This is a genomic window from Halorussus salilacus (genome assembly GCF_024138125.1).
Taxonomy (GTDB): domain Archaea; phylum Halobacteriota; class Halobacteria; order Halobacteriales; family Haladaptataceae; genus Halorussus; species Halorussus salilacus.
In genome coordinates, this window is record NZ_CP099993.1 from 2,930,234 (window position 1) to 2,985,760 (window position 55,527).

At 67.9% G+C, this 55,527-nt stretch carries 53 protein-coding genes (2 of these 53 only partly in view); 32 read left to right on the forward strand and 21 right to left on the reverse strand.

The window, feature by feature from the left end:
• Positions 1 to 887, forward strand: the 3' portion of a protein-coding gene (locus tag NGM10_RS15110) for a sulfatase (RefSeq protein WP_253480173.1). The gene continues 520 nt to the left of window position 1, outside the view; the window shows 887 of its 1,407 coding nt (coding positions 521-1,407); its start codon lies off the left edge, out of view; its stop codon occupies positions 885 to 887.
• On the opposite strand, the gene NGM10_RS15115 is transcribed toward NGM10_RS15110, so the two are convergent.
• From NGM10_RS15115 to NGM10_RS15125, 3 genes are all read right to left on the reverse strand, one after another.
• On the reverse strand, positions 888 to 2,258 hold the full coding sequence (locus tag NGM10_RS15115) for a sulfatase (protein WP_253480176.1): 1,371 nt from the start codon (positions 2,256 to 2,258) through the stop codon (positions 888 to 890).
• Positions 2,259 to 2,643: 385 nt separating this feature from the next.
• Positions 2,644 to 3,708, reverse strand: a complete 1,065-nt coding sequence (locus NGM10_RS15120; RefSeq protein ID WP_253480178.1) for a glycosyltransferase family 4 protein — start codon at positions 3,706 to 3,708, stop codon at positions 2,644 to 2,646.
• A 9-nt stretch (positions 3,709 to 3,717) separates the two neighbouring features.
• Positions 3,718 to 4,860 (reverse strand): glycosyltransferase, encoded by a 1,143-nt coding sequence (locus NGM10_RS15125; protein ID WP_253480180.1) that lies wholly within the window; start codon positions 4,858 to 4,860, stop codon positions 3,718 to 3,720.
• 152 nt (positions 4,861 to 5,012) lie between these two features.
• On the opposite strand from NGM10_RS15125, the gene aglJ reads away from it, so the two are divergent.
• Together aglJ and NGM10_RS15135 are read left to right on the forward strand one after the other, a co-directional pair.
• Complete coding sequence (gene aglJ / locus NGM10_RS15130) at positions 5,013 to 5,921, forward strand: S-layer glycoprotein N-glycosyltransferase AglJ (protein WP_253480183.1); 909 nt, start codon at positions 5,013 to 5,015, stop codon at positions 5,919 to 5,921.
• Positions 5,922 to 5,926: 5 nt separating this feature from the next.
• Positions 5,927 to 6,475 carry a hypothetical protein gene (locus NGM10_RS15135; protein WP_253480185.1) on the forward strand — a complete coding sequence of 183 codons (549 nt, stop codon included), beginning with the start codon at positions 5,927 to 5,929 and terminating at the stop codon, positions 6,473 to 6,475.
• Here the strand turns inward: NGM10_RS15135 and NGM10_RS15140 are convergent.
• Positions 6,472 to 6,804, reverse strand: coding sequence for a DUF5789 family protein (locus tag NGM10_RS15140; protein ID WP_253480188.1), 333 nt, complete (start codon positions 6,802 to 6,804; stop codon positions 6,472 to 6,474). The genes NGM10_RS15135 and NGM10_RS15140 overlap by 4 nt on opposite strands.
• Positions 6,805 to 6,897: 93 nt before the next feature.
• On the opposite strand from NGM10_RS15140, the gene NGM10_RS15145 reads away from it, so the two are divergent.
• From NGM10_RS15145 to NGM10_RS15155, 3 genes are all read left to right on the forward strand, one after another.
• Positions 6,898 to 7,137, forward strand: coding sequence for a DUF5816 domain-containing protein (locus NGM10_RS15145; RefSeq protein WP_253480191.1), 240 nt, complete (start codon positions 6,898 to 6,900; stop codon positions 7,135 to 7,137).
• Positions 7,138 to 7,236: 99 nt separating this feature from the next.
• Positions 7,237 to 7,812, forward strand: a complete 576-nt coding sequence (locus tag NGM10_RS15150) for a hypothetical protein (protein WP_253480194.1) — start codon at positions 7,237 to 7,239, stop codon at positions 7,810 to 7,812.
• A 44-nt stretch (positions 7,813 to 7,856) separates the two neighbouring features.
• A complete protein-coding gene (locus tag NGM10_RS15155) occupies positions 7,857 to 8,180 on the forward strand; it encodes a DUF7116 family protein (RefSeq protein ID WP_253480197.1) in 324 nt (107 codons plus the stop codon).
• A 148-nt stretch (positions 8,181 to 8,328) separates the two neighbouring features.
• On the opposite strand, the gene NGM10_RS15160 is transcribed toward NGM10_RS15155, so the two are convergent.
• Positions 8,329 to 9,519, reverse strand: a complete 1,191-nt coding sequence (locus NGM10_RS15160; RefSeq protein ID WP_253480200.1) for a pyridoxal-phosphate-dependent aminotransferase family protein — start codon at positions 9,517 to 9,519, stop codon at positions 8,329 to 8,331.
• Positions 9,520 to 10,084: 565 nt separating this feature from the next.
• Between NGM10_RS15160 and NGM10_RS15165 the strand changes: the two genes are divergently transcribed.
• The 6 genes from NGM10_RS15165 (at position 10,085) to NGM10_RS15190 (ending at position 14,405) form a co-directional block, all read left to right on the forward strand.
• Positions 10,085 to 11,023, forward strand: coding sequence for a metal-dependent hydrolase (locus tag NGM10_RS15165; protein WP_253480203.1), 939 nt, complete (start codon positions 10,085 to 10,087; stop codon positions 11,021 to 11,023).
• A gap of 158 nt (positions 11,024 to 11,181) precedes the next feature.
• Positions 11,182 to 11,802 carry a hypothetical protein gene (locus NGM10_RS15170; RefSeq protein WP_253480206.1) on the forward strand — a complete coding sequence of 207 codons (621 nt, stop codon included), beginning with the start codon at positions 11,182 to 11,184 and terminating at the stop codon, positions 11,800 to 11,802.
• The gene (locus tag NGM10_RS15175; protein WP_253480208.1) at positions 11,799 to 12,461 is read left to right on the forward strand and encodes a DUF2238 domain-containing protein; all 663 of its coding nucleotides are present in this window, start codon (positions 11,799 to 11,801) and stop codon (positions 12,459 to 12,461) included. The genes NGM10_RS15170 and NGM10_RS15175 overlap by 4 nt, the downstream gene beginning before the upstream one ends.
• Positions 12,462 to 12,802: 341 nt before the next feature.
• Complete coding sequence (locus NGM10_RS15180; RefSeq protein ID WP_253480210.1) at positions 12,803 to 13,003, forward strand: dodecin; 201 nt, start codon at positions 12,803 to 12,805, stop codon at positions 13,001 to 13,003.
• Between the two features lie 66 nt (positions 13,004 to 13,069).
• Positions 13,070 to 13,438 (forward strand): HesB/IscA family protein, encoded by a 369-nt coding sequence (locus NGM10_RS15185; protein ID WP_253480212.1) that lies wholly within the window; start codon positions 13,070 to 13,072, stop codon positions 13,436 to 13,438.
• Between the two features lie 421 nt (positions 13,439 to 13,859).
• Positions 13,860 to 14,405: a hypothetical protein gene (locus tag NGM10_RS15190; protein ID WP_253480214.1), complete on the forward strand. Its 546-nt coding sequence runs from the start codon at positions 13,860 to 13,862 to the stop codon at positions 14,403 to 14,405.
• 205 nt (positions 14,406 to 14,610) lie between these two features.
• On the opposite strand, the gene hisD is transcribed toward NGM10_RS15190, so the two are convergent.
• Positions 14,611 to 15,891: a histidinol dehydrogenase gene (gene hisD, locus NGM10_RS15195; RefSeq protein WP_253480216.1), complete on the reverse strand. Its 1,281-nt coding sequence runs from the start codon at positions 15,889 to 15,891 to the stop codon at positions 14,611 to 14,613.
• A gap of 131 nt (positions 15,892 to 16,022) precedes the next feature.
• On the opposite strand from hisD, the gene NGM10_RS15200 reads away from it, so the two are divergent.
• On the forward strand, positions 16,023 to 16,919 hold the full coding sequence (locus NGM10_RS15200; RefSeq protein WP_253480218.1) for a hypothetical protein: 897 nt from the start codon (positions 16,023 to 16,025) through the stop codon (positions 16,917 to 16,919).
• Between the two features lie 39 nt (positions 16,920 to 16,958).
• On the opposite strand, the gene NGM10_RS15205 is transcribed toward NGM10_RS15200, so the two are convergent.
• Positions 16,959 to 18,521: an extracellular catalytic domain type 1 short-chain-length polyhydroxyalkanoate depolymerase gene (locus NGM10_RS15205; RefSeq protein WP_253480220.1), complete on the reverse strand. Its 1,563-nt coding sequence runs from the start codon at positions 18,519 to 18,521 to the stop codon at positions 16,959 to 16,961.
• Positions 18,522 to 18,539: 18 nt separating this feature from the next.
• Positions 18,540 to 19,529 (reverse strand): extracellular catalytic domain type 1 short-chain-length polyhydroxyalkanoate depolymerase, encoded by a 990-nt coding sequence (locus tag NGM10_RS15210; RefSeq protein WP_253480223.1) that lies wholly within the window; start codon positions 19,527 to 19,529, stop codon positions 18,540 to 18,542.
• Positions 19,530 to 19,796: 267 nt separating this feature from the next.
• Here NGM10_RS15210 and katG point away from each other — a divergent pair, with 267 nt between their 5' ends.
• Positions 19,797 to 21,938: a catalase/peroxidase HPI gene (katG, locus tag NGM10_RS15215; RefSeq protein WP_253483884.1), complete on the forward strand. Its 2,142-nt coding sequence runs from the start codon at positions 19,797 to 19,799 to the stop codon at positions 21,936 to 21,938.
• Positions 21,939 to 22,010: 72 nt separating this feature from the next.
• Here katG and NGM10_RS15220 read toward each other — a convergent pair whose 3' ends face one another.
• Both NGM10_RS15220 and NGM10_RS15225 read right to left on the reverse strand, forming a co-directional pair.
• Positions 22,011 to 22,478: a hypothetical protein gene (locus tag NGM10_RS15220; RefSeq protein ID WP_253480226.1), complete on the reverse strand. Its 468-nt coding sequence runs from the start codon at positions 22,476 to 22,478 to the stop codon at positions 22,011 to 22,013.
• 69 nt (positions 22,479 to 22,547) lie between these two features.
• The gene (locus NGM10_RS15225; RefSeq protein WP_253480229.1) at positions 22,548 to 23,186 is read right to left on the reverse strand and encodes a hypothetical protein; all 639 of its coding nucleotides are present in this window, start codon (positions 23,184 to 23,186) and stop codon (positions 22,548 to 22,550) included.
• Positions 23,187 to 23,812: 626 nt separating this feature from the next.
• On the opposite strand from NGM10_RS15225, the gene NGM10_RS15230 reads away from it, so the two are divergent.
• Together NGM10_RS15230 and NGM10_RS15235 are read left to right on the forward strand one after the other, a co-directional pair.
• On the forward strand, positions 23,813 to 26,296 hold the full coding sequence (locus NGM10_RS15230) for a beta-alanine-activating enzyme beta-propeller domain-containing protein (RefSeq protein WP_253480232.1): 2,484 nt from the start codon (positions 23,813 to 23,815) through the stop codon (positions 26,294 to 26,296).
• A 387-nt stretch (positions 26,297 to 26,683) separates the two neighbouring features.
• Entirely contained in the window at positions 26,684 to 27,055 is a 372-nt protein-coding gene (locus tag NGM10_RS15235) for a DUF7344 domain-containing protein (protein WP_253480235.1), read from the forward strand.
• A gap of 48 nt (positions 27,056 to 27,103) precedes the next feature.
• On the opposite strand, the gene NGM10_RS15240 is transcribed toward NGM10_RS15235, so the two are convergent.
• Positions 27,104 to 27,694 carry a DNA-3-methyladenine glycosylase family protein gene (locus NGM10_RS15240; protein ID WP_368408634.1) on the reverse strand — a complete coding sequence of 197 codons (591 nt, stop codon included), beginning with the start codon at positions 27,692 to 27,694 and terminating at the stop codon, positions 27,104 to 27,106.
• A 112-nt stretch (positions 27,695 to 27,806) separates the two neighbouring features.
• A complete protein-coding gene (locus NGM10_RS15245) occupies positions 27,807 to 29,186 on the reverse strand; it encodes an ATP-grasp domain-containing protein (RefSeq protein ID WP_253480238.1) in 1,380 nt (459 codons plus the stop codon).
• A 127-nt stretch (positions 29,187 to 29,313) separates the two neighbouring features.
• Here NGM10_RS15245 and NGM10_RS15250 point away from each other — a divergent pair, with 127 nt between their 5' ends.
• From NGM10_RS15250 to NGM10_RS15275, 6 genes are all read left to right on the forward strand, one after another.
• On the forward strand, positions 29,314 to 30,378 hold the full coding sequence (locus NGM10_RS15250) for a succinylglutamate desuccinylase/aspartoacylase family protein (protein ID WP_253480241.1): 1,065 nt from the start codon (positions 29,314 to 29,316) through the stop codon (positions 30,376 to 30,378).
• A 123-nt stretch (positions 30,379 to 30,501) separates the two neighbouring features.
• Positions 30,502 to 31,818, forward strand: coding sequence for a dicarboxylate/amino acid:cation symporter (locus NGM10_RS15255; protein WP_253480244.1), 1,317 nt, complete (start codon positions 30,502 to 30,504; stop codon positions 31,816 to 31,818).
• 98 nt (positions 31,819 to 31,916) lie between these two features.
• On the forward strand, positions 31,917 to 32,309 hold the full coding sequence (gene sdhC / locus NGM10_RS15260) for a succinate dehydrogenase, cytochrome b556 subunit (protein ID WP_253480247.1): 393 nt from the start codon (positions 31,917 to 31,919) through the stop codon (positions 32,307 to 32,309).
• 1 nt (position 32,310) lies between these two features.
• The gene (locus tag NGM10_RS15265; protein ID WP_253480250.1) at positions 32,311 to 32,676 is read left to right on the forward strand and encodes a succinate dehydrogenase/fumarate reductase transmembrane subunit; all 366 of its coding nucleotides are present in this window, start codon (positions 32,311 to 32,313) and stop codon (positions 32,674 to 32,676) included.
• A 1-nt stretch (position 32,677) separates the two neighbouring features.
• Positions 32,678 to 33,559 (forward strand): succinate dehydrogenase/fumarate reductase iron-sulfur subunit, encoded by an 882-nt coding sequence (locus tag NGM10_RS15270; protein WP_253480253.1) that lies wholly within the window; start codon positions 32,678 to 32,680, stop codon positions 33,557 to 33,559.
• Between the two features lie 3 nt (positions 33,560 to 33,562).
• Positions 33,563 to 35,401, forward strand: a complete 1,839-nt coding sequence (locus NGM10_RS15275) for an FAD-binding protein (RefSeq protein WP_253480255.1) — start codon at positions 33,563 to 33,565, stop codon at positions 35,399 to 35,401.
• 279 nt (positions 35,402 to 35,680) lie between these two features.
• On the opposite strand, the gene NGM10_RS15280 is transcribed toward NGM10_RS15275, so the two are convergent.
• Positions 35,681 to 36,043, reverse strand: a complete 363-nt coding sequence (locus NGM10_RS15280) for a DUF8062 family protein (RefSeq protein ID WP_253480257.1) — start codon at positions 36,041 to 36,043, stop codon at positions 35,681 to 35,683.
• A gap of 125 nt (positions 36,044 to 36,168) precedes the next feature.
• Between NGM10_RS15280 and NGM10_RS15285 the strand changes: the two genes are divergently transcribed.
• Positions 36,169 to 37,467, forward strand: a complete 1,299-nt coding sequence (locus NGM10_RS15285; protein ID WP_253480259.1) for a 5'-deoxyadenosine deaminase — start codon at positions 36,169 to 36,171, stop codon at positions 37,465 to 37,467.
• A 42-nt stretch (positions 37,468 to 37,509) separates the two neighbouring features.
• On the opposite strand, the gene NGM10_RS15290 is transcribed toward NGM10_RS15285, so the two are convergent.
• From NGM10_RS15290 to NGM10_RS15295, 3 genes are all read right to left on the reverse strand, one after another.
• Positions 37,510 to 37,710, reverse strand: coding sequence for a XapX domain-containing protein (locus NGM10_RS15290; protein WP_253480261.1), 201 nt, complete (start codon positions 37,708 to 37,710; stop codon positions 37,510 to 37,512).
• A gap of 274 nt (positions 37,711 to 37,984) precedes the next feature.
• On the reverse strand, positions 37,985 to 38,164 hold the full coding sequence (locus tag NGM10_RS18220) for a DUF7556 family protein (protein WP_438267171.1): 180 nt from the start codon (positions 38,162 to 38,164) through the stop codon (positions 37,985 to 37,987).
• Positions 38,165 to 38,299: 135 nt separating this feature from the next.
• Positions 38,300 to 40,558: a PKD domain-containing protein gene (locus tag NGM10_RS15295; protein WP_253480263.1), complete on the reverse strand. Its 2,259-nt coding sequence runs from the start codon at positions 40,556 to 40,558 to the stop codon at positions 38,300 to 38,302.
• Between the two features lie 497 nt (positions 40,559 to 41,055).
• Between NGM10_RS15295 and NGM10_RS18420 the strand changes: the two genes are divergently transcribed.
• The 4 genes from NGM10_RS18420 to NGM10_RS15310 all read left to right on the forward strand — a co-directional run bounded on the left by NGM10_RS18420 (position 41,056) and on the right by NGM10_RS15310 (position 44,199).
• Entirely contained in the window at positions 41,056 to 41,595 is a 540-nt protein-coding gene (locus NGM10_RS18420; RefSeq protein WP_497007313.1) for a DUF8471 domain-containing protein, read from the forward strand.
• A 23-nt stretch (positions 41,596 to 41,618) separates the two neighbouring features.
• Positions 41,619 to 42,071, forward strand: a complete 453-nt coding sequence (locus NGM10_RS18425; protein ID WP_497007314.1) for a DUF1616 domain-containing protein — start codon at positions 41,619 to 41,621, stop codon at positions 42,069 to 42,071.
• 37 nt (positions 42,072 to 42,108) lie between these two features.
• On the forward strand, positions 42,109 to 42,687 hold the full coding sequence (locus tag NGM10_RS15305; RefSeq protein WP_253480264.1) for a metal-dependent hydrolase: 579 nt from the start codon (positions 42,109 to 42,111) through the stop codon (positions 42,685 to 42,687).
• A 72-nt stretch (positions 42,688 to 42,759) separates the two neighbouring features.
• Positions 42,760 to 44,199: a right-handed parallel beta-helix repeat-containing protein gene (locus tag NGM10_RS15310; protein ID WP_253480265.1), complete on the forward strand. Its 1,440-nt coding sequence runs from the start codon at positions 42,760 to 42,762 to the stop codon at positions 44,197 to 44,199.
• A 14-nt stretch (positions 44,200 to 44,213) separates the two neighbouring features.
• Here NGM10_RS15310 and NGM10_RS15315 read toward each other — a convergent pair whose 3' ends face one another.
• Both NGM10_RS15315 and NGM10_RS15320 read right to left on the reverse strand, forming a co-directional pair.
• Complete coding sequence (locus NGM10_RS15315; protein WP_253480267.1) at positions 44,214 to 45,233, reverse strand: lipid II:glycine glycyltransferase FemX; 1,020 nt, start codon at positions 45,231 to 45,233, stop codon at positions 44,214 to 44,216.
• Position 45,234: 1 nt separating this feature from the next.
• Entirely contained in the window at positions 45,235 to 46,875 is a 1,641-nt protein-coding gene (locus NGM10_RS15320) for an alkaline phosphatase family protein (RefSeq protein WP_253480269.1), read from the reverse strand.
• 240 nt (positions 46,876 to 47,115) lie between these two features.
• Between NGM10_RS15320 and NGM10_RS15325 the strand changes: the two genes are divergently transcribed.
• Positions 47,116 to 48,630 carry a right-handed parallel beta-helix repeat-containing protein gene (locus tag NGM10_RS15325; RefSeq protein WP_253480271.1) on the forward strand — a complete coding sequence of 505 codons (1,515 nt, stop codon included), beginning with the start codon at positions 47,116 to 47,118 and terminating at the stop codon, positions 48,628 to 48,630.
• A gap of 99 nt (positions 48,631 to 48,729) precedes the next feature.
• On the opposite strand, the gene NGM10_RS15330 is transcribed toward NGM10_RS15325, so the two are convergent.
• Positions 48,730 to 49,662 (reverse strand): alkaline phosphatase family protein, encoded by a 933-nt coding sequence (locus NGM10_RS15330; RefSeq protein ID WP_253480273.1) that lies wholly within the window; start codon positions 49,660 to 49,662, stop codon positions 48,730 to 48,732.
• Positions 49,663 to 50,206: 544 nt separating this feature from the next.
• Here NGM10_RS15330 and NGM10_RS15335 point away from each other — a divergent pair.
• Positions 50,207 to 51,772: a hypothetical protein gene (locus NGM10_RS15335; RefSeq protein WP_253480275.1), complete on the forward strand. Its 1,566-nt coding sequence runs from the start codon at positions 50,207 to 50,209 to the stop codon at positions 51,770 to 51,772.
• Positions 51,759 to 51,986, forward strand: coding sequence for a hypothetical protein (locus tag NGM10_RS15340; protein WP_253480276.1), 228 nt, complete (start codon positions 51,759 to 51,761; stop codon positions 51,984 to 51,986). Before NGM10_RS15335 ends, NGM10_RS15340 begins: the two co-directional genes overlap by 14 nt.
• Here NGM10_RS15340 and glmM read toward each other — a convergent pair.
• Together glmM and NGM10_RS15350 are read right to left on the reverse strand one after the other, a co-directional pair.
• Positions 51,983 to 53,362: a phosphoglucosamine mutase gene (glmM, locus tag NGM10_RS15345; RefSeq protein ID WP_253480279.1), complete on the reverse strand. Its 1,380-nt coding sequence runs from the start codon at positions 53,360 to 53,362 to the stop codon at positions 51,983 to 51,985. The two genes, NGM10_RS15340 and glmM, sit on opposite strands and share 4 nt — an antisense overlap.
• 1 nt (position 53,363) lies before the next feature.
• Complete coding sequence (locus NGM10_RS15350; protein ID WP_253480282.1) at positions 53,364 to 53,924, reverse strand: DUF7344 domain-containing protein; 561 nt, start codon at positions 53,922 to 53,924, stop codon at positions 53,364 to 53,366.
• Positions 53,925 to 54,417: 493 nt separating this feature from the next.
• Here NGM10_RS15350 and NGM10_RS15355 point away from each other — a divergent pair, with 493 nt between their 5' ends.
• The gene (locus NGM10_RS15355) at positions 54,418 to 54,987 is read left to right on the forward strand and encodes an acyltransferase (RefSeq protein WP_253483888.1); all 570 of its coding nucleotides are present in this window, start codon (positions 54,418 to 54,420) and stop codon (positions 54,985 to 54,987) included.
• On the forward strand, positions 54,984 to 55,527 hold the beginning of the coding sequence (locus NGM10_RS15360) for a DegT/DnrJ/EryC1/StrS family aminotransferase (RefSeq protein WP_253480284.1). Its footprint extends 545 nt past the window's final position; the window shows 544 of its 1,089 coding nt (coding positions 1-544); the start codon lies at positions 54,984 to 54,986; its stop codon lies off the right edge, out of view. Before NGM10_RS15355 ends, NGM10_RS15360 begins: the two co-directional genes overlap by 4 nt.

The following is a 55,527-nucleotide window of genomic DNA, read 5'->3' on the forward strand; positions in this document are numbered from 1 at the left end:
CCGACGCCAGCGAGCGGGTCGATGCGGCCCGCGAGTGGCTGTCCGGGCGCGACCGGTGGTTCTGTCACCTCCACCTCGGGGACCCCCACGCGCCCCTCGATATCCCGGACGAACACCGCGAGACGTTCGGCGTGCCCGAGACGGACGGCCTCGAAGACTGGCGGTTCCGCGAGGGGACCGGGGACGGAGGCGACGACTTCGAATCCTATCGCGACGCCAAACTCCGGGCCTACGACGCCGCGATTCGGGGGGCCGACGACGCCCTCGCCGACCTGCTCGCCGACCTCCCCGACGACACCGTGGTCGTCGTCTGCGGCGACCACGGCGAGGCCTTCTGGGAGCATCCCGGATTGGAGCGCCGACTCAACCACGACCCCCGGGGCTACTACGCGACCGACCACGGCCACAGCGTGCTCGAAGAGGTGGCGCGCGTTCCTCTCTGGGTTCGTGCGCCCGGCGTCGAGACCGGAGTCACCGACCGCCCCGTCTCGCTCGTGGATGTCGCGCCGACGATTCTGTCGGCGCTCGGCGCGGACGTTCCCGAGGTCCTCGGGGGCCCCGAGGACCTCAACAGTGCGGACGGCCTCAGCGGCCGGTCGCTCGCCGAGGCGGCGAGCGACCGGCCGCTGCTCTGCGAGGAGACGGCGTACGGCTACAATCAGCGCGCGGTCTGGCACGACGGCGAGAAACTGGTCGCGGTGCCCGAGACGGGCGAACGCGCGGCGTTCGCCCTCGACGGGTATCTGGAGGGCGACCCCCTCGACTCGGTGCCCGACCACCTCGACGCCGCGCTCGCGGGGTTCGGGTCGGGCGTCGCCGGGGGCGAGCGGATGGACGTGGACGACGACACCCGCGACCGGCTCGCGGAACTTGGCTACCTCGAATGACTACTCCATGTAGCCGAGGTCCTTGAGGTGGTCCTCGACCATCTCGTCGTCCTCGTCGATACCGCGCGAGCCGCCCTCTCGCATCCGCCTCATCCGCTCGCGATGGTCGTCGAGCGCTCGCGATAGCTCCGCGTACTCCGGCGGGGACTCGCCCGTACGGTCGTCCTCGGGGCGCTCGTCGGGGGTCTCGCGCACGTCGAAGCAGAACTCGCCGTCGTCGGCGTGCCGGAGGAGCTTCCAGCCGTCGGCCCGGCGGGCGCAACATCTGGCGTACTCGATTTGACGCCCCACGTCGGCGAACGCGTACTCGCGGCCCTCGACCTCGCCGTCGGCGAGGTCGAGGGCCGACGCGCCCTCCCAACCGTCGAACGCGTCGAGGCCGAGCGCGTCCGTAATCGTCGGTGCCGCGTCGATGAGCCGGACCTGTCCGTCCACGGTGGCGGCCCCGCGGTCGGGGTGAGCCACCACGAACGGGACCCGGAGCACGCCCTCCCAGAACTCCGGCGGGTGGCCCGCGTGGCCGTGTTCGCCCACGAGTTCGCCGTGGTCGGCGGTGAACACGACGAGGGTGTCGTCGAGCTCGCCGCGGTCGTCGAGCGCGTCGAGCAGGGCCGCGAACTGGTCGTCGACGTAGGCGCACTCGGCGTCGTACAGCCCCCGAATCAGCTCCCACTCGCGGTCGGTGACCTCCTCGGGGTGGTGGGTGCCCTTCCGCGAGAGGCCCCGACACCGCGCGAGCGGGAGGGGCTCGTCCAGAAATTCGCGCTGGTACTCGTCGGGAGCCTCGTAGGGGTGATGGGCGTCCATGTAGTGCAGCCACGCGAACCACTCGTTCTCGCGGTCGTCGACCCAGCCGAGCGCCCGGTCGTTCAGCGACTCGGCGCGCTCGTACTCGCTGTCGTTGCCGGTGGCGCTCGCGAACACCGCGTCGGCGCGGTTGTACACCGCCTCGATGGTCTTGAACAGCGGTCCGTCCTTGTCGAGGTTCGACTGGACGAACTGCTTGAGCCGCCCGGCCTCGGCCGCCCCGCTGGCGTCGTACATCTCGCCGAACCCGCGGTCGTAGCGGTACGACCCGCTCGCGAAGTGGTTGTCGGTGTAGCCCGCGGTGGCGTAGCCCTCCTCGCGCAGGGTCTCGGCCAGCGTCCGGATGGCGTCGTCGCGTCCGGGTTCGGGCAGACCCAGTCCCTCGATGCTCGCGAAGTACCGACTGGCGTGGATGGCGGGGAACGACGCCGGGGTCGACGGCCCGTTGGCGACGCACTCGGTGAATTCGAGGGCGTCGTCGGCGAACGCGCGGGTCGCGGGCATCACCTCCGGGTTCACCCGGTCGGCGCGCAGGGAGTCGACCGTGACGAGGAGGACGTTCATACTCGCGTGCAGTCGGTCGGCGCTTAAAACGCTACTCGTCTCTCGTTCGACGGGTTCGCTCGATGTGGTGCCGAGAAACGGTTGCACCGCGCTCGGAGTTGGAGTTGGAACCGGAAGAGAGGAACTCGGATTTCGGTGTCGGGAGCTAGCTACTCCCGGTACCTATGAGAACCGCACCGCCACCGCAACCGCGACCGCGACAGCCACACGCCTCCCCAACCGACTCCCTCGCTCGCTCCGCTCGTTCGGTCGTCCCTCGCGCGCTGATGGCGCGGCACGACACCGCCGTGCCGCGCCAGCGCGCGCCGTGACGAGGGTGGAGAAGGCGCGAGACCGTGCGACGAGTGGCTCTGTATGAGAAACGCGACTCCGGAGAGTTCGAAACTCACCGATACACCGCCAGCACGCGCTCGGTCACGTCGTCCCACGTCGGCAGGGCGGCGTCGGGCGCGTCGCGCCCGACCGCCGCCCGGACGCCCGCGGCCACGTCCTCGGGCGCGACCGACTCGACGCCCACGCAGTCGGCGCGGTCGGTCCAGTCGACCAGTGCGCCCGCCTCCCGGACCACGCAGGGCGTCCCCGACGCGAGGGCCTCGGCGACGGTCATGCCGTAGGACTCGAACACCGAGAGCGCGAGGTACGCCTCGGCCCCGGCGTAGAGTCCGGGGAGGCGGTCGGATTCGACGTAGCCGAGGAACGCCACCCGGTCGGCCACGCCAGCCTCGCGGGCGAGTCGCTCCAGTTCGTCGCGGTAGTCGCCCGACCCCGCGACCAGCAGGTCGTACTCCGGCAGGTCGGCGAGCGCCCGGACGGCGTGCTGGACGCCCTTGTACTCCTCCAGTCGCCCGACGCAGAGCAGGTAGGGTCGGTCGCGGTCCTCGGGGGTCGCGTCGGCGAACCGCGAGACGTCGAGGCCGTTTGGAATCACGGTCGCCTCGACGCCGAAGTCGGCGCGAAGCCGTCTTCGCTCCCAGTCGCTGACCGCGACCACCGCGTCGGCCCGGCGGAGCGCCCACCCGCCGAGGGGTCGGTACAGCGAGAGCAGTCGGTCCCGGACCGGGTCTGCGCTCGCGCCGTGGTAGTGGGGCGTGACGACGAATCGCGCGTCGCTCGCTCCGTGGAGGACCGACGCGGCGCTCGCCCCGAGCGCCGCGAACGCGACCGGCAGGGAGTGGTAGTTGTGGGCGTGGACCACGTCGGGGTCGGCACGGGCGACGGCGCGGGCGATTCCGGGCGCGACGTGGAAGGCCCCGCCGGGCGCGAACCCCCGGAATCGACGGACTTCGACGCCGTTCCGGGTCTCTCGGTCGGGAACCCCGCGGCCAGCGTCGGCCGCCAAGACCGTCACCTCGTGGCCGCGCTCGACCAGTCGCTCGGCTATCTCGGCGACGTGGGTCTCGACGCCGCCGGTGCGTGGCGGGTACCGGGGTGTGACCTGGAGAACTCTCATCCGCGGGCCTCAGTCGAACGCCTCGCGGAGTTCCTCGTCGACCTCCCACGTCCCGTCGCCCTCCCCGCGCAGGAGTTCGACCGCGGCGTGGAGCAGCGACACCTGCGAGTCGAGGACGGCGTAGACGGCCTGTAGGGGGCCGAGCAGGTCCTTCTGTCCGAGCCAGACGAACCCCGCGAGCGCGGCCGGGACCGCCAGACCCGCGGGGCCCGCGACCGACACCGCCGCGGCGGTGACGACCAGCGCGTCGAGCGCCACGAGCCACGGCGAGGCCACCATGAACCACCAGTTGAACGGGAGGACGACCCGGCCGTAGTTGCCGTACTTCCCGAGCGCGTCGCGGTGCTGGACGAGCAGGCGGATGAGTCCCATCCCCCTGCGGTCCTTCTGGAGGCGGCGCTTGCCGAAGTCCGAGTGGGAGGCCTCGCTGTACCGGACCGCGGGGTCGAAGACCACGCGGTCGCCGCCGCGGCGAATCTTGAGCGCGAGTTCGGTGTCGTCGGCGAGCGACTCGGGGTCGAGGGGGACGATGGCGTCGTTCTCGAACGCCGAGAACGGACCGTGGAAGATGAGCGTCGAGTCGAGGTGCGATTCGAGCGTCTGGACGTGTGCCTGGACGCCCCGGTAGCCCGCCTCGACCTCGCTCCCGCCGAGGACCTCGGCGTTCTGGCCCGTGACGGCCGCCACGTCGGGGTCGGCGAGGTTCGCGGCGGCCTCCCGGAGCGCGTCGTCGGCGACGTACGAATCGCAGTCGGTCTTGACGACCATCTCGTTGCCCGCGGCGGCGTAGGCGTCGTTGAGCGCGGGTGCGAGTCCCCGGCGCTCCTCCTCGCGGATGAGGGTCAGGTCGGGATGCTCGCGGTCGGCGAAGTACTCCTCGATCACCTCGGGGGTCTCGTCGTCGCTCGAATCCACGACGACGAGTTCGACCTTCTCCATCGGGTAGTCGAGCGAGAGCAGGTCGTCGAGCTTCTTCTCGACGATGCCCGACTCGTTGTACGTCGGGAGGACGACGCTGACGGTCGGCTCGGCGTCGCGCTTGTCGGCGGGCGACCCGCTCGGCCGGACCCACGCGTACAGCGCGAGGAATGCGAGGTACGGCAACGCCGTAACGGCGACGAGCGCCCCGGCGGCGGCCACGAGGCTGTTCATACCGTGGAATATGGAATCGGGTTATAACATACTGTTGTTTCGGGGTGTCGCCGAGTCGGCGCGAAAGGCGTGGTCTCCGGACATCGCTCCCCGGGTATCGGGCGGCGGTCGAGAAGTAAGCCTTTTGCGGACGTGGTGTCCACACCCTGCCAATGGCCGAGTTCGAGGACGTGTGCGTTCTCATCCCCACGCTGAACGAAGCCGCGACCATCGGCGACGTGATCGAGGGGTTCACGAGCCGCGGGTTCGAGAACGTTCTCGTCGTCGACGGCGACTCCACCGACGGCACCGCGGAGATAGCCCGAGACCGCGGCGCGCGCGTCGTCGAGCAGTCCGGCACCGGGAAGGGACAGGCGATCCGAGAGGCGATCCGCCACGTCGACGCCGAGTACGTCCTGATGCTCGACGGCGACGGGACGTACCGGCCCGAGGACGCCGACGCGATGCTCGAACCCCTCCTCGAAGGCGAGTACGAGCACGTCATCGGCGACCGCTTCGCCGACATGGAGGACGGCGCGATGTCGCGGCTGAACCGACTCGGCAACGCGATGTTCAACTGGGTGTTCCGCCACGTCCACGGCGAGAACTTCGAGGACATCCTGAGCGGCTACCGGGCGTTCACCCGCGAGTCGGTCGAGGACTTCTACCTCGACGCCGACGGCTTCGGCGTCGAGACCGAGATGGCGGTCGAGTGCGTCAAGCACGGCGTCCCGACCACGGTGGTCCCCATCCGGTACGAGGCCCGCCCCGACGGGTCGGACACGAACCTCCACCCGCTCCGGGACGGCGGCGTCATCCTCGTCACGCTCTACCAGCTCGCGAAGACGAGCAATCCCATGTTCTACTTCGGAAGCGTCGGCGTGGTGAGCGGGCTGTTCGGCGTCGCGATGGCCGGGTACGTCGCCTACGAGTGGTTCGTGAAGGTTCCCCGCGAGAGCCACGAGGTGCTGGCGCTGGTCTCGGCGTTCGCCATCCTGTTCGGCGTGCAGTTGCTGATGTTCGGCGTCCTCTCGGACCTCATCGTGACGCTCCATCGAGAACAGATGCGGCGGCTGGAGTGACGGGCGTGCGGTCGAGAGCCGCGGCGTCGGTCGCCGCCCTCGGAACGGTCGCGCTGGTGGCCCCGGGCGTCGTCGCCGCCGGACTCGCGCTCGTTCCCGGTCTCGATACGTGGCCCAGCCTCGGCGCGCTTCGCAGGTGGGGTCTGACGTACGCCCTCGTCGGCGTTCTCGCTGAACGGCAACTGCGCCGCGACCGGCGAGTCGATCCGAGACGGGCGGGGGCGATAGCGTGCGTCGCGGCGCTCGCGCTGTTCTGGGCACACCTCCTCGCCCTTCCCGATTTCGACGCTGCGGTCGAGACGTTCTCGTGGTCGGTCGCGGTCGTCGTTCCCTTCGTCGCGGGGACCCCGCGGAGCGTGGCCGGTCGATACCTCGCGCTCGGTCTCCTCGCGCTCCCGATAGCCGCCACGAGAATCGCCAGCGAACCGGTCGCGTTCGCGTACGTCGTGTCCCCGCTCGCGGACGCGACCTACCGCTCGCTGGTCGGAGCGACGTTCGGCCTCCCGCTGTTCGCGCTCGGCGGTGTCGTGGGAGGGGAGAAGCAGGTGGATTAGAGCGGGAGCGCGGCCCGGACGCGCTCGATGACGCCGGGCGACCGGGAGTTGCGATAGCGCTCGAAGACGGGGTGGAGCGCGTTCAGCAGTTCCTGCTCGCTCTCGAAGCGGTCGCGGTCGAGCTCCGAGAGCGCCTCCGAGAGCGCGACCGCGTGTCCTTTGGCGTTGTAGTCGATGCGCGGGTCCGACAGCGTGCTGACGACCTCCGCGCCGGTCGCGGGAAACGAGAGGTCGGCCTCGTCGAGTTCGGCCGCCACCTCCGCGATGCCGAACTCGATGACCTCGGGCCCGTCGTCGCCGGAGTTCGATTGTGGTGGCCTCACGCCCATGGGTCGGGGTACTCGCTCCCTGCTTGAAAAACTACTCCCTCCCGGCGTCGCGAGTCAGTACCCCTAAGCCCCTCGGACGACTACGCGGCGGTGATGGACGCGACCACGACGGACGACGGGCGGACGGTGTACGTCGCCCGCGAGGAGGGCGAGCGCGGGTCGAAGGGGCCCTTCTTCGTCGTCTACACCGGTGACGCGGGCGAGGACCGTTACGGCTACTTCTGCGGGAACTGCGAGCAAATCGACAACGCGATGGACCCGATGGGCCGCATCGAGTGCAACGTCTGTGGCAACATCCGCAAGCCGACCGAGTGGGACGCCGCTCACGAGTGACGCCCGGGCGGAGGGTCCGCTCGCGAGCGAATCGGCCACTCGACTTTTGGACGCGATTCCCGAAGAAGGAGCCATGACCGAATGCTGGGTGACGGTTCCATGACCGACGTCCGCGAGGACGTGCTGGCGGAACTCGAAAACAGGGACGACACCCTCCGGCTCGACGACTTCGTCCGAATCATCGAATCCCACCACGCGACCCGCCGGGGGGCGACCGACGGGGACGACCGGAGTATCGACCGCGGACCCCGAGGCGTCGACCGCGAGACGCTCGCGGCGTACGCCGAGGCGGTGCGGTTCGACGTGGACCTCGCGGCGCTCGACGACCGGGTGGTCGACAGCGACGACTGGGTGGAGGGCGGGCGCTTCTACGACTTCGGCGGCGACCGCATCAGCGTCTACCCGCCCGACTGGCACGACGCCATCGCCGACACCGACGACATCCGCCATGTGGTTCGGGTGATACAGGACGAGACCACCGAGGTCGAGGGCGACCACTGGGGAGCGGTCACCGAGGACCGCGGCGTCCCGGAGGAGAAGGTCTTCCGCGTGGCCGAGACGGTCGCGGGAATCGACCGCGAGGCGGCGCGCGAACAGATAAAGGAACTGCGTCAGTCCGGAGAAATCGAGGAGTTCGCGTCCCAAAACCGGAACCCGACCATCCGCCTGTCGTAGCTCGCAAGAAGGTTTATTACCCACTCCGTCCTACCACCACATGGATGGCCCCTGTTAGCACACCACCCATCGAACAGGCGCGGTCTATCTTCACCGACCTAGGCTACGCCGTGTCCGGCGACGACGGCGGCGAGTTCCGGGCCGAGCGAAAGTGGCGTTCCGTCCGGGTCACGGCGATGGCCGATTCGGACGAGACGCCGGACGACGGCGACATGCGCTGTTTCGTAACGTGGGAGGAGTACGCGTCCGAACTCCGGCGACGACTTCGACATCTCGATCCGGAGTACGAGTGGGCGATAATCGGTGTCAGGGAGTGTGGCGACTACGAGGTAACGCGCGCACCGCCGAGCGTGGCTCCGGCGGTCTGAGGTCCCCGCCGACCGATTCGGGCGACCGCGGTCGCCCGAATCGGTCGATTTTCGCGGTCGATTTTTGCAGTCAGAAGCGGTCGATTTTCGCGGTCGTTCTCGAAGCGAAACGCCGCCGTCTCGAACTCACGAGCGGTCGAGCGTCGCGTCAGCGCTCGCCCAGCTTCGCGGCCGTGGCGGCGAGTCCGGCCTCCACGTCGACGTCCGCGCCCTGCTCGTCGAGCGCGTCGCCGAGCGCGGCCATGAGATACGAGACGTTCCCGGGCCGGGCGGAGTAGCCCATACAGCCGATGCGGAATATCTCGCCGTCGAGATCGCCGAGCCCGGTGGCGACTTCGAGGTCGTACTGGTCGAGCAGGTAGCCCGTCACGTCGGTGTCCGTGACGCCCTCGGGCACCCGCACCGCGTTGAGGCTCGGGAGCCAGTAGTCGTCGGGCGCGTTCATCTCCAGCCCCATCGCCTCGACGCCAGCCTTGAGCGCCCCGGCCATCTCGCGGTGGCGCTCCCAGCGCTCCTCGATGCCCTCCTCGGCCACGAGCCGGAGCGCCTCGCGTAGCGCGTAGACGTTCGTGATGGGCGCGGTGTGGTGGTACGACCTGTCGTCGCCCCAGTAGCCCTCCAGCAACGAGAGGTCGAGGTACCACGACCGGGCGTCCTCCTCGCGGGAGAGGACCTTCTCCATCGCGCGGTCGTTGAGCGTGAGCGGGCTCGCGCCCGGCGGACACGACAGGCACTTCTGCGGGCCGGAGTAGGCAACGTCGACACCCCACTCGTCGACCTTCAGTTCGACGCCGCCAAGCGAGGTGACGGTGTCGGCGATCACGAGCGCGTCGTGGTCGTGGGCCACGTCGGTCAGCTCCGACACCTCCGGCTGGAGGACGCCCGTGCTGGTCTCGGCGTGGACGAACCCGAACACGTCGGGCTGGTGTTCCTCGAACGCTTCGGCCACGTCGGCGGGGTCGAGGGGTTCGCCCCACGGCGCGTCGACGTGGACCACCTCGCCCCCGGCGCGGGTCGCCATCTCCGCCATCCGGCCGCCGAAGTAGCCGTTGGTCGGAACGAGCATCGTGTCGCCCGGTTCGACGACGTTGCCGATGGCGGCCTCCATCGCCGCCGACCCGGTACCGGACACCGGAATCGTCCACTTGTTGTCGGTCCGGAAGGTGTACCGCAGGAGGTCCTGGACCTCGTTCATGACCTCGATGAACGAGGGGTCGAGGTGGCCGACCAGCGGCGTGCTCATCGCCCGAAGCACTCGCGGGTGGACCTCGCTCGGTCCGGGGCCCATCAGCGTCCGGTCCGGGGGTGTCAGCTCGCCAACGTCCGGTTTCTCTACCATGTGAGACGTTACCCCCGCCTCCGACTAAAAGATGTCCACCGGACCGCCGCGGTTAGCGACCCGTTGCGCGGGGGGTTCCACAGCGTAATACCGCGTTGATGCCGGACGATACGTCGGTAGCCCGAGAAACGGCGACTTTCGGCGTCGAATCCGCGAAAACGGTCTGGACCGTTTATTCGTGATGACGGCCTACGGAGATGTAGCCCGACGGATGATACGGGGGCGTCCGGCGGGCGAGAGTTCCCAACGACACGACGCGTCGGATCCGCGGACCGAATCCGCGGCGGACCGGCGGACGGCCGAACGCGGTTCGGGGCGCTCGCGCGCGGCACGGGCCAACTGGGGGAGGTGGCCCGTTCCGGCGCGGGGGCGTCGAACCGCTCCGGGGTCGGTCGTCGGCTGGCTGCTGGCGTTTGCACGGCGTTCCGAGCCGTCGACTACGGCACGGGAACCGACGACCGCGGCGAGCGGGGTTCGCTCGCCCGAGCGGTCCTGTTTTCGCGGGGGTCCGGGGTGGTCCGACCGGGAAGAGGCTTATATCTCCGGAGTGCCAAGGGACGCTCCTATGATGGTCGGCCACGCGATGGTCGCGTTCGCGCTGGCGACCGCCGCGGCGTCCCGGCGGTGGTCCCCGCAGCGAGCGCTTTCGTTCGGCGTCGTCGCGGCCGCGTTCGCCACGGTCCCCGACGTCGACATGGCCTATGCGGGCGTCGGCCTCGCGCAGGCCGGGGTCGGCGGCGTCTGGGAGCTGACGTCGGCGTTCTGGGGGAGTTCGACCCTCGTCCACCGCGCGGTGACCCACTCGCTGGTCGTCGGGGCGGTCGCCGCGGTCGCGTTCGCGGCGACCGCGAGCGACCGCGCCCGGGTCGCCGCGGTCCCGCTCGGGGCCGCGCTGGTGGGCGCGGCGTTCGTCGAGAGCGGCCCGCTCGGGGCCGCGATAATGGGGCTGTTCGTGCTCGCGGGGGTCGGCGTCGCCGTCGTCGCCGCGGGCACGACCGACCTCGGGCCGCGCGAACTGCTGGTCGCCGCGCTGGTCGGTCTGCTGAGCCACCCGTTCGGCGACGTTCTGACGGGCGAACCGCCGGGGTTCTTCTACCCCTTCGACCTGCTGGCGTTCGACTCGCGAGTCGTCCTGCTGGGCGACCCGACGCTCAATCTCCTCGCGGTGTTCGGGGTCGAACTCGCGACCATCTGGGTCGCGGGGTACGTCTACCTCCGGGCGAACGACGAGCGTCTCCTCGCGCACGTCGACGCGCGGGCGGCGGTCGGCGCGGCGTACGCCATCGCGGCGCTCGCGCTGCCCGCGCCCACGATGGAGGTCTCGTACCACTTCGTGTTCTCGATACTCTCGGTCGGTATCGTCGGGGTCGCGCCCCAGTTGCACCCCTCGCGGTCGGTGCTCTCGGCGGAGTGGGACGAGACGATAACGTGGGTGCTGACGGGGCTCGGGGCCGTCAGCATCGCCGCGCTCGCCTACACCGGAGTGTACGCGTTCGCGGCGTGACCGGTGGGGACCCGTTCGCGTCGCGGTCGGTCGCGACCGACCGCGACCGACCGCGACCGACCGCGACCGACCCGTCCGGACCGCCCCGTCTGGACCGACCCGTCCAGACCGACCGCTGACCACGACTTTCTTGTACTCCGGGTGAGAATCCGCGTGGTATGGCCAAACGCGTCACCCGACTCGACAGCGTGGTCGAGGACGAGCGCGCGAACGCCGCGCTCGGATGGGTGCTCGTCGTGTTCATCCTGCTGGTCGCCGTCGAGAGCCTGCTCGGGGGCGACCTGCTCTGGGCCGGATTCGCGGCGTTCGTCGCGGGCGTGGCGCTCGTGCCCGCGGTCGTCCACCGGACGGCGACGATGATGCTCCCGTGGGAGGTGCTCGCGCTCGCGGCGCTCCCGATTCTCGGGCGCACGCTGGCGACGGTGGTGCTCACCTCGCGGGTCGCGACCTACCTCTCGGTGGCGGCGCTGGCGCTCATCGTCGCGGTCGAACTCCATCTGTTCACGACGGTCAAGATGACCCACTGGTTCGCGGTGCTGTTCGTCGTCATCGCCACCATCGCCGCCGCGGGCGTGTGGGCGGTCGTCCAGTGGCTCTCGGACGTGTACCTCGGCACCGCGTTCATAGAGAACGAGCACCGCCTGATGTGGGACTTCGTGGCGGCGACCGCGGTCGGCGGGCTGGCGGGCGTGATATTCGAGTGGTACTTCCGGCGGTTCGCGCGACTGGACTCGCGTCTGCCCGACGATGTCGGCGAGAAGGCGGGTGAGACCGAATGAGGATACGCGACAGGCTCCGGGTCTCCGATAGACGCCAGCGGCAGTTGACCCGCGTCATGGAGGTGTGTCTCGTCGGCGTCTTCTTCATCGGTCTGGACCGGGGCAACCCCGGCGTCGTCGTCAACGCCGGAATCGCGTTTCTGGTCACGTTCCTGCCCGCGGTACTCGAACGCGACTACGACATCCCGATGGACGCCGGGCTCACCCTCTGGATCACCACCGCGGTGTTCCTCCACGCGGTCGGGACGCTCGGGCCGTACAGTTCGCGGATGACCGTTCTCGGCATCGGCTGGGACAACGTCACCCACACCCTGTCGGCGTCGCTGGTGGCCGCCATCGGCTACTCGACCGCGCGCGCCATCGACCGCCACATCGACGACGTTCACCTCCCGCCGAAGTTCATGTTCGTGTTCATCCTGCTGTTCGTCCTCGCGTTCGGCGTCGTCTGGGAGGTCCTCGAGTTCGCCATCGGCGAGGCGGCCGCGATGTTCGGGACCGGCACGGTGTTGACCCAGTACGGCCTCGAAGACACCATGAAGGACCTCATGTTCAACACGGTCGGCGGCATCATCGTCGCGGTCTGGGGGACCGCCTACCTCACCGACGTGGTGGGCGCGCTAGAGGAGCACCTCGACGGGCGCGACCAGCGGGCCGACTGAACCGGGTTCGGCCGGTGACACAGTCCACGGTGAATCTGCCGGTGACACAGTCCACGGTGAATCGGCCGGTGAACCATTCTCCCGGGTGGGACTGAAAGGGGCCGCCCGCTCGCGTTCTACGTGGTCGCCTGCGCGACCCCTATCCGCGCCGCGCGGTGCGGGAAGGCGCGGATATGTCGCGTCAGCGACCGCGAGCGGGCGGGGGCTTTCGAGGTCTGCGTTGCTGTGTTTCCTTCCGAACTCCCGGTACGAACCCAGCGCAGACGCGCAGAACTCCCGGTGAGAGCGATTCCTATCGGGCGAGTAACTTTACATTCCTGTGCGCCGAACTGACACGCGCTATGGTCTTCAAGAAGATCACGCTCATCGGCACGAGCCCCGAGAGCTTCGACGAGGCGGCAGACGACGCCATCGACCGCGCGGAAGCGACGCTGGACAACATCAAGTGGGTCGAGGTCGACGAACTCGGCGTCGAACTCGCGAGCGTCGAGGACCGCGAGTATCAGGCAGAGGTCACGGTGGCGTTCGAACTGGAGGAGTAACCTCGCACCCGAACGTCTTCGGCCCGCGGCGTCAACGTTAACATCCCGGACGAGAAAGGGTGGAGTATGAGTACCGATACCGCCCCCGACGCCGACCCCACGCCCAAAATCGAGGTGACCGAGACCGCGGCCGAGAAGGCGCTCGCGCTCCTCGACAGCGAGGACCTCGACGCCGACGAGGCCGGACTCCGACTCTTCGTCCAGCAGGGCGGCTGTGCTGGCCTCTCCTACGGGATGCGATTCGACGAGGCACCGGAGGAGGACGACACCATCTACGAGCACCACGAGCTGCGGGTGTTCGTCGACCCCGCGAGCCTCAACTACATCGAGGGGAGCGTCGTCGACTTCGAGGAGGGCCTGCAGGGCGCGGGCTTCCACGTCGAGAATCCGAACGTGGTCAGCGAGTGCGGGTGCGGCGAGAGCTTTAGGACGTAGAATCGGAGGTCTCCGTTTTCGGGCACGGTCCTTTCGAGGAGTATCGATAGCTAGCGGGTTCGGAATCGTCGAGTCGCCATCCGACGGTCCGAACGCTGGCGCTAGCTACTCCCGGTACCGAGGAGAAACAGCGACCGCACAGCATCGCAACCGCACAGCACCGCCACCGCACCGCGCCCCGTTCCTCCCCGCGTGCGTCTGCGCTCGCACCGCGAGCGCAGACGCGGCGCATCCTGTGGTCGGTGAAGATGCGCGAAACCGTAGGGAGTGACCACGTTGAAATCCTCTAGATCTGATCGGTTTCAGTAGGCATGCTGAATCTATGGTGCGTACCTCTTAGTGCTCACCAGCGGTCAAGGGAGTTATTTTACCACTAAACCAGGCCAAAGATTGAATGGGATGGAATTGGAACACGACTACTGTGTCAAGTCAGAACACCAAAAAATCGTTTTCCAACGAAGGTGCAACAATCGTACTCCACCGTAATAACCCCGACCTCCCTCAGTCTACTTGCCGCGAGCTCACTCAGAGGGGTATCGGTGTCGTTGATTTCGGGATGGGAACGAATTTAGACCCCGACGACAGCGACAACGCGGCTGAAACCCGAAGCAAAAATACACTTCGACGGATTTCGGCCGGTGGTGCCTATGGGGCAATCCATGTCAAGGGCCTTGATATCGTCGTGGTCGGGTACGCAGCGCCCCGAGCAATCCGGTTCTTCGAACTGGAGAATGTTGACGGAGAGGTACGCACGTACCCCGGTTTCCAGTTTGAACGGTTCGGCGAAGTTCCAGAAGGTGGCGATGGGGTCTTTGAACGACTCGACACGGCGATTGGGAATCGGACAAACAAGCCCACTCTCTATGAACCTGACGAAGGGACACCGGACCGGCCGGGAATTGAGACGATTCCAGAGGCGTTCATTGAACTAGATAGAATGGGACGGCTCCGCCGACCAATCAAGTGAACTATCCAGTATGTGTTGACAGGAAGTATCTATTATCTGGGGAGGGGAGACAGTGCTTTCCTGCCCCCAATTAGGGCAGTACTATATCTCTGACGCCAATTATCGATTGTACGGGATAGTGAATACATCCTCTTTATTCAGCACGCGAGTACTCCCAACCGTGAGGGTTTTAGTTAGCGAAAACCCCCGAAATCCCGTGCTCGCCTCACTCACCGTCGCCGAACCGCTTGCGGACGCTCTCGGCGTGGGCCTCCAGTCCCTCGGCCTCCGCGAGCGTGGTGATGGTCCCTTCGAGGTCCCCGAGCGCGTCGCGGTCGAGCCGCTGGACCGTGGTCGAGCGCAGGAAGGTGTCGACCGACAGCCCGCCCGTGAGCTTCGCGAGGCCGTTCGTCGGGAGGACGTGGTTCGTCCCGCTGGCGTAATCGCCCGCCGCAACCGGGGTGTAGGGGCCGAGGAAGACGCTCCCCGCCGAGTCGATGCGGTCGAGCAGTTCCTCGTCGCGGTCGGCCTGAATCGAGAGGTGTTCGGCGGCGTACTCCTCGGCGAACAGGACGGCCTCGCTCATCGACCGCGCGACGAACAGGCCGCCGGTGTCGTTGGCGAGCGCCTCGCGGATGGTGTCCTCGCGGTCGCGTTCCTCTGCCTGCCGGTCGATTTCCTCGGCGACCGCCTCGGCGAGGTCCCGGTCGTCGGTCACGAGCGCGACCGCGGCGTTCGGGTCGTGTTCGGCCTGCGCGAGCAGGTCCGACGCGACGAACGCCGGATTCGCGGTCGCGTCGGCCACCACGAGCAGTTCGCTGGGTCCCGCGAGGAAGTCGATCTCCACGTCGCCCCGCACCTCGGCCTTGGCCGCGGTGACCCACTTGTTGCCGGGGCCGACGACCTTCTGAGCCCTATCGACCGTCTCGGTGCCGTAGGCCATCGCGGCGATGGCCTGCGCACCGCCGACGCTGTACACCCTGTCTGCGCCCGCGGCGTGGATGGCCGCGAGCGTGACGGGGTTCATCTCGTCGGCGGGCGGGGTCGCGACCGCGACCTGCTCGACGCCAGCGACCTTCGCCGGTATCACGCTCATCAGCGCGCTGGAGGGGTAGGCCGCCGCGCCGCCCGGAACGTACGCGCCGACGCGCTCGATGGGTCGGAAGCGCCGCCCGAGTTCACGGCCCGTCGAGAACTCCCGCCGCCAGTCGCCCGGGAGCTGGGCCTCGTGGAACTCCCGGACGTTCCCGGCGGCGTCCTCGATGGCCGCGCGAGTCCCGTCGTCGAGCTGCTCGTAGGCGCGCGCGGCCTCGTCGGTCACGTCGAGGTTGCCGACCTCGACGCCGTCGAACTCCCGGCAGAACTCCCTGACCGCCACGTCGCCCTCCTCGCGCACGCGGGAGACGATGTCGCGCACGTCGTCGCGGACGGCCTCGACTCCGGCGTCCCGGTCGAATAGCGCCCGCCGGTCGTCGGGGCCGAGGTCGGCTACGGTTCGAACGTTCATGCCCGGGGGTTCGAAGCGCGGGCGAAAAACGGTTTCCTTCCGGGAAGGCGAGACTCGGCCGCCGAGCGGTTCGAGCGAGACACATCTACAGATAAAGAAATAAGTGCGGGCGATAACTCAGACATCTTTAGATGAAACCCTCGGCCGTTCGCGCCTCCATTCTCCTGCTCGCCGCGCTCGTACTCCTCCCGGTGGCCATCGGCGGCGTCACGGTCCCGGGTGAGGCGTCGGCGGACGGCCCGCACGCGCTCCAGTCGGCCAACAAGACGACCGACGTCATCGATATCTCGACGGAGCGGACCTCTATCTACCTCTCGTCCGAACGGATTGTCGTCGACGAGGGGGAGAACGCGCGGCTCAGATTCAGCGCCGTGAACTACGTCACGAACGAGCGACCGATGACGGTCCAACTCATCTTCCAGGCCCCGAGCGGGGTCTCGGTCGCTGGCGTCGCAGACGTAGACGAGGGCGACAGCCAGTACGTCGCCACGCGAACGCTCGACCCCGGCGGGGAGTTCGGCACCGAAATCGCCATCGACCCCGGGGAACCGGGCACGTATCCGGTCACCGCCAAGGCCGTCTACTACTTCGGGACGAACCACTCGAACGGCAGCGGCAAGGAGGTCGAACTCGATGTCACCCAGCGGTCGCCGCCCAAGTCGAGTTCCGAGAAGGTGGCTTCGAGCGTCACGAGCGCGCCGTCTGCGGTGATATCTGACTTCACGGAGGCGTTTCCCCCCGAGTACGCGCCGCTTTTCGTCTCGGGGCCGCTCCGCATCAACGTCCTGTACGCCCTCGTCGATTACTTCCTCATCATCGCGATGTGCTCTCTCCTCTTGCTCAGCATAGACAGCGATGAAACCGGGGGTGCAGTCGCCCTGTCGGCCATGGTCTCGGCCGTTATCACGCCGATACTCTTCGTCGTCGGCTACACGAGGGTTGTCCTGCTCGCCGGAGTCGGATTCATCGTTCTCGGGTTCGGTCTACTCGTCGTGCTCACGGTAATCCTGTTGCTCTTCGGGAGCTGAAACCCCACCCGAGGGCGCGTCCGACGCCCGCGGACCGATTCAACAGCCGTCGGTCGTCTCGAAGTAGCCCTCGGAGGTCTCGGTCAGCGTCGCAGTCTCGTAGGTGTTGTAGAGGCCGAGGTTCTCGTCCGAGCCCTCGGCGTAGGCGTAGCTCCCGTCGGTCCACGCCCGACCGGCCTCGACGTGGGCGTAGTTGTCGTCGGTGCCGCAGTAGCCCTCGAAGCCGCCGTCCCCGACCGTCACGGTCACCGAGTCGGTGTCGGTCGCGCCCGCGTCGTCGGTGACAGTGAGCGTCGCGGTGTACTCGCCCGAGTCGTCGTAGCTGTGGGTGGCGGTCTCGCCGGTCGCTGTAGCGCCGTCGCCGAACTCCCACTCGTAGGAGTCGACCGAGCCGTCGGGGTCCGAGGAGTCCGACGCGTCGAACTCGACCGTCTCGCCGGTGTCGGGGTCGGTCGGACTCGCGCTCGCGTCGGCGGTGGGCGCGTCGTTGTCGTCACCGTCGTCATCGTCACCGCCGTCGTCGCCATCGTCGCCGTCTTCGGGGCCGCCGAGCGTGAACCGTGAGAAGAACTCCCAGATACGCTGGCTGGCGTCGGGGCCGCCCGGCGCGGTGTACGACCCGCCGGACGCGCCGCCGGACCACGCGTGGCCCATGCCCTCGACCAGCCACTGCTCGACCCAGACGGTCCCCTCGGCGTCGGCGAACTCCTCGCGGGTGTAGCTCAGGCTGTCGCCCGACCCGTCGGTGGTCTCGTCGGGGGCGTAGTCTAGCTCGCCGTCGCCGTCACCGTCGAGCGCGAGGTCGTTTGTCACGGTCGCGCGTTCGGCCTCCTGCTCGCCGTTGCACGGGTCGACCGTGGTGTCGTCGGTGCCGTGGAACACGACGGTCGGGACCGGCCGGGTGATGCCGTTGCTCTCCATCCGGTCGTAGGCGTGCTGGCCCTCCTCCTCGGCGGTCGGTCCCGACGAACACCCCGACATCGTAGTGGTCCCCTCGGACTCGGTCTCGGCCACGTCGTACATCAGTCCGGAGTGGACGCCGCCCGCCGCGAACACGTCGGCGTACTCGACGACGAGGTTCGGGACGAACGCCCCGCCCGCCGAGAACCCGGCGGCGTAGACCCGCGAGTCGTCGATGGCGTGGTCGTCCGTCACGTCGTCGACCATCCCCTTGATCAGCGCGAGTTCGCCGTTCCCGCGGGTGGTGTTGTCGTCGTTGAACCACTGCCAGCACTCGTTGTAGTGCGCGCCGGTGGTCTGGTCGGGGTAGATGACCACGAAGGTCTCCTCCTCGGCGACCTCGTTCATCCGCGTCTCGTCCTTGAAGCCGTCGGGGCTCTGGGTACAGCCGTGGAGCATCACCACCAGCGGAATCTCCGTCGAGCCGTCGGCCCCGGTCGGGACGTACTTCTTGTACGTCCGACCGTCGTAGGTCTCGGACGTGTACTCGCCGTCGGCGGCGCTCGCGGTCGGCGCGCGGCCGACGGCGGCGGAGCCGCCGACCGCCGCGACGCCCATCGTCTTCAGTAGCGTTCGTCGGTTCAGTCGCGTCGCGTTCTCGTCGAACCGTCCTTCCGTGGTGTCGTTCGGGTTTCGTGTCATTGTTGTCTCCGTTCGCGTTCAGTCGAGCGTCCGTCCCTCGAAGAAGTCCCAGACGATTCGGCTGGCGTCCGGGCCGCCCGGCGCGGTGTACTCGCCGCCAGACGCGCCGCCGGACCACGCGTGGTCCATGCCCTCGACCAGCCACTTCTCGACGAGCGAGTCGCCGTCCTCGTCGTGGTACTCGTAAGTCGTGTAGTCGTAGTCCTCCGAGGACCTCTCCGCGACCTCGTCGGCGTCGTAGTCGACGTTCCCGTCGTCGTCGCCGTCGAGCGCGAGGTCGTTGGTCTGGGTGGCCTGTTCGGCCGCCTGATGGCCGTTCACGGGGTAGACCGTGGTGTCGTCGGTGCCGTGGAACACGATGGTCGGAACCGGGCGCGTGATGCCGTAGTCCTCCATGGCCTCGTAGGCGTCTTCGCCCTTCGCCTGCGGGTCCGGACCGCCGTAGGTCATCGCCGACGTGCCGCCGGTCGCGGTGTCGGCCGCGTCGTACTCCAGACCAGAGTGGACCCCGCCCGCGGCGTACACGTCGGCGTACTCCGCGAGCAGGTTCGGGACCATCGCGCCGCCCGCCGACAGCCCCGCGACGTACACCCGCTGGGGGTCGAGGTCCTCCTCTTCGACCGTCTCCAAGGTCATCCCGGCGATAACCTCGGCCTCGCCGTTTCCGCGGGTGGTGTTCGAGTCGTAGAACCAGTTCCAGCACATCGCGCCGTTCCGGGCGTTGTACTGGTCGGGGTAGATGACCGCGAACCCCTCCTCGTCGGCGACCTCGTTCATCCGCGTCTCCTCGCGGAACTGGTCTGCGGTCTGGCCGCAACCGTGGAGCATCACCACCAGCGGGTCCCCGGCACCGACGCCGTCGGGGACGTACTTCCAGTAGTCGAAGCCGCTGTAGTAGTGGTTGGTGTACGACCCGGACGCCGCGGCCGTCCCGAGGCTACCGAGGACGGTCGCCGTCCCGACCGCGCTCCCGACCGATCTGATGAGCGTGCGTCTGTCGCAGTTCATGTCGTGACATACCACAGAATCCGGCGAGGGACAATCTAATTATGGGTTAATATGTAAAATTTACCGCCTCGGAGGGTTATGTAATCGGTCTGGCGTCTTCCCTCGGCGAGCGCTCGACGGGAACCGGTATCCGTTTGCCGTTTCAGAGACGCGAGGGGAACCATCACTCACAAAAATTCTCGATTCCGTAAGATTGGTTCGGTCACATCGGAGACTTCGTTATCGGATTAGAAAATCTTAAGATGGAAACGTGGCAATTCACCGATGATGACCGGATCGAATCAGGAGTGGTGGCCGAATCGGTTGAACCTGCGGCCCCTCGACCAGAACGCCCGCGACGACAGCCCGATGGACGAGGACTTCGATTACGCCGAGGAGTTCCGCACGCTCGACCTCGAAGAGGTGAAGGCCGACCTCGAAGCGGTGATGACCACGTCGGAGGACTGGTGGCCCGCCGACTACGGCCACTACGGCCCGCTTTTCATCCGGATGGCGTGGCACAGCGCCGGAACCTACCGCACCGGTGACGGCCGGGGCGGCGCGTCGGGCGGCAGACAGCGACTCGCGCCCATCAACAGCTGGCCCGACAACGCGAACCTCGACAAGGCTCGCCGACTCCTCTGGCCGGTCAAGCAGAAGTACGGCCGCAAGCTCTCGTGGGCCGACCTGCTGATTCTGGCCGGGAACGTCGCTCTGGAGTCGATGGGCTTCGAGACGTTCGGCTTCGCTGGCGGGCGCGAGGACGACTTCGCGCCCGACGAGGCGGCCGACTGGGGGCCCGAGGACGAGTGGGAGGCCTCCGAGCGCTTCGACGACGAGGGCGAACTTCAGGAGGGTCTCGGTGCCACCGTGATGGGGCTCATCTACGTGAACCCCGAGGGACCCGACGGCGAACCCGACCCCGAAGCGTCGGCCGAGAACATCCGCGAGTCGTTCGGCCGGATGGCGATGAACGACGAGGAGACGGCCGCGCTCATCGCTGGCGGACACACGTTCGGGAAGGTCCACGGTGCCGACGACCCCGACGAACACGTCGGTCCCGAGCCCGAAGCCGCTCCCATCGAGGAGCAGGGCCTCGGCTGGAAGAGCGACCACGGCTCCGGGAAGGGTGCCGACACCATCACCAGCGGCATCGAGGGGCCGTGGAACACCACGCCGACCCAGTGGGACATGGGCTACATCGACAGCCTGCTGAACTACAACTGGTGGCCCGAGAAGGGTCCCGGCGGCGCGTGGCAGTGGACCACGCAGAACGGCGAACTCGACGACGCCGCGCCGGGCGTCGAGGACCCCTCGGAGACGGAGGACGTGATGATGCTGACGACCGACGTCGCGCTGAAGCGCGACCCGGACTACCGGGAGATTCTCGAACGCTTCCAGGAGAATCCCCGCGAGTTCCAGCAGGCCTTCGCGAAGGCTTGGTACAAGCTGACCCACCGCGACATGGGCCCGCCGTCCCGGTTCCTCGGTCCGGAGGTCCCCGACGAGGAGATGCTGTGGCAGGACCCGCTCCCCGACGCCGACTACGACACCATCGGCGATGAGGAGGTCGGCTACCTCAAGGGGAAGCTTCTCGATTCGGACCTGTCGGTCTCCCAGCTCGCCAAGACCGCGTGGGCCGCCGCCTCGACCTACCGCGACAGCGACAAGCGCGGCGGTGCGAACGGGGCCCGCATCCGGCTCGAACCCCAGCGGAGCTGGGAGGTCAACGAGCCCGAGGAGTTAGAGACGGTGCTCTCGACCCTCGAAGATATCCAGGAGAACTTCAACGACTCTCAATCCGACGCGACGAGGGTCTCGCTGGCCGACCTCATCGTGCTGGGCGGCAACGCCGCAGTCGAGGAGGCCGCGAAGGACGCCGGGTACGACGTAGAGGTCCCGTTCGAGCCGGGCCGAACCGACGCCTCTCAGGAGCAGACCGACGTCGAGTCCTTCGAGGCTCTCAAGCCGAAGGCCGACGGATTCCGTAACTACCTCGGCGAGGAGGCCGAGCGCCCGGCCGAGGAGATCCTCGTGGACAGAGCCGACCTGCTCGACCTGACGATAGACGAGATGACGGTCCTGGTCGGCGGCATGCGCGCGCTGAACGCGACCTACGGGGACTCCGACCGGGGCGTCTTCACCGACGAGTCGGAGACGCTCACCAACGACTTCTTCGTGAACCTGCTCGACATGGACTACGAGTGGGACGCGGTCTCGGACGACGAGGACGCCTTCGAGGTCCGCGACCGCGAGACGGGCGAGGTCGAGTGGGAGGCCACTCGCGCCGACCTCGTCTTCGGTTCGAACTCCCGGCTCCGGGCCGTCGCGGATGTCTACGCGTCCGACGACGCCGAGGAGAAGTTCGTGCGCGACTTCGTGGACGCGTGGCACAAGGTGATGACGCTCGACCGCTTCGACCTGGAGTGAACTCGACCGAGGGCTCGGCCCTCGTCGACGAGTCCGTTCTCCCCCGGTTTCGTAGTCTCGTCCGACCGACGGCTACGACGGGTTCCCAGTCGACGACCGGACGCTGAAATCGGTCGTCGCGGTCGTCGTCGCCATCTCACCCATGTCGGTCAACACGACTATCGCCACGTACTCGTTGACCGCGCGGTCGGTCCCGACGGGGCCCAAACCGTGGACGCTAAAACGGTGGCCCCGTAGTACTGCTCCGTCGCGGCCAGCAGTTACGCGTTCGGTGGCGCACCTGGTATCGACGACGGCCCGGTCACCGTTGCGGCCGGTGTCTCTCTCCACGACCGTCACCTGATTCGCCATTGGGACGGTCGCTTCGGGTGGGAGGTCGAGTGCGAGTACGACGTCTACGGTGTTCTCCGGTCGGTCCTCGAAGACGGTGGTTCGGGAGAACGGCGGACGTTCGCCCGGCGAAAAGCCGCTTCCCGTCGTAACGAAGTCGAGGACTATCGACGGGGCGCTCTCGCCCGTTTCGTGTTCGCCTCGGCTCATAGTCACCGACTCACGCTGACTGTTGTCCGTTCGACAGCAAGTGCTCGATAAGAGACGGCAGAGAGACCGCTAGCTTCCGCCCTCCTCGGTCGTCGTCTCTTCGCCTTCTTCTTCTTCTTCGGTCGTCGTCTCTTCGCCTTCTTCTTCTTCTTCTTCTTCTTCGGTCGCCGTCTCTTCGCCTTCCTCGGTCGTCTCTTCTTCCGAAGTGGTGTCGGCGGTTCCCGGCGCGGCGACCTCGAACTGGTCTTCCAGCATGAACACGTTCCCCTCGACGCTGATGCCCTCTCCGTCGTCGAGACCCCCGAGATCGGCGACGATAGCGTAGACCGTGTAGGAAGTCCGATCTCCCTGTCGCGGGGCCAGCGGTTCCAAGTTGAAGAGGTGTTCCTGATCGAAGTCACCCGTCTCTATGGAGACGCCGACGTTCCCGGCGAAACAGGGCGGACGTCCCTGACCGAATCTCGGTTGCCGCATCTCCAGTTCGCCGTCCTCCAACGTTTCCACGAAGAAGAGCTGGTACGCTAACTTGACGCTGTCGTCTTCGGGTGCTCCACCGTCGGGAGTTACGTCGCCGGACAGCAACACGCGTGCCCGACTGTTGGGAGACGCTTCGTAGGTCTGTCGTTCCTCGGAGCTGTCGGTCGGAAGCACTCGGAGGCTGGTGTTGTTCGCAGTCAGCGGTTCGTCTTGCGCTCGCACCGTTTGCATCGCGACGTCACCGACGCTCGAACCTGCACCTAGAAGTCCGAGCGCGCCGAACCCCTTTAGCAGGTTTCGCCGTACGATGCCATCGACCCTGTTGTCGGATTGGTCATCGGACATTGCAATACGACTCACGAGAACGTAGCTATTAGTGCCGGTAGTTTGTTCAAATTGAAAACCACTTCTTGAACGTTAACAAATGAGAATACCGGATTTCAACGTGATTTGGAATCTAGTCCTGCCATAATTGCTGACAGGAAACCGCCTTGGGACACCGGTATTAGTGAGTGAACAGCTGAAACATACCTATCGCGCCCGGATATCTCCCTGGCGCACGTAACGCGACCTTGACCCAATAGTAATCCTCAAATCCTACAATACACTCCGAGTATACAGAGATTCCTGACACGTATTTTGGGAATTCTGCCGTATCTCCGGAATACTGTATACAACATCTAAAAAGCAGGGAATAGAGGGTTTGTGGTATGGGTGAGTTCTCAGAAGTCTCGCGTCGCTCGTTTCTCACCGCGATACCATCGATTAGTATTTCCTATAATGAACAAGACCAAAGAGGGTATCGGTTAGCATCCGAGCGTAATTTAGCTGTAGAGGACCGGGACCGAAGTTGGCCGATGTTCCAGCACGACGTTGGAAACACGGGGTACGACTCGGACATCCGAGAACCGAGAGAGCGAATCCGGGAGCGCTGGCGTTTTCGAACGAACCGGGGGGTAACGAGCAGTCCGGCGGTAACCGACGACGCTGTGTTCGTCGGAAGCGAAGACGGACAGCTGTACGCCCTCACTCCGGCAGGTGATGAGCGGTGGCGGTTTCGAACCGGACGACCGATACGAAGTAGCCCCGCAGTTATCGACGGTACGGTTTACGTCGGAAGCGACGATCAGCGTATTCGCGCGATAACCGCCGAGAACGGCGGGGAAAAGTGGTCCGTCCGGACGGAGGGTGTGATCCGGAGTAGCCCGGTCGTAGCCGACGGAACCGTCTACGTCGGGAGCGACGACGGGGCGTTGTACGCGATAGCGACCGAGGGCGGCGACGAAGAGTGGCGCTTCCGAACCGGGCGGCGTATCTGGGGGAGTCCCGCAGTCGGCGACGGAACCGTCTACGTCGGGAGTCTCGACACGACGGTCTACGCGTTGTCGGCTGGCAGTGGCGAACCGAGGTGGCGATTCGACGCCGACGGTCCAGTCGTGAGTAGTCCGACCGTCGTCGATGGAAGCGTCTACGTCGGGGATTCGGGCGGTATCGTCCACGCGTTGACCACCGACCGCGGGGACGAGCGGTGGCGCTTCGACGCGGGGGAGGCCGTCCTGGTGAGCCCCGCGACCGACCGCGGAGACGTCTACCTCGCCACGACTGGCGGTACTGTGTTCGCACTCGACGCGGCGAGCGGGGAGGAGCGATGGCGGTTCCGGACGAATGGCCCCGTGGCGAGCAGTCCAGCGTTGACCGAACGCACGGTTTTCCTCGGAAGCGACGACGGCCGACTGTACGCAATCGACGCCGATGCTGGCGAGGAGCGGTGGCATCTCGAAACCGAGGACGCGATCCGAAGCAGTCCGGCAGTAGTCGATGGCGCGATATTCGTGGGAGGCGACGGCGGTCATGTCCACGCAATCGGTGAAGCAGAGAGGGACCCGTCGGAGATACTGAACCGGGAGCTACCGGATCCGTCCGGGCTCATCTCCGAGGACTCGAAACTCGGAACTGGGGTCGTCGAGATCGATACGGAGAATGGAACGCTGGAAATCTCCTCGAACCGCGACCGAGCGACAGTGACTGCTATCACCGGCTTCCTCGTCGCCGACGAGCTACGCGCCGACGAGTCGTGGGAGGGAACCGTCGAGCCCGCTTCGAGCCGCCTCGAAGCGTCAACTGTCACCGGCTCGATGAGGCTCGAATTCATGCCCGGGACCTTCTGGGGGGTTGCACTCCGAGCGGTACGAGCCATCGACCTCGTCGTGGACGGCGAGCGGGTCGCCCGAGGGGTGACTCGCGTCCGGTACTCGACCGACGAGGGTGTCTTCGAGTCGGAGTCACTGGTCGCTCCCGGAGAAGCGCTACCGTCTTGGCCGACCGTTCAGTTCGACAGTGCACGAACCGGTAGTCCTCCTGAAATGGGTCTCCCGACCGAGGGCGTTACGGAGCAATGGCGGTTCAGCGTAGACGACATCGTTCGTAGTAGCCCCGCTGTCGCAAACGGCACGGTGTACGTGATGACCGGGCTGACGAGGGACCTCTACGCACTGGCGACCGACACCGGCGACGAGCGGTGGCGGTTCGAATCGGGGGCTGTCGTCGGCAGCAGTCCAACGGTCGCCGAAGGTGCTGTCTTCACCGGCAGTAGCGACGGAGCGATGTTCGCGCTAGCGGCCGACAGCGGTACTGAACTGTGGCGGTTCGAGTCCGGAGACCACCGCATCGGTAGCCCCTCGGTTGCGGACGGGACGGCCTACGTCGGAAGCGTACACGGAGCCGTCCACGCGTTGACGGTCGCAGACGGGACCGAACGATGGCGGTTCGAGACCGAGGACGCGGTCGATACTACTCCGGCAGTGGTCGAAGACACCGTATACGTCGGTGATCTCGGCGGACGCGTCTATGCAGTAGCGCGAAACGGAGCGACCGAGAGATGGCACTTCGACACCCGAGAACGGGTGTTCAGTAGTCCTGCAGTCGCTGACGGAACGGTCTTCGTCACCGACGCCGGTGGAGCAATGACGGCAGTAGCGGCTGACAGCGGCGAAAAACGCTGGTCGGTCGAGACCAACGCACCGATCTACGGCAGTCCGACGGTGACGAGCGAGTCCGTCTTCGTCGGAAGCGATGACGGGTCGATCTACGCGCACGACGTCGAAACCGGGGACCCGCGTTGGCGCTTCGAGACGGGTGCGGAGGTTCGGAGCAGTCCGACCGTCGTCGGCGACACCGTCCTCGTCGGGAGCAGGGACGGATTCGTGTACGCGTTAGCGGCCGAGAGCGGGGAAGAGCGGTGGCAGTTCTCGACGAACGGAGCCGTCGAGGGAAGTCTCGCGGTCGTCGACGGATTCGCCTTCTTCGGCTCGTGGGACGAGAACGTCTACGCTATCGGATGAGTGGAATACTGTCGCCCGGAACACTAACCTCCAGCGTCATCCCGTGGCGGCGCGCCGAGTCGGCTGGCAAACCCTCGTGCCGGGCGTGCGTGGCGCGGAGCGCCACGACTTGGTGAACCGGCGGTAGCCGGTGAACTGGCGTTGCTGTGCAACGCCGAACGTCGAGCCGGTAACGACCGGCGGCGGTCACCTTCGGGCGTGACGGTCCCGTGTCTGTCGCGCACCCGGGTTCTCCGCGCTGTCATCGCTCCCGCGTGGGACTGCTCGGGCGGGGACTTGAGGCACGCGTCACGACGTAGTTCCTCCCCGGGGTTAAGCGTTACCCGCGACGAAACCTAATCGTTTAGGTGAAGTACTTTTTGTCCCCCGGTACACGGATACAGTCGCATGATGAACGCGGACTCCCCGGACGTGTCCGACGGGTACGCGAAGGAGGACGGCGGCATCTCCCCCAAGCTAGACGCCGCGCTCGACCTCCTCTCGAACCACCGCCGACGGTACGTCCTCTACGCTCTCCGACGCCGAGGTGGTGCGGTGACCCTCGAAGAACTCGCCGAGCAGGTCGCTTCGTGGGAGGACGACGGTGCCGACGAGAAACGCGTTCGCGCGGCCCTCTACCACAACCAGCTTCCCCGCCTGGAGAGCGCTGGCGTCGTCGCGCTCGACCCCGAGACGAACGTCGTCCGACTCACGTCGAACGACGGGTCGCCCCTCTCGGAGTACCTCGACCTCGCCGCCTGCGAGGAGAACGTCGCCTGAGACGGTCCCCGCTGACGTTCGGCCCCGCCGTCCCATAGGGCGGTGACGCTACTCGGCCTCGTACTCCGCCCAGATGTAGCGCGTGGCGACGCTGCGGTACGGACGCCACGGCTCGGCGACCTCCCGCATCTCCGCGCGGGTCATCCCGTCGCCCTCGCCGTACAACTGCTCGATACCCCGCCGAATCGCGAGGTCGCCGAGCGGGAGCACGTCCTCGCGCTTCAAGACGAAGATGAGGTACATCTGGGCGGTCCACTCCCCGATTCCCGTGATGTCGGTGAGCAGTTCGACGACCTCCTCGTCCGAGCGGTCGGCGAGCGCTTCCCGGGTGTAGTCGTCGCGCCGGAACGCCCGCGCGGCGTTCCGGAGGTACGCGACCTTGCTCCCGGAGAGCCCGGCCTCGCGCAGCGCCTGCTCGTCGGCCGCGAGCACGGTCTCGGGCACCACCTCGCCGTCGAGCAGGTCGAACACCCGCCCCCGGACGGCTTCTGCGCTCGCGGTCGAGAGCTGTTGGTTGATTATCGAGACCGCGAGCCGCTCGTACGCCGACCAGTCGCGCTCGGTGTGGGGGTCGTGGGTCTCGATGAGTCGCTCCATCACGGGGTCTTCTCGCAGTACGGGGATGGCCTCCTCCATCATGGTCGCGGTAGTGGTAGCAGGGACGGCGGCGGAATATGTCTCTCGGTCGCGCCTTGCCGACACGAAGGCGTCGGTCGAGCCCCCACCGAGGGCGAAGGGGCGGTTCGGTCGGTTACGCCGCTCCTCGCTCTTTTTCCTCCTCTTCTTCCTCCTCTTCTTCCTCCTCGGTCTCCTCTTCCTGGTCGACGCGCTTCTGGACGTTGACCTGATAGTGCTTCAGGATGTCCCGACCCAGCAGGACGGGGTAGTCCATGTGGCCGCGGTCCTCGACGCTCGCGGTCACCGTGTGGCGGTTGCCCCCGACCCCGACGACCACGTCCACGACCGGCCGGGACCTGCTCGACTTGCTGGACCCGGACTTGACGCGGGCGATGCTCTTGATGGGTCCCGCGCCGATCTTGGCGGCGAGCTTGGTGTCGATGCTCGTCCGGGTTGCGCCGGTGTCGGACTTGGCGAGGACGTTCTCTGAGCCGCTGGTGCCGCTCACGATGACCTCCTCGGTGTAGCCGATGACGACGGGTTCGGCCGGGCCGGTCTCCTTGGGACGGGGCTTGCATGCGGGCACCGAGTCGTCGAGAGTCGCCGACAGGTCCTCGACCTGCGCCTCGTCGACGGTGCCGCCAGCGCGCTCGACCGCGAGCTGTGCGATGTAGGGCGCGGGGCTCCGGCCGGTCGCCTGGAACAGCCCCTTGAATCCCGCGGTGGGATTGACTTCGAGGACGTACCAGCCGTCGTGGCCCTCGATGAGGTCGACGCCCGCGCAGTCGAGCCCGATGGTGTCGGCGGCCTCGCGCGCCATGTCGGCGACCTCCCGCGGGAGGTTCTCGGTCGCGTTCTCGACCGCGCCGCCCAGCGCGACGTTGGTCCGCCAGTCGTTGTCGGGCGCGTATCGGTTCATCGCGCCGACGATGCGGTCGCCGACGACGTACACCCGGAGGTCGCGGTGCTCGCCCTCGTCGCGCTCGATGAGCTCCTGGAGGAACGCCTGCCGGTCGCCCACCCGGGGGTTGACGAGTTCGTCGGGCCCGACCTTCCACGTCCCGCCGCCGTGGGTCCCGATGGCCGTCTTGTAGACCGCCTCCTCGCCGAAGTCCCCTCGGCCGTCGTTGAGGCGGTCGTTCGACAGCGCGAGCAGGGCGTCGGGCACCGGAATCCCGGCGTCGGCGAGCGCGGTCGCCGCCGAGAACTTGTGGATGGCGGTCATCACCGCGCTCGGGGGGTTTATCACCGGTAGAGCGGAGTCGTATATCTTGGCGAGTCCCAGCGCCTCGGAGGGCTGTTCGGTGTTCGAGAGGAGAAGCCGGTTTATCACGATGTCGACCTCGGGTTCGAAGTCGACCGTCCCGTCCTCGATGCTGACCGCGGTGTTCTCCTCGCGCAGCCACTCGGGGTGATGGCCGAGGTCCTCCAGCGCGTTCAGAATCGCCTTCGTCTCCTTGCTGTTGTGCAGACTGAGAACGCCCACGCCGACCCCGGAACCGTCCTTGCTCATTTGTGTTCGGACATTGTACGCCATCCCTTAAAAAGCCACACAGACGCGTCGTGACGGCGTTCCAAGACGTTCGAGGCCGCCGACCGACTGCCGCGTATTTATATACGGCGCGGTCCGAGTGGGTGACATGGCCGGGTCGGATGCGGACGGCGCGTTCACGTACAACGGCGGCATCGTCGAGCCGGGCGAGACCCAGAACATCCGCTACGGCATCAGCGAGACGTATCTGGGCGACCCGGTTCGCATCCCCGTCACCATCGTAAACGGCGAGGAGCCGGGTCCGACCGTGTTCCTGTCGGCGGCGGCCCACGGCGACGAACTCAACGGCATCGAGGTCGTCCGGGAGGTCGCCCACGAGTGGAACCACGACGAGCTCTGTGGCACGCTGGTCTGTCTCCCCGTGCTGAACGTTCCGGGCTTCATCGCTCAGGAGCGCTACCTCCCCATCTACGACCGCGACCTGAATCGGTCGTTCCCGGGTCGTCCCGACTCGACCAGCGCCAAGCGGATGGCCCACCAGATATTCCGAAACTTCCTCGCGCCCTGCGACGTGGGCCTCGACTTCCACACGTCCACGCGCGGGCGAACGAACATGCTCCACGTCCGGGCGAACATGAACGACCCCGACGTGGCCCGCCTCGCGAAGGCGTTCGGGTCGAACGTCATCATCTCCTCGGAGGGGCCGACCGGCGCGCTCCGCCGGGAGGCCAGCGAGTACGGCACGCCCACCATCACCATCGAGATGGGCGAGGCCCACCGGTTCCAGCGCGAGTTCATCAACCGCGGGCTCGAAGGCGTCGAGAGCGTGCTCGCGGAGTACGGCGTTCACCGGACCGAGTCGGTCAAGTGGCCGGGGTGGCGGACCGTCATCGACGAGGACAAGGAGAAGACGTGGCTCCGGGCCGACGCGGGCGGTCTCGTGGAGATGCACCACGACCGCGGCTCGCTGGTCTACGAGGGCGACGTCATCTGCACCATCACCAACCCCTTCAAGACCGACACCGAGCGCGTCCGGGCACCCTTCACCGGCCTGCTCGTCGGCGTGCTGGAGAACCCCGTGGTCTACCCCGGGAACCCGCTGTGTCACATGGTCGAACTCGAAGCCGACACCCGGCGGGCGCTCAAGCGCGACCGGGCGCGCGGCGGTTCGGAGGGCGAGGGCGAACTCGCCCCGCCGCCCGAGACAAGGTAGGCGGCGGTCGTGGGCCGCTAGCAGTTGCGCGCCGCCAGTAGTCGGGCAGTCGGGTCACAGCTACCGGTGAGTGTGGTCGTTACCGCCATCGATTGATGGGACCGCTCCCAAGCGTCGGGCGAGATGCCACGAAGAACACTTCGTCGCGGTTGGCACCGGTATCGCTCGGTGCCGATAGTGTATCGAATATCGGCCGGATTCCTGCTCGGCGCGTTCGTCGGGCTACTGGTCGGCGAGCGGGCGACCGTCCTGCAACCGCTGGGCGACCTCTTCCTCGACCTGCTCGGGATGCTGGTGGTCCCGCTGGTCGTGTTCACGCTCCTCTCGGGGATGGCGAAGCTCTCGCCGTCGAAACTCGGGCGGGTCGGCGGCACCGTGGTCGGTCTCTACGCGGCCACGACCGCCATCGCGGCGGTCGTGGGGCTGACGGTCGCGAACATCGTCCAGCCCGGAACCGGCGTGGAGTTCACGGGCGGGGAGCCCCAGTCGGCGGAGGCCCCGTCGGTCGCAGAGGTGGTCCTCGGAATCGTGCCCGAGAACCCGCTCTCGGCGATGGCGGCTGGCGAACTCCTGCCGACCATCTTCTTCGCGGTCGTGTTCGGACTCGCGCTCGCGCTGGTCCGCGACACCGCCGACGAGGAGGCGGTCCGCGAGGGTGCGGAGACGTTCTTCTCGCTGGTGAACGCGGGGACGAAGGCGCTGTTCAAGATCGTCTGGGGAGTGATGGAGTACGGCGTCGTCGGCGTGTTCGCGCTGACGGCGGCGTCGCTCGGCGAGACGGGCGTCGGGGCCGCGCTCTCGCTGGCGACGCTCGTCGGTGCCATCGCAATCGGCATCGTCGTTCACATCGCGGTCACCTACCTCGGACTCATCGTCGCGGGGCTGCTGGGTCAATCGCCGCTCGCGTTCCTCGACGGCGCGAAGGACGCCATGGTGACGGCGTTCTCCATCCGGTCGTCGAGCGGCACGCTCCCGGTGACCATCGCCGACGCCGAGGACAACCTCAAGATAGACGAGAGCGTCTACGGCTTCTCGCTCCCGCTGGGCGCGACGATCAACATGGACGGCGCGGCCATCCGACAGGCGGTGACGGCAGTGTTCGCCGCTAACTTGGTCGGGGTTCCGCTCGGTCTCGGCGATCAGGTCGTGGTGCTGGCGACCGTGGTCCTCATCAGCGTCGGGACCGCGGGGGTCCCCGGTGCGGGCCTCATCATGCTCACTATCATCCTCGAAGCGCTGGGTCTGCCGCTCGAAATCGTCGGCTTCGTCGCGGGGGTCGACCCGATACTCGGGCGCATCGCCACGATGAACAACGTCACGGGCGACCTCGCGGTGTCGTCGCTCGCCGCGAAGTGGAACGACGCCATCGACTTCGAGTCGGGTGCGTGGTCCCGAGTCGCCGACTCCGACACCTCGGGTGCGATCACCTCCGACGACTGACCGAACGGTTCGGTCCGTCGTCCGAGCGTCGCCGCTCCGCCGGGCAAGATTCTCGTAACTTCTATTTGCCCACAGTCCAACCTCACGAACGGACAAGTATGAGTCAATCGTACAATCGAGGCCTCGTCGAAGACTTCGGCCGGTGGCGGGAGTTCACGGCCGGGATGTGGGCCTGGATATTCCACAAGTTCAGCGGGTGGGTACTCATCGGCTATCTGTTCACCCACATCGCCGTGCTGAGTACCGCCACCGCTGGAGCGAACGCGTACACCGATACGATTCAAGGGCTCGAAAGCCTGCTTCTGGTCCGCGTCATGGAGGTCGGTCTGCTCGCGGTCGCCGTCTTCCACATTCTCAACGGCGTCCGCCTGCTTTTCGTCGACCTCGGCGTCGGACTCGAAGCCCAGGACAAGAGCTTCTACGCGTCGCTGCTAGTCACCGCCATCATCGTGTTGGCGAGCATTCCCACCTTCCTGGAGGGGGCGTTCTGAGATGGCCGAACGCTACTCGTCGTTCCGGAGCGGTAGCACCTCGTGGCTTCTCCAGCGCGTCACCGCGGCGTTCCTCGTCGTGGTACTGGCGTTCCACTTCTTCCTGCTTCACTTCGTCAACCACGCCTCGGAGGTCACGTTCGCGGGGACTCAGGCCCGGATGAGCGAGTGGGGCTACCTCCTCACGATGGTACTGTTCCTGCTGACCGCGACGTTCCACGGCGTCAACGGCGTCTACGCCGCGCTCCTGAACCAGGGACTGACCGGGACGAAAAAGCGCGTCGTTCAGGCCGTGCTCGGCGTCGCGGCGGTCGCGCTCGCCGCGCAGGGTATCTACGTCGCGCTCGTAATGTCCGGAGTGATGTAACATGAGTACACAGATTCAAGAGGAACCAGAGGAGACCGAGACCGAAGCCACAGAGGTAGCACCCGCAGAGCGGGAGTCGCCCGGCGACCGGCGTCGCGCCGAGCGCGACGCCGGTCGCGAGCGAGCGGCCGCGACCGGCCCCGTCGGCGACGTCGAGGGCGAGTCGTTCCGGCTGAAGGTGTTCCGCTACGACCCCGAGGTCGAGGGGAAGATGGAACCCCGGTTCGACGACTTTCGGATTCCCCGCGAGAAGGGGATGACGGTGCTGGACGCGCTCATCTACGCCCGCGACCACTACGACACCACGCTGACCTTCCGACACTCGTGTCGGCAGGCGGTCTGCGGGTCGGACGCGCTGTTCATCAACGGCCGCCAGCGACTCGGGTGTCAGACCCAGATCTCGGACCTCGACCACCCGGTCCGGGTCGAACCGTTGCCCCATCAGGACGTGGTGAAGGACCTCGTCGTGGACATGGAGCACTTCTACGACCAGATGCACGCGGTCGAACCCTTCTTCCAGGGCGACGCGCCCGAGGGCGAACTCGAAGAACAGCGCCAGTCCCGGGAGAACCGCGAGAAAATAAAGATGTCGACGCGGTGCATCTGGTGCGGAGCCTGTATGTCCTCGTGTAACATCGCGGCCGGGGACAATCAGTATCTCGGCCCGGCGGCCATCAACAAGGCCTACCGGTTCGCGATGGACGACCGCGAGGAAGAAGACCTCAAGGAACACCGGATGAACGTGCTGGACCAGGAACACGGCGTCTGGCGCTGCCAGACCCAGTTCTCCTGCACGAACGTCTGTCCGAAGGACATCCCGCTGACCGAACACATCCAGGAACTCAAGCGGGAAGCGGTCAAACAAAACCTCAAGTTCTGGTAAACCATGCAAGAACACGACGTACTCGTCGTCGGTGCGGGCGGCGCGGGACTTCGAGCGGCCATCGCGGCCCACGAGGAGGGCGCGGACGTCGCCCTCGTCACGAAGCTCCACCCCGTGCGCAGTCACACCGGCGCGGCGGAAGGCGGTATCAACGCGGCGCTCCGCGAGGGCGACGACTGGCAACTCCACGCCTACGACACGATGAAGGGGTCGGACTACCTCGGCGACGCCCCCGCCATCGAGACCCTCGCGCAGGACAGCCCCGAGGAGACCATCCAGCTCGAACACTGGGGGATGCCGTTCTCCCGCGAGGACGACGGCACGGTGTCCCAGCGGCCGTTCGGCGGGCTCTCGTTCGCCCGGACGACCTACGCTGGCGCGGAGACCGGCCACCACATGCTCCACACGATGTACGAGCAGGTGGTAAAGCGCGGCATCCAGGTGTACGACGAGTGGTACGTCTCCCAGTTGGCGGTCACGGACGACGAGGACCCCAGCGAACGGGAGTGCCACGGCGTGGTCGCCTACGACATCAAGACCGGTCAGATAGAGGGCTTCAGGGCGAGAAACGGCGTGGTCCTCGCGACCGGCGGTCTCGGGCAGGTGTACGACCACACCACCAACGCGGTCGCCAACACCGGCGACGGCGCGGCGATGGCCTATCGGGCGGGCGCGCCGCTGGAGGACATGGAGTTCATCCAGTTCCACCCCACCACGCTCCCCTCGACCGGCGTCCTCATCTCCGAGGGCGTCCGCGGGGAGGGCGGCATCCTCTACAACAGCGAGGGCGAGCGGTTCATGTTCGAACACGGCTACGCGAACAACGCCGGTGAACTCGCCTCCCGCGACGTGGTCTCGCGCGCGGAACTCACCGAGATCAACAACGGACGCGGGGTGAACGACGAGTACGTCTACCTCGACATGCGCCACCTCGGCGAGGAGCGCATCACCGACCGCCTCGAAAACATCCTCCACCTCGCCCGGGACTTCGAGGGCGTCGACGGCCTCGAAGAGCCGATGCCGGTCAAGCCCGGCCAGCACTACGCGATGGGCGGCATCGAGGTCGACGAGCACGGCCAGACCTGCATCGACGGCCTCTACGCCGCGGGCGAGTGTGCCTGCGTGTCGGTCCACGGGTCGAACCGACTCGGCGGCAACGCCCTGCCCGAACTCATCGTGTTCGGCGCGCGCGCGGGCCGCCACGCCGCGGGCACCGACCTCGGCGAGCCCGAGATAGAGACCGGCCGCTCGGAGGAGTTCGAGCGCGAGGACGACCTCGACACGCCGGTCGAACCCGGCGCGGTCGAGACCGGAAGCGAGGACGCGGTCGCCGACGGTGGCGCGGCGGTCGCCAGCGGCGAAGAGGTCGTCCGGCGCGCGGTCGAGAACGAGCGGACCCGCGTGGACCGCTTCCTCGAAAAGGACGAGGGCGTCCAGCAGGCCGAACTCCGCGAGAAGCTCCAGAAGTCGATGACCCAGAACGTCAACGTCTTCCGGAACGAGGAGGGCCTCAAGCAGGCGCTCGAAGACATCCGGGAGGTACGGGAGGCCTATCAGGACGTGTACGTCGCCGACCCCTCGCGGACGTTCAACACCGACCTCATCCAGACCATCGAGATGCGCAACCTCATCGACCTCGCGGAGGCAATCACGCTCGGCGCGCTCGCACGCGACGAGTTCCGCGGCGCTCACTGGCGACAGGAACATCAGGAGCGCAAGGACGACGAGTGGCTCAAGCACACGATGCTGGCGTGGAACGAGGGTCGCCCGGAGCTCTACTACAAGCCGGTCATCCTCGAAGGCGAGGAGAAGGCGTACGAGCCGAAAGAGCGGTCGTACTGAGACCGCGCTTCCACCCTTTTTTCTTCGTCGGGTGCGCGCAGAGCAGACCGCTTCGCGGTCTGCTCTGCTTGCCCACCCTCCTCGAAAAAATCTGCACCGCGGGAGTAAACTCCCGCGAGCCTTCGTTCGCTTCGCTCACGAAGAGACCAAAAAAGGGCCACTCGCTCGGCGATTTCGGGCCGCTCGGCGGCCCGAAATCGCCTCGCTCGTGGTACTGAAGCTAGTGCGCGAGCCTTCGGCTCGCTGTGGCGTGGAACGTGGAGACAAACCCGAAACCGCTCAGCGGTCTTCCTCGCCGACAATCGCCGTCTCCTCGTCGGTCGCGTGACGGAGTTCGACGCTGTGGCGGGTGTGGCGCGCGTGGGTCTCGGCCCAGCGTCGCGCGGCGTCCTCCGAGAGTCGTTCGACCGCTTCCGGGCAGTTCCGGCAGGTCGCGCGCCACGTCGCGATGCCGTCGGGGAAGTGGCCGGTGTGGCGCTGGTGGTCGAGCGCGAACTGCTCGACCGCCTGATTGCCCACGCCGAGGTCGTCGAGTTCGTACCCGAGGTCCCACTCGCGGTCGCAACGCGAGCAGGTGACGGTGGGCGTGTCGTCTATCTCGGACTCGGCGGGCGAGAATCCGGCGTCGTCGCGGTCGGTCATGGGTCCCGATAGCGCGCGCGGCCCTTTCAAGCTGTTCGCTTCGCGGGCGCGGGGCGAGCGGGCGTCCGACGAACCGCCGGGGAATCGCCAGCTATTTTTCGGTCTCGGTATTTTGGCAGGGTGGTATGTTGCTGGAGGGAACCGTCGTCGCCGACGCGGAGACAGTCATCGACGACGGCGCACTCGTGGTCGAGGGCGACCGCATCGTCGCGGTCGGCGAGCGCGACGAACTGGTCGAGCAGTACTCCGACGAAGACCGGCGGGCCTGCGACGTGCTGATGCCCGGAATCGTCGGCGGACACGTCCACTCGGTCCAGTCGCTCGGCAGGGGCATCGCCGACGACACCGCCCTGCTCGACTGGCTGTTCGACTACGTCCTCCCGATGGAGGCCGGACTCGACGCCGAGGGGATGCGCATCGCGGCCGAACTCGGCTACGCCGAACTCGTCGAGTCGGGCGTCACGACCGCCATCGACCACCTCTCGGTCCGCCACGCCGACGAGGCGTTCGAGGCCGCGGGCGAGGTCGGCATCCGGGGCCGCATCGGGAAGGTCCTGATGGACAAGGACTCCCCCGAGGGACTGGAGGAGGACACCGGCGAGGCGCTCGCCGAGAGCGAGCGCCTCATCCGGGAGTACCACGACACCAGCGGCGGCCGGATTCAGTACGCCCTGACGCCCAGATTCGCCGTGAGCTGTACCGAGGAGTGCCTGCGCGGCGTCCGGGACCTCGCCGACGAGTACGACGGCGTGCGCATCCACACCCACGCCAGCGAGAACCGCGACGAGGTGGCGACGGTCGAGGACGACACCGGGATGCGCAACGTCCACTGGCTCGACGAGGTCGGCCTGACGGGCGAGGACGTGGTGCTGGCCCACTGCGTCTGGACCGACGAGAGCGAGCGCGAGGTGCTGGCCGAGACCGGCACCCACGTCACCTACTGCCCCTCCTCGAACATGAAGCTCGCCTCGGGGGTCGCGCCGATTCCGGACTACCTCGACCGGGGCATCAACGTCGCGCTCGGCAACGACGGCCCGCCCTGTAACAACACCCTCGACCCGTTCACCGAGATGCGACAGGCCAGCCTCCTCCAGAAGGTCGAGGACCTCGACCCCACCACGCTCCCGGCCCGGACGGTCTTCGAGATGGCGACAGTCAACGGTGCGCGCGCCGCCGGATTCGAGCAGGTCGGCCGACTCGCACCCGGGTGGAAGGCCGACGTCGTGGGACTCACGACCGACCTCACCCGGGCCACGCCGCTGCACGACATCCTCTCGCACCTCGTGTTCGCGGCCCACGGCGACGACGTGGAGTTCACGATGGTCGACGGGGAGGTGCTGTACGACGACGGCGAACACGTCCGAATCGACGCCGAGCGCGTCCGGCGCGAGGCCAGCGAGTACGAGGTGCCGGTCGCCGACTAGCCCGATTGGTCCGGCATCCTTCCCCCGGGAGACCCGGCGTCGCTACCCCGACAGACCCAGCGCAGACAGCAGGTCGAAGCTGATTCCCAGCATCTCCACCAGCCGGTATCCGACGTAGATGCCGACGATACCCATCAGCCCGGGGAGTTCGGGCGGCGCGGGGATGGGGATGTTGAGCGCGTGAAACAGCGCGCCCGTGAGCAGTCCGGTCAGGAGTGCGAACAGGGTGAGAACTGCGTCCATACGGCTACGGTCGGGGCCGAGGAGATAAAGGCGATTCCCTCTCGCTACGCTCGCGGTCGCCTCCGGCGACCGCTCACCACCGCCGAGAAACCTCGGCGAGATTCGCGCTCGCTTCGCTCGCGCTCACTTCCGTCAGAAATACTGACGACGTGAGCGGTCGCCTCCGGCGACCGCTCACCGCCGCCGAGAATACTCGGCGAGATTCGCGCTCGCTCCGCTCGCGCTCACTTCCGTCGGCAAGCCGACGACGTGAGCGGTCGCCTCCGGCGACCGCTCACCGCCACTGCGAGAGGGTGTGTGACTCCTCGTAGGGCATCGCGAGCCACGCGTCGTCGTTCGACACGTCGGCGATGACGGTGGTCGGGTCGTCGGCGTCGGTGTCGACGCCGAACAGCACGTCGCCGTCTTCGAACGATTCGTCCAGTTCGTCTGCGGATGGGATGGTCCAACTCAGGGTAGATCACCGTGATTCGGTGGGTCGGTCGTGGTCGCTCTTGCCGCGGGTTCCTATTTAGTATTCACCACCGTTGCGCCAGTAACCGGACGTTATCGCGGTTTCGAACGGCGTGAAACGGTGGGTAACGGCTCGTTACGACGCCCGCCTCGCGGCGGCCAGCGCGGCCGCCAGCAGCGCGACGAGCGCCGCGGTCACGCCGAAGCCGGGGATGTCGCCGTCGGTCGTCTCGGTATCGCTCCCGTCGGTATCGCCACCGTCGGTCGTCTCGGTCTCGCTGTCGTTGGTCTCGGCGTCGTCCTGCGAGGCGACCTCGACTTCGACCTCCTCGGTCGCGGTCGCGCCGTACTCGTCCTCGACCACCACGGTCACGGTCTGCGTGCCGGTCGAACCGAAGCTGTGTTCGACCTCCTCGCCGGTCACCTCGCCGTCGCCGAACTCCCACGTCACCGTCGCGTTGCCGACCTCGTTGTCCACGTCGGCCGAGAAGGTCGCGGCGTCGCCGACCGTCACCGAGTCGGGCGCCTCGACGCTCACCGCGGGCTCGTCGTTGACCACCAGCGTCGCGGTCTCGGTGTCGGTCAGCCCGGCCGCGTCGGTCACGGTGAGTTCGACCTCGCGCTCGCCGGGGTCCTCGAAGCTGACCTCGGCCGTCTCGCCGTCGTCGGTCTCGTCTCCGACCGTCCACTCGTAGGCGTCGAGCGAGCCGTTCTGGGCGCTCGACCCCTCGGCGCTCAGCGCGGCCGACTCGCCGACCGGCACCGACTCGTCGAGGTCGATGTCGGCGCTGGGCGCTTCGACCTCGGTCACCGCGAGCGTCGCCGAACCGTTCGCCTGCGCCGACAGGACCGCCGTGTCGTTGCCCTCCGAGACCATCTCGGTTTCGAGGACCGCCCACCCCTCGTCGCTGCGCTGGGCGACCCGGAGGTCCTCGACCTCGCCCGCGTCGGTCGGGACCGAGAACTCGACGGTCGCCGAGTCGTTCTCGACCGAGTCGGGGCCGGAGACGTTCACGGCGTAGACCGGTTCGCCCGGCGGCGAGACCGCCGAGAGGTCGGCCTCCTCCGAGACCGTGAGGACGCCCGAAGCGTTCGCGTCGGCCAGCGTCACCGTCCGGACCGGCGAGCCGTCGAGTTCGACCGTGGTGCCCGTGGCGTTCTCGTCGGCGTCCTCGATGGCGGCGGCGGCCGGGCCGCCGACCCGGACCAGCCAGCCGTCTTGGTTCTCCGAGAAGCTGGTGGAGTCGCCGACCGCGAGGTAGCCGCCGTCGTGGCCCTCGATGGCGGGCCAGAACTTGTCCCAGTTGTCGTTTCCGTACGTCTGCTCCCACTGTTTGCTACCGCTCTCGTCGGCGCGAATCACCCAACCGTCGGCACCGCGCTCGTCGAGCTTGTGTTTCGCGCCCGTGAGGACGTAGCCGTCCTCCTCGGCCAGCACGCCGTAGAAGGCGTCGTCGCGCTCGGTCCCGTAGGTCCGGTCCCACTGCTGGTCGCCCTCGCCGTCGATCTTCAGCAGCCAGCCGTCCTCGCCGTCCTCGCCGTGGCTGGCGGTCCGTCCCGCGAGGACGTAGCCGCCGTCGTCGGTCGCGGCCGCGTCGTGGACCCGATCTACGTCGGTGCCGCCGTACTCCTCTTCCCACCTGACCTCGCCCTCGCCGTCGACCTTCAGCACCCACGCGTCGGAGGGGTCGTAGGTGCTGCTCTCGATGGTCCCGGTGAGCAGGAGGCCGTCGTCGTCGGCGAAGATGGAGTTGACGTACTCGTCGGAACCGGAGCGCAGGGTGTCGTAGGTCTCGCTCCAGACCTCCTCGCCGTCGGCGTCGAGTTCCATCAGCCAGGCTTCGGCGTTGCCGTCGTCCTGCCAGCCGCCCGCGTATATCGCGTCGCCGTCGGTCTCCAGCGACCAGAACGCCGAGGAGCCGTCCTCGCCGTAGGTCCGCTCCCACTGGCGCTCGCCTTCCTCGTCTATCTTCATCACCCAGCCGTCCCGCTCGGAGCCGTCATCGGCCGTGTACCCGGCGAGCAGGTAGCCGCCGTCGACCCGTTTCACGTCGAAGAGCCGGTCGGCCCCGTCGCCGCCGAAGGCTCGCTCCCATGTGGTGCGGCCGCTCTCGTCCACCATCGCGACGTAACCGTCGTCGGCACCGTCGGACGTGTCGCTGTCGGTCCAGCCGACGACCAGGTAGCCCTCGTCGGTCTTCACGCCGTTCGTGAGCTTGTCGTCGCCGCCCCCGCCGACCGTGGCGTTCCAGCGTTCGGGGGGTTCGGGGGCGTCGGTGTTGGCGGCCGACTGCGCGGCCGCGGGCGTACTCGACGGCGCGGTCGATACGGTTCCGACCGCCGGAGCCGACGCCACCAACACCACCAGCAGGACGCTCGCGAGCGCTCGTCTCATGGCCTGTACCTCCGTCCGTGGGTCGTCGTCTCGTGGTTCGGGTGCATGGTATCGAGTCGTTGTCCGGAAGTATTCGGACGTTATTCTCGCTCCTCCGGACTAGGCTCGCCGGAGCGAACGTTACTTCCAGTGTATCCCGATAAGCGCCTTTGTTATACGCCGTCTGACTCGGAGGTAAGCGGCGTCTGAAACCGGGTTTCTCGGGCCGGTTCGTGAGTTCCGTGGGCCGGTTCGTGGGTTCCGTGGGCCGATTCGTCGGGTCGGGAGTCCGATCCGCCCGGACAGGAATCGGCCTCTCTCGGTCGCTCGACCGTCGCGTTCGCCGACGAATCCCCGACGGGGTCGGGTTCGGTAGCTGTCGGCCGGTAGTAAGCCGCGGTTATCGCCCGACAGACGGGCGATAACAAAGTGGCAGTCCGGCGATAGTCGGGGGCAATGAGGCGTCGACACGCCGCCCGACAGCATCGGACGACAGCCGCGTCGCCGACGAGTCCACGATGAGTCTGGAAACCGCCGACAGGACGTGGCTGGACCGGCTGGCGCGTCCCGCGGTGGCGCTCGACCTGCTGGTGGTGGTCGGGTACGTCGCGGTCGCGGCCGCGCTCGTCTTCCGGCCCGGAATCTACGGGACCCCGCTGGCGGTGGCGCTGGGTCTGCCGTTGCTGTTCTTCGTTCCGGGCTATTCGCTGGTCTCGTTGCTGTTCCCCGACGCCGTCCCGGACGACGCGGGGGGCGACTCGACGCTCGCGGGCGTCCGCCGACACGGACTGAGCGGTCCCGAGCGCGTCGCGCTCGGGTTCGGAGCCAGCGTCGCCTTCCTGCCGGTGGTGGGCGTCGCGCTGGCGGCCTCGCCGTGGGCCATCTCGCCGCCGACCGTCCTGCTGTCGGTCGGCGGGTTCGCGGTCGTCTGCGCGGTTGGCGCGACGCTCCGGCGACTCCGTCGCCCGGCCGACCGGCGGTTCTCGCTCCCGCTCCGGCGCTGGGCGGCCGACGCCGGGCGCGCGGTTCGCGGGGGTCGCTCTCGGACGCCGCGCTGAACGTCGGGCTGGCGGCCGCGGTCGTGGTCGCGGTCGCCGCCGTTGGCTACGCGGTCGCCGCGCCCGGCCCGGACCAGTCGTACACCGAGGTCCAACTGCTCTCCCAGAACGAGACCGGCGAGCTCGTCGCCGACGACTACCCCGAGAACTTCACCCGGGGCGAGAGCGAACCCCTCGTGGTCGGTCTCGAAAATCGTGAGGGCGAGCGGATGGAGTACACGGTCGTGGTCGAACTCCAGCGGGTCGAGCAGGCCGCAGACGGCAGCGCCAGAGTGGTCCAGAACAGCCAGCTCGCGGCGTTCGAGCCGACGGTCGAGGCGGGCGACTCGTGGCGGACCCGCCACGACGTGACCCCGACGATGACCGGCGACGACCTCCGGCTGGTCTACATGGTCTACGAGGGCGAACCGCCCGAGGACCCCTCGACCGAGAACGCCGACGAGTACGTCCACGTCTGGGTGGACGTCTCGGCGTAGCCGGACCACTCATGCCTGCCCGCGCCTAACTTCATCCATGTGGCCGTGGGAACACCTCGCCGTCGGATACCTGGTCTACTCGCTGTTCAGCCGCTGGTTCGATGGACGCGCGCCCCGCGGTGCGGCGGTGGTCGCGCTCGCGTTCGGGACCCAGTTCCCCGATCTGGTCGACAAGCCGCTGGCGTGGGTGTTCGGCGTCCTGCCGAGCGGCTACTCGCTGGGCCACTCCATCTTCGTCGCCGCCCCGTTGTCGTTGCTGGCGGTCGCGGTCGGGGCGGCGGTCGGCCGCCGGTACGTCGGCACCGCGTTCGCCGTCGGCTACCTCTCGCACCTCCCGGGAGACGTGTTCTACCCGGTGTTGGTCGGCGGGCGGGCGAATCCCGGTGCGGTCCTCTGGCCGGTGGTCTCCCCGCCGCCGACCGGGACCAGCGTCGGCCTCCGGGAGATGGTCGGGGCGCTGTTCGGCCGGTACCTCCAGAACCTCTTCACGGCCGAGCTGTCGGCGTACTTCCTGCTCGAAATCGGTCTGCTGGCCTCGGTCGTCCTGCTGTGGCTCTACGACGGGATGCCACCCCTCCGGGCGCTGTTCGCCCCCGTCACCGAGGAGACCCACTGAGACGCGCCGAACATCTCTCTTAACGCCTACAGGCCACCCATAACAAACCGGCTCCGGGACCGAGGGACGGACGTGACCGGAGACGACACGCCCCTCGGGAGGCGCTCGTACCTCCGCGGTCTCGGGGCGACCGCGGTCGCGGCGTCGCTCGCGGGCTGTGGCGACTACCTCCCGGACCGCGAGACAGACGAGACCACCCGCGAGACGCCCGAGGAGACGCCGGAGACGACGACCGACGGCGCTCCCGAGAGTCGGACGACTGACGAGACGACCGGGGAAACGACCGAGGAGACGGTCCACGAGGAGGCCGACCGGTTCGAGACGGTCGTGAACGTCGCCGACGCGGGCGCAGACGCCTCGGGCGAGCAACCGATAAACGGCGTCCTCGACGAACACCTCGCCGACGATACGATGCTGTACTTTCCGGAGGGCCGCTACCGGCTCGACCAGTGGGAGGTCACCGGCTACACCAACCTCGGGCTGGTCGGCGACGGCGCGGTCCTCGTGCCGCCCGAAGAGCGTTACTGGCTGTTGTTCGGTGAGCTCCGGGACCTCCTCGTGGAGGGGTTCACCTTCGACGGCAGCGCCGACGGCGTCGCGCCCACCAACCACCTCGCGGTGACGGGCGGCGAGAGCGTGGTGCGGGACGTGACGTGGCGCGGCCATCGGAGCAAGCCCCGGACCGGCTTCGCGGTCGCCGCCGAGTCGGAGGACGCAGACCTCCTGTTCGAGAACGTGAGCCTCCCCGACGGCTCGACCGGCGGCCACGCCGTCTTCGCGTTCCCCCGGAGCGTCGGACGGCTCACCTTCCGGGACTGCCGGGTCGAACACTGGGCGGAAGGGCTGTACGTCTCGTACCACTCGGGCCCGTTGCGGGTGATAGGCGGCTACTACGCCAACAACGGCATCCAGCAGGTCCGGGTCGGCGGGGGCCACGCCGGGGCACTCGTCCGGGGTGTGACCGTCCGGGTCGACGACCCCCGCCAGCCCCAGCACAAGCCCAACATGCGCGGCATCTGGATGGAGGAGGGCGGGAGCGTCCGGGTCGAGAACTGCGATATCGCCGTCACCGACCTCTCGGGGACCTACAGTTCGGGCGCGATAGTCGTCGGCAAGGAGTTCGGCGCGGCCACCATCGAGAACACTCGTATCCGGACCGACGCCGACGCCTACGGGATACTCGTCCGCGACCCCGTCGAGGAGGTCGACGAGGACTCGATGCCGAGCATGGACCGCCTGCCCGACGACTGGGAGGTCACCTGCCGGAACGTCCGGATTACGGGCAGCGCCCCGGAGGGGACCGCGGTACGGGTCGACCGTCGAGACGACTGCGTCTTCGAGAACGTCTGTATCGGCCACGACCGGGGCTCCCGAGACGGCGTCGCCGTCTCGGGAGCCCAGGGGTGTGCGGTCCGGGACTCGACCATCGACGTGCCCGGCGCGACCATCGCCACCGACGAGGCCACTGTCAAGACCTCCCGCGTGCGCGAGCGCGGCGGGTGTGAAGAGTAACGAGAAAGGCCGACCTACCGGAGCTTCTTGTACACGCTCGACAGCGCGCTGGTCACTCGCGTCCCGTTCTCCACGCTGTAGTACGACCGGAGTTCGGGCCCGAACTTCGCCTTGTAGCCACAGAGCCGTTCCTCGTTCGCGCCCACGAGGTCGTAGCGCTCGACGCCCCGGTCCATCGCGTCGGTCATGATGGCCCAGTCGACGAGGTCGTTGACCGGCAGGTCCCGGTCGTGCTTCGCGCCGCCCTGCCACCGGTAGACGGTGTCGCCGGACTCCAGCGCGACCATCCCGCCCGCGAACTCGCCGTCTATCTCGCAGGCGTAGGGCCGGACCGCGCCGTCGGGCAGGCGGTCGTAGAGGTCCGAGACGAACGCCGGGGTGACGCCGTAGGACTCGTCCTGCTCGTCGTGGCGGGCACGGACCTGCGAGACGACCGCCTCGATCTCGTCGTGGCCGCCCTCGTAGACCCGGTAGTCGCCGTCGGTCCGGATGTTGTTGCGCGCGTCGCTGGAGAAGGACATCAGCACCTCCTCCTCGCCGGGCGTGAGGTCGACCTCGTAGGTGTGGCGCACGTCCACGTCGAAGTCGTTCCACTCGAACGGCCGGACGTCGCGGTACGCGGCGTCCGGGCGTATCTGGACGTACTTCGGGCCCAGCTCCCGGTCTATCCAGTCGAGACACCCCCCGACGAACCGCTTGTTCCGGCGCTCGGCCTTCCGGCGCTTGAGCTTCTCCTGATTCAGGAGCGCGGGACCGAGGTACGACACCCACAGGCCCGGCGCGGGCGAGAACGCCATCGTCATCCCGCCCTTCCGGGTCTCGAACACCGGGAACAGCCCGACCGGCTCTTGGCCCTTGTACCCCACCAGCGGGTGGAGGTCGGCGTCGGCGTGGTCGGCCTGGACGGAGAGCGCCTCCCGGTAGTGGAAGACGTTGGCCTCCGGCGACCGCTCGACGAGGTCGTTCCACCTCGCGAGGTCGTCTTCGTCGGCGCGTCCGATGCTGATGCCGTCCTTCTCGATGGTGGCGCTCATGTTATTCGAGGTATCCGAGGTCTGCGAGTCGCGCTTCGACGTCGTCGTCGTCCGTTGCCACCCGCTCGTCGGCGTCGAACGCGGGGTAGGCCTCGGTGCCCGCCGCCCCGACGGCGGGCAGGACCGACCCGTCCATCCGGTCGCCCGCCGGGAGTCCGAGGGTCGCCAGCACGGTCGGGGCCACGTCGAACAGGTGCGCGCCCGCGAGGTCGGCGTCGGCGTCGACGCCCTCGCCCGCGAGGGCGACGACGCCCTCGCGCTTGTGGTTGTACGGTTCGCTCGGCGGGCCGAACCGGCCGTCGCCGACCCGCGTCGAGAGGAACTCGTCGAAGTCGGCCGGAACCGTCACCACGTCGGGCGCGCGCTCGACGTGGGGACCCGAGAACACCTCCTCGCGCCGGGCGACCCGGTCGAACACCGGGTCGCCGTCGGGGGTCTCGACGCTCGATAGCATCGCCACGAGGTCGTCCCGGACCTGCTCGTAGTCGTCTGGCGAGACGATTCCGTCGGGCTCGCGGCCCGCGAGGTTGACCCGGACCCCGAGTTCGATGCGGTCGCGCATGTACGCGACCGACTCGGGGAAATCGACCTGCTCGGCCGCCCGGCGCGCCACGTCGGCGGGCACGCGCTCGGCGACGAAGTCGGCCGCGCCGACCGCGTCGAGCGCGGCGTGGATGCGCTGGCTGGTCAGCCCGACCTTCGCGCCGAGGGCGAGACCGCGGGCCGTCACCGACGGCCCGCGGTCCTCGTCCTCCGCTTTCCCGGACTCGCCCTTCCGGAGACGGTTGGTGGCGATGGTCGACCACGTCGGCATCCCCTCGCCCTCGGTGGTGGTCTCGACCAGCCCCTGCTCGCGGAGGAACTCGTTGACCCGGAACTCGTGGCCGGTGTACTCGCCGATTCCGTGGTCGCTGGCGACGACCACGGCGTCGGGGTCGCAGGCGTCTATCACCTCGCCGACCTGCTCGTCGACCGCCTCGTAGACCGCCCGGACCGCTTCGTCGTCGCCGGGGAGCTCGTGGAAGACGGTGTCTGTCTGCTGGAACTGGACGAACCCGAAGTCCGGGTCGTACCTGTCGGCGAGGTACCGGAACGCCGCCCCGCGCATCCCGACCAGCCGCCGGTACCACTCGACCTTCTCGTCGCGGCCCGAGGCGTCTCGGGGCGCGTACACCCGGTAATCGCCGATTTCCGCTCGCACGTCCGACAGAAGTCCTTCGGGGTGACACTCGGGGTCCTCCGGCGCGGTGTAGCCCGGAATCACCGCGCCGTCGACCTCGCGGGGCGGGTGGGTCACCGGCGCGTTCACCACGACGCTCGACTTCCCGTGGTAGTCGAGTATCTCCCAGACGGTCCGCTCGCGGACGTGGGTGGCGTTCACCACGTCCCAGTCGTAGCCGTCGAACGTCAGGAAGCCGAAGACGCCGTGCTTGCCGGGGTTGACCCCGGTGTAGACGGAGGGCCACGCGCTCGGGGTCCACGGCGGAATCTGGGACCGGAGCGGTCCGTCGGCTCCGTTCTCGAACAGCGACCGGAGGTTCGGCACCGCGCCGTCCTCGAACAGGGGGTCGAGGACCGACCGGCACCCCGCGTCCAACCCGAGTAACAGGGTGTCCACGTCTGCCTGTGGGCGATCAGCCATGTGTCGGTATCCACCGCGCGTTCGGCCTTTGTTATGGGCCGTCTGTCAGCCCGAAGAGGGGGACTTATGCCGGAATCGGGGAGTTATGCTCCTGTTACCGACGAACGTTCGGCGAGAAATCGTCCGTTTCGACGGTTCCGTTTCGACCGTTCCGACCCGGCCATAACACTTAAATTGGTAATCTAGCCTTGAAACAGAATCGGTACCTTTTTGAAGTGGTAATCTCGCATTGAACAGTACATGGCACGCGACAAGACGGCACGCGAGAACGATTCCGAACAGTCCCTCCTCGACCGACGCGCGTACCTCAAGATGGCGGGCGCGGCGGCGGCGTCGGTCGCCGCGGTCGGTGCGACGACGAGTCGCGTCGACGCGGCGGATTACGAGACCATCGAGGTCCCCGCCGGTTCCCGCGAGACCATCAGGATCGGCGGCGGCGAGACCTTCGAGAACAAGCTCATCGACATCTCGGCCGACGGCGCGCACTTCCGCGTGGTCACCAGCGGAAGCGGCTGGACCATCCGGAACGTCGGCGTGAAGGGACAGAACTCCGATACGTCGGACACCTACAGTTGCTTCGCGCTCCAGTGTGACTCCGGCGGCGAGGGGCTCGTCGAGAACCTCTACATGGGCGACGGTTCGGTCGACCGCTGCGGCCACGCCGCCATCGGCGGCTACGGCAACGCGGGCCACGTCACCCTCCGGAACGTCCACGTTCAGGGCTGGGGTGCCGACGGCATCTACCTGTCCCAGCCGGGCGTCGAGGGCAACTCCGGCGGGACGTTCACGGTCGAGAACGCGTTCGCGAAGAACAACAACATCGAGAACATCCGGATCGGCACCACCGGTAGCGTCATCCGCGATTCGGTGGTCCACGTCGAGGGGACCGACCCGGTCCCGTCGAACGAGAGCGGCCAGAAGGCTCCCCGCGGCGTCTGGCTCAAGGAGCAGTCGGGCCTCGAAGTCGAGAACTGCGACATCAAGGTCAGCGGCGCGGACGCGGTGTTCGCCAACGACGGCGGTTCGGGTACCCTGACGGACTGCCGGGTCGACGGCTCCATCAGCGGCGACGTCCAGACCCAGAACGTCACCGAGGGGGCCGACGTCACCCCGCCCGAGGGCGTCCCGATGTCGGCCGAGGAGGCCGCGTCGGGAGGCACGAGCGAGGGGAGCAGTAGCGACGAACCGCAGACCACCGAGGAATCCGACGACGAGGAGGATAGCGAGGGAGACCTCCTCGAACTCGTCTCGGGCGAGGACACCTCGGGCGTCCGCTACGAGTTCACGGTCGAAGGTAGCGTCGAGAAACACGAGTCGGGCGACAACGCCGCCGAGAGTAGCGACGAGATAACCGAGAACGGCGACGGCACGGTCACGGTCTCGGGCGTGGCGGGCAACGGCTACGGCGACGCCTTCTACGTGAACGGCGCGGTCACCGCGATGGACCTCGACGAGAGCGACTGGACCCTGCGGTACGACGGCGAGGAGGTCTCGGTCGACGAACTCACCCTCCCCAAGAAGCTGGTCATCGACGGGAGCAACCGCCCGAACGCGGTCTCCACCTACACCTTCGAGGTCAGCGGCAAGGCGCGAAAGAGCGCCGACATCGGCTCCATCAACGACTACGACACGGTCGAAGACGGCACGATCTCCGGGCGGGTCGTCGGCGGCAAGGACGGCTACCGGTTCTCGGGCGACGTCACCGGCTTCGAACTCGACGGCCCCGCGAACGTCCGAGTCGAGGACGATTCGTAGGCTCGGACCACGGCCACTCGGTCTCCGCGATTCGGTTCCGATTTTCGCGGTTCGACCCGTTTTCGCGGTCAACTCCGTTGCGCGCACACGCGCTAGATACTATAAATATCCCATCTGCTTCAGGTGTTCGCGCGCCTGCTCGTCGACCTCCTCGGTCTGCTTGCGGTGGTAGGCGCGTCCGGACCGCTCGGCGACGACCTCCTTGCGCTCGTCGTAGTCGGCGACGAACCACGGGACCCGGACCATCTCCTCGGTGTAGACGCGCTCGGGGTGGCCGTAGCTCTTGATGGGGATGGGGAACTCGCGCTCGCCGAGCAACATCCCGTGGTCGGCCGTGAGGACGGTCTTGCCGGGAAGGTCGTCGAGCAGGTCCTCGACCTCGTCGAGGACCAATTCGAGGTTCTCGCGGTAGACGTACCTGAGCGCCTGCTCGGGAACGTCGATGCGGCCGAGGAACTTGTCTGCGAGGGGGTTCGGACGGTAGTCGGGAAACAGCTCCCTGCCCCTCTCGCCGAGGTACGGCGCGTGGGGCTGGACGAAGTGGACGAACAGCCGCTTTCTCGGGTACCGCTCGGCGGCCTCGCGGGCGCGCTCGGCGACCGGACCCGGGGGAACGCCGTCGTCGCCGTAGTCGATGGAGTCCGACCACACGTCGAGCACGTCGTGGAACTCCGCGTCGATGTCCTCGCGCCAGACGCTCTGCTGGTAGAAGATGGTCGAACCGGTGACGTAGACGGTGTCGGTCAGGTCCCGGCCGTCGACGGTGCCCCTGAGGAACTCCGCGGTCGCCGACCCCGGCGACGTCCGCGACTCCAGACTCCCCGGCACGTCGTAGTCGGGGAGCACCGCCCGGAGCGCGTCGTACCGACAGCCGTCGAGGATGAGGAGGTTGTCCCAGTCCTCCTCTAAGAACGAGTCGCCGTCGGTGTTGTACTCCCGGTTGCCCAGTCGGGTCCAGTAGAGCCGGTTGAGTTCGCGCAGGGCGGCGTTGGGGTGGTCGAGCCCCGCCCGGAGCTGGTCGAGCGAATACATCGCTCGACGCTTCCACGCCTCCGTGCTTTGTTATTCCCCGGTTATGCTGAGGTTCGGCGCACTCCCCGGTCGTGTTTGAGGCCGTCGCGCTCGCGCGGTCGCTGGCGCGCGGCCCTCGGCCGCGCGCCAGCGACGACCGCTATCCGGTCGGCCTCGACGCTCCCGGCGCTGGGTGAGCGCTCGGGGAGTGAGTGGCCGGAGACGAGCGCCCGGCGGCGAGCGTTCGGAGACGACCGCTCGGGATACCCGAGGCGGGCGGCGCGCGATGCGCGCGCCGCCCGCCGGTCGCCCGGAATCCCGCGCCGCGCGAGACGGACCGGTCCGTCTCGCGCGGCGTATCGGTCGCCTTCCCGACCGAAACTACACCGTAACGGGTCGTTGAATCACCGTTGTACACCGTTTCACCCGGCCCCCGGTCGGTTGTGCGACGTTTCGGACGTTGCGCGCGACCGTTCGGCCGACGGCCGTTACACTTAAATTGGTAATGGAGCATTGAACGGAAGTCGGAATCTTTTTGAATAGGCAACCTCGCATTGAGAATTGCATGGCACGCGACGATACGGCACGCGAGCACGACACCGAACGCTCCCTCCTCGACCGACGCTCCTACCTCAAGCTGGCCGGTGCGACCGCGGCGGCCGTCGCCGGGGCCGGGGCGTCGGCCACCGCAGGCGCGTCCTCCTACGACACCATCGAAGTCTCCGCTGGCGAGAAGCGCACCATCTCCGTCGGCGACGGCGAGACCTTCGAGAACAAGCTCGTCGACATCTCCGCCGACGGCGCGAGCGCTATCATCACGGCCACCTCCGACGACTTCACCATCCGGAACGTCGCCTTCAAGGGCGTCCACCCCGGTGAGGAGAACTTTCTGAAGCTCTGCGTCCCGAGCGAGGGCTCGACCGGCCTCGTCGAGAACGTCTACTTCGGCGACGGCGCGGAACCCGGCTCGAAGGGTGGCATCTACGTGACCTCCTCGCCCGCCCACAACGGCGAACTCACCTTCCGGAACCTCCACGTCGCGCACATCTCCAACAACGCCCTGTACGGTAGCGGCCCCGGCTACAAGGGCCAACCCGGCGTCATCCACGTCGAGGACTCGTACTTCTTCAGTTCCAACATCAGCAACGTCCGACTCGGGTCGCCCGGCGGCACAAGCCACGTCCGGAACACCACGGTCCACGTCGACGACTCGGTCCCCGGTTGCGACATGAACTGCTCGTCGTCGGGCGCGGTCAACGCCCGGGGCGTGTGGGCGTGGGCGGGCGAGGTCGAACTCCACGACTGCGACGTTCAGACCAACGACTACGGGTCGAACCTCGCCACCAAGGACGGCGGCTCCATCACCCAGAACGGCTCGCGAATCGGGTCCGAGGCCGACACCGAACCGCCCGAGGGCGTCCCGATGTCGGCCGAGGAGGCCGCCAGCGGCGGCTCGGAGTCCGGCGAGGACTCCGAGAGTTCCACCAGCGACTCGTCGGACGACGATTCCTCGGGGAGTTCGGACTCGGGCACCCTGCTCGAACTCGTCTCGAACGCCGACCGCGAACTCGGCTACGAGTTCGCGGTCGAGGGGTCGGTCCGCAAGCGCACCACCGCCGAGGACGGCGGCTACGTCGCCGAGGACGACGACGAGGTCTCCGAGAACGGCGACGGCACGGTCACGGTCACGGGCGGCGTCGCGGGCGAGGGCCTCGGCGACGCCTTCGTGGTCGAGGGGTCGGTCACCGCGATGGACCTCGACGAGTCGAACTGGACGCTGCGGTACGGCGGCGAGGAGGTCTCGGTCGCCGACCTGACCGAGGGCGGCACGTCCGACTCCGGCGGAAGCGACGACTCCGCGGGCGACGGCGAGGACGAGGAACTCTCGAACGTCATCGTGTTCAGCGGTGAAAACCGACCGGACGCGGTCAGCACCTACGAGTTCAGCGTCTCGGGCGACATCGAGAAGGACGGCGAACGCGGCTCGATAAACGCCTACGACACCGTCTCCGGGAACACCGCCCGGGGCCGCATCGTCGCGGGCAAGGACGCCTTCCGGTTCTCCGGGTCCATCACCGACTTCGCGCTCGAAGGCGCTGCGGTCGTGGAGGTCCACGATGGCTCGAACTGACGCGCAGGTCGGACGCGAGCGCTGGCAGTCGGTCCCCCGCGACCCCGAACCCGAGGACCTCGGTTACGAACTCGACGACTGGGAGGTCATCAGGGCCCGCAAGGACGACAGGGGTCACCTGATGTTCCTGCCCGAGAGCGAGGACATGTTGCGCGAGGAGGCGTTCATCGTCGCCGACGACTGCTCGGTCTGCGACGTGGTCGACCGCATCTAGGTCGACTCGACCAGCGTGCTCGCCTCCGCGAACAGGTCGTCGGCCCGGTCGTCGCGGCGGGCCTCGGCGGTCACCCGGACGAGCGGTTCGGTCCCACTGGCCCGAATCAGGAACCACCCGTCTTCTCCTTCCACCCGGACGCCATCCAGCGTGTCCACCCGCTCGTACTCCGCGACCACGCGCTCGCCGACCCGCGCCATCACCTCCTCCTTCCGGTCGGTCTCGACGCTCCCGCGCCGCAGCGGATACGTCTCGACTGCGCCGACCAGTTCCGCGAGCGGCCCGCGGGCTGCCACCAGTTCGGCCAGCCGACACGCCGCCAGCGGGCCGTCGGGACACAGCGTCTCGTCGGGCCATATCCACGCGCCGCTGGGTTCGCCGCCGAACGCCACGTCGGGGTCGGTCGCGCGCTCGGCGACGTACACGTCACCCACGCGCGTGCGCGAGACCGACACGCCCCGGGGTTCGAGCAGGTCGGCGACCGCGAGGCTGGTGTCGACCGGCGCGGCCACCCGTTGGCCCTCGCTCGCGGCCTCCCGGGCGAAAAGCGCGAGCAACACGTCGCCCGAGACGAACTCGCCGTCGGCCGTGACCGCCCGCATCCGGTCGGCGTCGCCGTCGTGGGCGATTCCGAGGTCGGCGTCGGTCGCCGCGACCACCGAACACAGCGTCCGGCAGTTCTCGGCGGTGGGTTCGCTCGGCCGGGCGGGGAAGCTCCCGTCGGGCTGGGCGTTCAGCGTCTGAACGTCGTGGCCGAGCCGGTGGAGGGCGTCGGCGGCGACGCCGCCGACGCCGTTGCCCACGTCCACGACTATCGAGAGGTCGCCGGATTCGGTGGTCGCTCCGCTGTCGGTGCGGCGGTCGGGGCCAGCGGCGTCGCCGCGCGCGGCGACGCCGACGGTCCCGACCGCCTCGACCAGCGCGTCGGCGTGGCGCTCGGTCGCGCCGTCCCACTCGCCGACCGCGCCGAGTTCGTCCCACGCCGCGAGGTCGAACTCGCCCTCCCGGACCCGCCGGGCGATGGCCTCGCGCTGGGACTCGTCGAACGCCTGTCCCGAGGGGTTCCAGAGCTTGAGACCGTTGTCGGGCGCGGGGTTGTGGCTGGCGGTCACCATCAGGCCAGCGTCGGCGTCGCGCCACCCGACGCTGCGGGCGAGCGTCGGGGTGGCGACCGCTCCGAGATGAATCGCGTCGGCACCGCACTCCCGGAGCCCGGCGACCGCGGCGTCGGCGAGCATCCGCCCGCTCTCGCGGGCGTCGCGGCCGACGACGACGCGGTCGGAGCCCTCGGTCGCGAGCGCCCGGCCCACATCGAGCGCGAGGTCGCAGGTCACCTCCTCGCCCACCCTCCCACGGATGCCGCTCGTCCCGAACATCTCAGTGCTCCTGCCCGTCGGCGCGGCGGAGTTCGGGCGGCGTGCCGACCTCGCCGCCGCGACGGAACTTCAGGAAGTGGACGACGGCCGAGACGCCGAACGCGACGAGGATGACGGTCGCCAGCACCAGTCCGGGGATGAGACCGAACGGCGGGACCTCCAGCCACACCGCGGCGACCAGAAGCGAGCTGACCCCCACCAGTGCGAGGTAGTAGCGGTCCCACGGAAACTCCTCGCGGGACACCTCGCCGAGATAGATGTTCAGGTCGCCCGCCCGTTCGCCGAGTCGGACCACGCCCGCGTCGCGGTCGTACTCCACGATGTCGGCCTCGTCGAGCTTCGGGAGGTGGGTCTGGTAGAGCGAGATGTACACCCGCTTTCGCTGTTCGGTCGTCAGCGCCGCAGTGGTGGTCTCGTTCTCCCACGCCGCGACCTGCTCGGTGAGGTCCGAGAGCTCGGTCTCGCCGCCCTCCCGGCGGAGGTAGTAGAGCGCGTACCGCCGCCGCGGGCTCTTGAGGACCTCGAACACCTCGTCCTGGGAGAGCTCTTCAGCGCGAGGCATGTTCCCGTGGCCGCGGGCCGGTCGTCGGGGGCGATACGTCTGCTGAGCCACCGGGGTGGGTAGAGTTCCGCAGGTGAGACCGCCGCATACCCTCGATATTGGGACGTTGGCACTTTGTTACCCATGTGCTGTTCGGCGGTAATCCGCCGGTACGTCCGGGTAGGCTGGCGTCACCCCCGAACGCTCGGACGCTCCGACACGAACACGATGTCGTTGCGACCCCCGAGTCGTCAGCCGCCCGTATTCGCCGGATACGGCGGCGATAAGCCCGCTCTACGGGGCGTCCAAGCGGCGTATAACAAAGAGGCGCGCAGGGCATGGACGGGATAACGCCCGGCCTGCCGTCCGGCAGTATTCGGGCAGTTCGACTGACCTACTATGATTCCGCTATCGACTCCGACCGCTCGACTGGATACTCGACCGGACGCCACCGAGGTGGTCGTCCGTGGCTGAGGCCGACGCGCGGGCCGAGGACGGCCCGCTCGACCCCCTCCTGGGCGACGACTGCACGGTCGCGCCCGACGCGACCGTCGGCCACCGCCACGCCGCCGACGCCGCGCCGCCGAGGTTCGGCGACCGCGCGACCGTCCGCTCGGGCAGCATCGTCTACTGCGACGTGGAGGTCGGCGACGACTTCACCACCGGCCACAACGTCCTCGTCCGGGAGGATACCACGATTGGCGACGACGTGGTGGTCGGCACCAACACCGTCGTCGACGGCACCACCGCCATCGGCTCGCACGTCAGCCTCCAGACGGGCGTGTACGTCCCGACGAACACCGCCATCGGCGACGAGGTGTTCGTCGGCCCCTGCGCGGTGCTGACCAACGACCCCCACCCGATTCGCGAGGCGGTCGACCTCGAAGGACCAACCCTCGAAGACCACGTCTCGGTGGGCGCGAACGCGACCCTCCTGCCCGGCGTGACCGTCGGGGAGGGGTCGTTCGTGGCGGCGGGCGCGGTCGTCACCGAGGACGTGCCGCCCGAGACGCTCGCGGTGGGCGCGCCCGCCGAGCACCGCCCGCTTCCCGAGGTCCTCGAAGGGGGGAACCAGATCGCATGAGCCACATCCCCATCGCCGACCCCGAACTGGGCGAGCGCGAGGTCGAGGAGGTCGTCTCCGTCCTCGAATCCGGGATGCTGGCCGACGGCCCCCAAGTCCGGGCGTTCGAGGAGGAGTTCGCCGACTTCTGCGCAGCGAGTCGGGGCGTGGCGACCAGCAACGGGACGACCGCGCTCCACGCCGCGCTCGAAGCCCTCGACGTCGGCGCGGGCGACAAGGTGGTCACCTCGCCGTTCTCGTTCGTCGCGTCGGCGAACGCGATTCGACTCGCCGGGGCCGAGCCCGTCTTCGCCGACATCGACCCCGACACCTTCACCCTCGACCCGGTCGCGGTCGAGGAGGCCGTCCGCCGGGAGGACGACGTGGCCGCGGTGATGGCGGTCCACCTCTACGGCCTCCCGGCCGACATGGACCACCTGCTGGACGTCGCCGACGACTACGGCCTCGCCGTGGTGGAGGACGCCGCGCAGGCCCACGGCGCGACCTACCGCGGGCGGCGCGTGGGGTCGTTCGGCGACGCCGCCTGCTTCTCCTTTTACC

Excerpts from the sequence above, each read along its gene's own strand:
- NGM10_RS15115 (WP_253480176.1), bottom strand. The coding sequence starts at position 2,258 with ATGAACGTCCTCCTCGTCACGGTCGACTCCCTGCGCGCCGACCGGGTG.
- NGM10_RS15120 (WP_253480178.1), bottom strand. The coding sequence starts at position 3,708 with ATGAGAGTTCTCCAGGTCACACCCCGGTACCCGCCACGCACCGGCGGC.
- NGM10_RS15125 (WP_253480180.1), bottom strand. The coding sequence starts at position 4,860 with ATGAACAGCCTCGTGGCCGCCGCCGGGGCGCTCGTCGCCGTTACGGCG.
- aglJ (WP_253480183.1), top strand. The coding sequence starts at position 5,013 with ATGGCCGAGTTCGAGGACGTGTGCGTTCTCATCCCCACGCTGAACGAA.
- NGM10_RS15140 (WP_253480188.1), bottom strand. The coding sequence starts at position 6,804 with ATGGGCGTGAGGCCACCACAATCGAACTCCGGCGACGACGGGCCCGAG.
- NGM10_RS15145 (WP_253480191.1), top strand. The coding sequence starts at position 6,898 with ATGGACGCGACCACGACGGACGACGGGCGGACGGTGTACGTCGCCCGC.
- NGM10_RS15150 (WP_253480194.1), top strand. The coding sequence starts at position 7,237 with ATGACCGACGTCCGCGAGGACGTGCTGGCGGAACTCGAAAACAGGGAC.
- NGM10_RS15155 (WP_253480197.1), top strand. The coding sequence starts at position 7,857 with ATGGCCCCTGTTAGCACACCACCCATCGAACAGGCGCGGTCTATCTTC.
- NGM10_RS15160 (WP_253480200.1), bottom strand. The coding sequence starts at position 9,519 with ATGGTAGAGAAACCGGACGTTGGCGAGCTGACACCCCCGGACCGGACG.
- NGM10_RS15165 (WP_253480203.1), top strand. The coding sequence starts at position 10,085 with ATGATGGTCGGCCACGCGATGGTCGCGTTCGCGCTGGCGACCGCCGCG.
- NGM10_RS15170 (WP_253480206.1), top strand. The coding sequence starts at position 11,182 with ATGGCCAAACGCGTCACCCGACTCGACAGCGTGGTCGAGGACGAGCGC.
- NGM10_RS15175 (WP_253480208.1), top strand. The coding sequence starts at position 11,799 with ATGAGGATACGCGACAGGCTCCGGGTCTCCGATAGACGCCAGCGGCAG.
- NGM10_RS15180 (WP_253480210.1), top strand. The coding sequence starts at position 12,803 with ATGGTCTTCAAGAAGATCACGCTCATCGGCACGAGCCCCGAGAGCTTC.
- NGM10_RS15185 (WP_253480212.1), top strand. The coding sequence starts at position 13,070 with ATGAGTACCGATACCGCCCCCGACGCCGACCCCACGCCCAAAATCGAG.
- hisD (WP_253480216.1), bottom strand. The coding sequence starts at position 15,891 with ATGAACGTTCGAACCGTAGCCGACCTCGGCCCCGACGACCGGCGGGCG.
- NGM10_RS15200 (WP_253480218.1), top strand. The coding sequence starts at position 16,023 with ATGAAACCCTCGGCCGTTCGCGCCTCCATTCTCCTGCTCGCCGCGCTC.
- NGM10_RS15205 (WP_253480220.1), bottom strand. The coding sequence starts at position 18,521 with ATGACACGAAACCCGAACGACACCACGGAAGGACGGTTCGACGAGAAC.
- NGM10_RS15210 (WP_253480223.1), bottom strand. The coding sequence starts at position 19,529 with ATGAACTGCGACAGACGCACGCTCATCAGATCGGTCGGGAGCGCGGTC.
- katG (WP_253483884.1), top strand. The coding sequence starts at position 19,797 with ATGACCGGATCGAATCAGGAGTGGTGGCCGAATCGGTTGAACCTGCGG.
- NGM10_RS15220 (WP_253480226.1), bottom strand. The coding sequence starts at position 22,478 with ATGAGCCGAGGCGAACACGAAACGGGCGAGAGCGCCCCGTCGATAGTC.
- NGM10_RS15225 (WP_253480229.1), bottom strand. The coding sequence starts at position 23,186 with ATGCAAACGGTGCGAGCGCAAGACGAACCGCTGACTGCGAACAACACC.
- NGM10_RS15230 (WP_253480232.1), top strand. The coding sequence starts at position 23,813 with ATGTTCCAGCACGACGTTGGAAACACGGGGTACGACTCGGACATCCGA.
- NGM10_RS15235 (WP_253480235.1), top strand. The coding sequence starts at position 26,684 with ATGATGAACGCGGACTCCCCGGACGTGTCCGACGGGTACGCGAAGGAG.
- NGM10_RS15240 (WP_368408634.1), bottom strand. The coding sequence starts at position 27,694 with ATGATGGAGGAGGCCATCCCCGTACTGCGAGAAGACCCCGTGATGGAG.
- NGM10_RS15245 (WP_253480238.1), bottom strand. The coding sequence starts at position 29,186 with ATGAGCAAGGACGGTTCCGGGGTCGGCGTGGGCGTTCTCAGTCTGCAC.
- NGM10_RS15250 (WP_253480241.1), top strand. The coding sequence starts at position 29,314 with ATGGCCGGGTCGGATGCGGACGGCGCGTTCACGTACAACGGCGGCATC.
- NGM10_RS15255 (WP_253480244.1), top strand. The coding sequence starts at position 30,502 with ATGCCACGAAGAACACTTCGTCGCGGTTGGCACCGGTATCGCTCGGTG.
- sdhC (WP_253480247.1), top strand. The coding sequence starts at position 31,917 with ATGAGTCAATCGTACAATCGAGGCCTCGTCGAAGACTTCGGCCGGTGG.
- NGM10_RS15265 (WP_253480250.1), top strand. The coding sequence starts at position 32,311 with ATGGCCGAACGCTACTCGTCGTTCCGGAGCGGTAGCACCTCGTGGCTT.
- NGM10_RS15270 (WP_253480253.1), top strand. The coding sequence starts at position 32,678 with ATGAGTACACAGATTCAAGAGGAACCAGAGGAGACCGAGACCGAAGCC.
- NGM10_RS15275 (WP_253480255.1), top strand. The coding sequence starts at position 33,563 with ATGCAAGAACACGACGTACTCGTCGTCGGTGCGGGCGGCGCGGGACTT.
- NGM10_RS15280 (WP_253480257.1), bottom strand. The coding sequence starts at position 36,043 with ATGACCGACCGCGACGACGCCGGATTCTCGCCCGCCGAGTCCGAGATA.
- NGM10_RS15285 (WP_253480259.1), top strand. The coding sequence starts at position 36,169 with ATGTTGCTGGAGGGAACCGTCGTCGCCGACGCGGAGACAGTCATCGAC.
- NGM10_RS15290 (WP_253480261.1), bottom strand. The coding sequence starts at position 37,710 with ATGGACGCAGTTCTCACCCTGTTCGCACTCCTGACCGGACTGCTCACG.
- NGM10_RS15295 (WP_253480263.1), bottom strand. The coding sequence starts at position 40,558 with ATGAGACGAGCGCTCGCGAGCGTCCTGCTGGTGGTGTTGGTGGCGTCG.
- NGM10_RS18420 (WP_497007313.1), top strand. The coding sequence starts at position 41,056 with ATGAGTCTGGAAACCGCCGACAGGACGTGGCTGGACCGGCTGGCGCGT.
- NGM10_RS15305 (WP_253480264.1), top strand. The coding sequence starts at position 42,109 with ATGTGGCCGTGGGAACACCTCGCCGTCGGATACCTGGTCTACTCGCTG.
- NGM10_RS15315 (WP_253480267.1), bottom strand. The coding sequence starts at position 45,233 with ATGAGCGCCACCATCGAGAAGGACGGCATCAGCATCGGACGCGCCGAC.
- NGM10_RS15320 (WP_253480269.1), bottom strand. The coding sequence starts at position 46,875 with ATGGCTGATCGCCCACAGGCAGACGTGGACACCCTGTTACTCGGGTTG.
- NGM10_RS15325 (WP_253480271.1), top strand. The coding sequence starts at position 47,116 with ATGGCACGCGACAAGACGGCACGCGAGAACGATTCCGAACAGTCCCTC.
- NGM10_RS15330 (WP_253480273.1), bottom strand. The coding sequence starts at position 49,662 with ATGTATTCGCTCGACCAGCTCCGGGCGGGGCTCGACCACCCCAACGCC.
- NGM10_RS15335 (WP_253480275.1), top strand. The coding sequence starts at position 50,207 with ATGGCACGCGACGATACGGCACGCGAGCACGACACCGAACGCTCCCTC.
- NGM10_RS15340 (WP_253480276.1), top strand. The coding sequence starts at position 51,759 with ATGGCTCGAACTGACGCGCAGGTCGGACGCGAGCGCTGGCAGTCGGTC.
- glmM (WP_253480279.1), bottom strand. The coding sequence starts at position 53,362 with ATGTTCGGGACGAGCGGCATCCGTGGGAGGGTGGGCGAGGAGGTGACC.
- NGM10_RS15350 (WP_253480282.1), bottom strand. The coding sequence starts at position 53,924 with ATGCCTCGCGCTGAAGAGCTCTCCCAGGACGAGGTGTTCGAGGTCCTC.